Consider the following 52,876-nt stretch of genomic DNA (forward strand, 5'->3'; position numbering starts at 1 on the left):
TGTTTGCACTGCCAGGCAACCCGGTGGCGGCCTTGGTGACCTTTTATGCCTTTGCCCGTGAAGCCTTGCTGGTGCTGGCGGGGGCCACGCCGCGGCCGCTGCCCGTGCTGAAGGCACGCAGTGTCGCGGCCATCCGCAAGCGGCCAGGGCGCACCGAGTACCAGCGCGGCATCGTCAGCCTGGGCGATGACGGCCGCTGGGAGGTGCGCCTGACCGGCGCCCAGGGCGCCGGCATTTTGCGCAGCATGACCGAGGCCAATGCCTTGGTGGTGCTGGGGCATGAGCAAGGCGCGGTGGCGGCCGGGGACGAGGTGGCCGTGTGGCTGTTCGACGGCTTGGTCTGATCAGCACTGCGCCACATCGCTCGGCCGGGTGTTTGTGCAAAGGTGGCACAGCCCGGCCGTAGCAGGCCGCGTTTACCCTAGCTCATCTCATGGCTTTTGGGGCCGCCGGGGCTGGAAAAGCCGCTTGGCAGCCTTTTGAAAGGTTGGCACGATTGTTGCCGGGAAAACTTCCCGGAACGCTGGAAAACCCACCCGGCGTGACACAGCTGCACACCTCTTCAGAAGGAGACATTCCATGCGTTTGAAATTGCTGCCCTTGCTGCTCACCGTCGGCCTGGCCTCTATGGCGGCTCAAGCCGCTGTCACCGATCAGATGATCGCGGACGATGCCAAGACCACAGGTGACGTGCTGTCCTGGGGCATGGGCACCCAAGGCCAACGTTACTCCCCGCTCAAGCAAGTCAACCCCAAGACCATCGACAAGCTGGTCCCGGCTTGGTCTTTCTCCTTCGGGGGTGAAAAGCAGCGCGGTCAAGAATCTCAGCCGGTGATCCACAACGGCAAGATGTTTGTGACGGGCTCCTACTCGCGTATCTACGCGCTGGACGCCGCCACCGGCAAAAAGCTCTGGAAGTACGAGCATCGCCTGCCCGACGGCATCATGCCCTGCTGCGACGTGATCAACCGCGGCGCTGCGCTGTATGACAACCTGGTCATCTTCATGACCCTGGATGCCCAAATCGTGGCCCTGGACCAAAACACCGGCGACGTGGTGTGGAAGGAAAAGATCGACAACTACGCGGACGGCTACTCGGCTTCTGCGGCACCGCTGATCGCGGGCGGCTTGCTGCTGACCGGCGTGTCGGGCGGTGAGTTCGGTGTGGTGGGCCGCGTTGAAGCGCGCAACCCCAAGACCGGCCAAATGGTCTGGTCGCGCCCCACTGTTGAAGGCCACATGGGCTACAAGTGGGACGACAAGGGCAACAAGACCGAAAACGGCATCTCCGGCACCACCAACAAGACTTGGCCGGGTGACCTCTGGAAGACCGGCGGCGCAGCCACTTGGTTGGGCGGCACCTACGACAGCAAGACGGGCCTGGCCTACTTCGGCGCTGGCAACCCGGCACCATGGAACAGCCACCTGCGCAAGGGTGACAACCTGTTCTCCTGCTCGACCATCGCCATCGACATCAAGACTGGCCAGATCAAGTGGCACTACCAGAACACCCCCAACGACGGTTGGGACTTCGACGGTGTCAACGAGTTCATCACCTATGACCAAGACGGTCGTCGTCTGGGCGGCAAGGCTGACCGTAACGGCTTCTTCTATGTGAATGACGCCACCACCGGCCAACTGGTCAACGCCTTCCCCTTCGTCAAGAAGGTGACCTGGGCTACCGGCATCGACCTGAAGACCGGCCGTCCGAACTTCGTGCCTGAGAACCGCCCTGGCGACCCCACGGCCGGCTCTGATGGCAAGAAGGGCCAGAGCGTCTTTGCTGCCCCGTCCTTCCTGGGTGGCAAGAACCAGATGCCCATGGCCTACAGCCCGGACACCGGCCTGTTCTATGTGCCTGCCAATGAGTGGGGCATGGAAATCTGGAATGAGCCCATCACCTACAAGAAGGGTGCGGCTTATCTGGGCGCGGGCTTCACCATCAAGACCATCAACGACGAGTACATCGGTGCCATGCGCGCCGTGGACCCGAAGACCGGCAAGATCGTCTGGGAAGCCAAGAACAACGCGCCGCTGTGGGGTGGTGTGTTGACCACGGGCGGCAACTTGGTGTTCTGGGGCACGCCTGAAGGCTATCTGCAAGCCGCTGATGCCAAGACCGGCAAGATCGTCTGGAAGTTCCAGACGGGCTCTGGCGTGGTCGCTCCTCCGGTGACGTGGGAGCAAAACGGCCAGCAATATGTGGCCGTGGTGTCCGGCTGGGGTGGCGCAGTGCCGCTGTGGGGTGGTGATGTGGCCAAGAAGGTCAACTACCTGGAGCAGGGCGGCTCGGTCTGGGTCTTCAAGCTCTTGAAGTAAGCCCGTTCAGGGCGGGCCTTGAGCCCGCCTTGCTGCCTCAAGACAGCCCCGCCTCGGCGGGGCTTTTTGTGGGTGCTCCTCAGCGCAACAGGCCCACCAGCGCCGACCAGACGTTTTCCATCATCTGGGCCTGTGCCTTGGCCGTGGGGTGGATGCGGTCGGCTTGGAAGAAGCTCATCGCATCGGGCCGCTCGGCAATGCCCTGCAGCAAGAAGGGCAGCAGGGCCGTCTTCTCGGCCTCGGCCACCGTCTTGAAGAGCTGGGCGAAATCGTTGGCATAACGTTGGCCGTAATTGGGTGGCATCTGCATGCCCACCAGCAGCACCTGGGCACCGGCTTGGCGGGCGAGCCGCGCCATGGTGGCCAAGTTGTCGCGGGTGCTGTCCAGGGGCAGGCCGCGCAGCGCATCATTGCCGCCCAGCTCAATGATGACCCAGCGAGGCTGATGCTGTTTCAACAGCGCGGGCAAGCGGCTGCGGCCGCCTGAGGTGGTGTCGCCACTGATGCTGGCGTTCACCACAGTCACGCCGGGTGCTTGTTGCGCCAAGCGCTGCGCCATCAAGGCCACCCAGCCCTCGCCGCGCTGCAGGCCATACTCGGCTGAGAGGCTGTCGCCCACCACCAAGAGCTTGCCGCTGGCTTTGGCGTTCACGCGTCCTGCGGCCTGCAAACCGACTGGGGCCATCAGCGCAGCGCCGGGCAAACCCAGAGCCAACACGCTACAGTGGCCCTTCCACAGCGATGCCAAAAACGCTCGGCGAGCACACACACTCATGTCGGACCCCATTATTTCCGTTGAACACCTGACCCAGCGCGTGAGCGATGCCACTGGGACGCTCACCATTCTCCACGACATCAACACCCAGATTTTGCCCAGGGAGACTGTGGCCATTGTGGGTGCGTCGGGCTCGGGCAAAAGCACGCTGCTGTCGCTGATGGCGGGCCTGGATGTGCCCAGCGAGGGCCGCGTGGTGCTGGACGGGGTAGACCTGTTTGCCCTGGGCGAGGACGAGCGCGCCGCAGTGCGGGCGCAGAAGCTGGGCTTTGTCTTCCAGAGCTTTCAGCTCTTAGGCAACCGCACAGCGCTTGAGAACGTGATGCTGCCGCTGGAGCTGGCCGGCGAGCGCAACGCCCGCGCTTTGGCCACCGCCATGTTGCATCGGGTCGGTTTGGGCGAGCGCCTCAACCACTATCCCAAGGTGCTGTCGGGTGGCGAGCAGCAGCGGGTGGCGCTGGCGCGAGCCTTTGTGGTGCGGCCCAAAGTGCTGTTGGCGGACGAGCCCACTGGCAGCCTGGACTTCGCCACCGGCGAGACGGTCATGGCCTTGATGCTGGAGCTGAACCAGGAACTGGGCACCACCCTGGTCTTGGTGACCCACGACCGTGCCCTGGCGGCCCGCTGCGACCGCGCCTTGCAGATTGAAGCCGGGCGCTTGGTGCAGCCGCAGGCCTGAGCGCCCATGAAAAAGGCACCCACGAGGGGTGCCTGATGTGTGTGTCAGCCGTCTGAGTGACGGCCGCTGCCAGAGGTTTACTGGCCGCCTTGCGAGAACTTGTAGTCCGTCTTGGCGGCTTTGCGCAGCTGGTCTTGATACTCTTGCAGCTTGGCTTGGCCCATGCGCTGCTTGAGTTGAGCCTTGACTTCCTCGAAGGCCGGGAATTGGGCTTCGCGGGTGTCTTCCAGCTTGATGATGTGATAGCCGAACTGGGTCTTGACCGGGGTCTCGGTCATCTCGCCCTTCTTCAGCTTGGCCATGGCTTGGCCGAACTCGGGCACATAGGTGTCGGGCTTGGCAAAGTCCAGGTCGCCGCCGTTCTCTGCAGAGCCGGGGTCCTTGGAGTTCTTCTTGGCCAAGTCTTCAAACTTGCCACCCGCCTTGATCTCGGCGATCAGGCGCTTGGCGTCTTCTTCCTTCTCGACCAGGATGTGACGAGCACGGTACTCTTGGCCGCTGTTTTGGGCCTTGACCTTGTTGTACTCGGCCTGGGCTTCAGCGTCGGTGGGCTCGTTCTTCTTGGCGTAATCGGCGAACAACTCGCGGATCAGCACGGTCTGGCGCAGCAGCTCAAATTGAGCCTTGTACTCAGCCGAGGCCGGGATGCCCTTGCGCTCCGCTTCCTGGGCAAAGATTTCGCGCATCACGACTTCGTCTTTGGCACGCTGCTGCATCTCGGGCGTCACTTGCTGGCCGGCGCGGCTGGCTTGCTGCAGCAAGGTGTCCACGCGGCTCTTGGGAACGGCCTTGCCGTTCACGGTGGTGACGTTTTGGGCGTGTGCAGCCAGAGGCATCAACACCGCCAGTGCGGCGACCAGGGTCGTAGACTTCAAATTCATTCGTGTCGCCTTTCGGGGGACTCGGGGGAAGATCAAATTCAATGGCCTAGCTCGCTGGGCGCGCGGGCCTGGATGGCCAACGCATGGATGCCCTGAGGCACCAGCAAGCGCAGGGCATCATACACGAGGCGATGTCGCTCTAAGAGGCGCTTTCCCTCGAACAAGGGGCTCACTACCACGACTGAAAAATGGCTGCCCTCACGAGCGCCAGCATGGCCTGCGTGGGCCGCGCTGTCGTCGCTGACTTCCAGCCGAACAGGTGCTAGGGCAGCGTTCAGCGCGGCCTCCACCGCGCTGGCCTGGACACGGGGCGCGCTCATGGCTTGGGCGTGCCGGTGTCAGCCGACTCATCGGGCGGCAAGTGCTTGGCAATGACCAGCCCTTGCGCGATCGTGAAGGCAAAAATCAGTGCCGTGGCGCCAAAGACCTTGAAGTTGACCCAGGTGGACAGCTCAAAGGTGTAGGCCACCCACAAATTGAGCAAGCCCATCAGGCCAAAGAACAGCACCCAAGCCGAGTTGAGTTGGCGCCAGACTTTGGCGGGCAGGTCCAGCTCCGCCGAGAGCATGCTCTTGAGCAGGTTCTTGCCCAGCACCGCTTGGCTGAACCACAGCACCAGACCAAAGGCCCAATAGAGGCCACTGGGCTTCCACTTGATGAAGGTCTCATTGTGGAACCACACGGTCAGGCCCCCCAAGACCACCACCAAGCCGAGGCTGACCCACAGCATCAAGTCGACCTTGCGGCCCTTGAGCTTGAGGAAGGCGACCTGAGCCAGCGTGGCGATGATCACCACGATGGTGGCCAGCAACACCGGCGCTTCTTTCGGGCCGACCACACCGCCGGACACCAGCACGCCAAAGTGCTCGGTGGCCCATTGGCTGGCGATCTCGCTATTGTTTTCAGCCCCCTTGAAGGTGGCAAAAAAAAGAATCAGCGGCAGGAAATCAAGCAACAACTTCATGGAGAACCCGTGGGGTCGGAGTCGGGGGAGTGCGGCGCGAAGTGTATCGCCGCTGAGTTGATGCAAAAGCGCTCGCCAGTGGGCTCGGGGCCGTCCTCAAACACATGGCCCAGGTGTGAGCCGCACTGTGCGCAGCGCACTTCCACGCGCACCATGCCGTGGGATTCATCGACCACCCGCTCAATGCGACCTTCATCGATGGCCTGCCAGTAGCTGGGCCAGCCACAGCCGGCGTCAAACTTGGTGCCCGACTCAAACAGCGCGGTGCCACAGCCCACGCAGTGATACTGCCCATCGCGCCAATGGTCCCACCAGGCGCCGGTAAACGGCCGCTCGGTGGCGGCTTGGCGTGTCACCGCATATTGCATCGGGTCCAGCTCGGCCCGCCATTGGGCCTCGTCTTTGCGCACCGGGTAGCGGGCATCGTCGTGCGAGTGGGGTTCGGGGCGGCGGCGGAAGATCATGAGGAGCAGCTCACTTCAAGGTGTCGGGCCCAGTCGGGCGGAAAGGCCGCATCGGCCTCGGCGTCTGGCTGTTCGTCGTAGGGGCGGGACAAAACTTTCAGCAAGCGTTGCACCTCACCCATTTCGCCCCGTTCAGCCTGCTCAATGGCTTGCTGTGCCAAGTGATTGCGCAGCACATATTTAGGCACCACCGTGCACATGCGCGCCTGGCGCTCGGCATCCACACTGTCTTCTTGCTGCAGTCGCGCGGCATAGCGTGCGCCCCAGGCGTCAAAAGCGTCTCGATCAATGAACAGGTCTCTGAGCGGGCTCAGGTCCGCCCCGGGGGCGGTGCTGAAGTGGCAGAGGCGGCGCGAGGCAATGGGGTAGTCGGTATGGTGGCGAGCCAGCAGGCGCAGCCATTCATCCACCAACGCCTTGTCGTCGTCTTGGGCTGTGGCCAAGCCCAATCGGGCCCGCATCAGCCGCAAGAACTCGGCCTCAAACTCAGCAGCGAAGGGCGCCAGTTCAGCTTGAATGGCTTCAACATCCGCCTCATCGCCCAGGCCGGCGCCGATCACCGGCACCAGCGCTTGCGCCAGCGCATGCAAGTTCCACCAGGCGACATGTGGTTGCCGCTCGAAGGCATATCGACCACGTTCGTCCGAGTGATTGCAGATGTGATGTGGATCGAAGCCATCCAAAAAGCCAAAGGGCCCGTAGTCGATGGTCAGGCCCAGGATGGACATGTTGTCGGTGTTCATCACGCCGTGGCAAAAGCCCAGGGCTTGCCAATGCGCCATCAGCCGCGCCGTGCGCCGGGTCACCTCGCCCAGCAGCGCCAAGGCGGGCTGGGGGGCCGACTGACAAGCCGGGAAGTGCTGCGCCAGCACAAAGTCCAGCAATTGCCGCAACTCGGCGTGCAGGCCGTGGTGAGCAAAGTGTTCAAAGTGACCAAAGCGGATGAAGCTGGGCGCCACGCGGGTCACCACGGCCGCGCGCTCGGCGCGTTCGCGCCGCACTGGCAAGGGCGAATGGGTGGCGCACAGCGCCCGGGTGGTGGGCACGCCCAGGTGGTGCAGGGCCTCGGAGCACAGCAGCTCGCGAATGGTCGATCGCAGCACGGCCCGGCCATCGCCCATGCGGGAGTAAGGGGTCTGCCCGGCACCTTTGAGTTGAATCTCCATGGGCCCATTGGGGGTGTTCAGCTCGCCGAGCAGCAGCGCTCGGCCGTCGCCCAACTGCCCCGCCCAGACGCCAAACTGGTGGCCGCTGTACACACTGGCCAAAGGGCGCATGCCCGGCCACAGAGCATTGCCACTCAAGACCTCCAGCGCCGGAGGGTTGCTCACCCACCAATCCTCGGGCCAGCCCAGCGTTTGAGCGCAGGCGGGGCTGTGGGCCAGCCAGGCGGGGCTCGGCACTCCAGAGGCCTGCATTTCAGTGAAGAAGGCCGGGCCCAACTGAGCAAAGCGGTTGACCCAGGACGACGCAGCGGGCGCGAATGGGAGCGACGAGGCAGGCGGTGAAGACATGGTCAGAGTGTAGAGAAGCCCTGTCGGGCGTGCCGCACGGCAGCGCGGTGCCCCTCTCTGCCGCATTGCCTATGGCGGTGTGTGGGCGGCTTGTCTCAAGCGCGACAGGGCATTCCCTGAACCCCAAGAACTCTGGCTTGGGCTACCGTAAGCTTCTGTCAGCCTTCAGCGCTGTAACCCCTTGCAGGAGACTCTTGATGAACGTGACGCACAAGCTTTTCGGTGTGACCATGGCGGCCTCTATGACCCTGATGTGCGGGGTGGCTTTCGCCCAAAAGGGTGAGACCGTCAAGATCGCCTGGATCGACCCGCTGACAGGCCTGATGGGCCCTGTGGGCAACAACCAGGTCAAGAGCTTCCAGTTTGTGGCTGAGCGCTTCAACAAGAACAACTCAGCTGGCGTGAAGTTCGAGATCATCCCCATCGATAACAAGCTGAGCCCGGCCGAAACGCTGAACGCCTTGAAGTCGGCCATCGACCAAGGCGTGCGCTATGTGACCCAGGGCAATGGTTCGGGCGCCGCTGCGGCGCTGGTTGAAGCCGTGGCCAAACACAACGAGCGTAACCCTGGCAAAGAGGTGCTCTACATCAACCACTCGGCGGTGGACCCTGACCTGACCAACAGCAAGTGCAACTACTGGCACTTCCGCCTGGACGCCGACACCTCCATGAAGATGGAAGCGCTGACGACCTTCATGAAAGATCGCCCGGAGGTCAAGAAGGTCTATCTGCTGAACCAGAACTATGCCCACGGCCACCAAGTGGCCAAGTACGCCAAGGACATCCTGCCGCGCAAGCGCCCCGATGTGCAGTTCGTGGGTGAAGACCTGCATCCCTTGGCCTCGGTGCGCGACTTCGCGCCTTATGTGGCTAAGATCAAGGCCTCGGGCGCCGACACCGTGATCACTGGCAACTGGGGCTCTGACCTGTCGCTGCTGGTCAAGGCGGCCAATGATGCTGGCTTGAACGTCAACTTCTACACCTATTACGCGGGCGTCACCGGCACCCCGACGGCCTTGGGCCCGGCGGCCGCCGGCAAGGTCTTCCAAGTCTCTTACATGCACTCCAATATGGACGGCGTGGCAGGTGAGATCATCTCGGGCTTCAAGGCCAAGTACCCCGATGCCGACTGGTACACCGGCTCGACCTATCACATCTATGCGCTGCTGAGTGACGCGATGGCCAAGGCCAAGTCGACCGACCCCGTCAAGGTGGCCGCCGCCTTGGAAGGCCTGAAGACCAAGAGCTTCAACGGCGAGGTCGAGATGCGAAAGACCGACCACCAGTTGCAGCAAACGCTCTACATCTCGACATGGCAGAAGGTCGATGCCAAGAACAAGTACAGCGTGGAGAACACCGGCTACACCTTTGCGCCGGTCAAGACCTTTGAGCCTTATGTCTCCAGCACGCCCACGTCTTGCCAGATGAAGCGTCCGGGCTGAGCCCCGCTTCAAGACAAGTAAGCTGTGGCGACCAGGGCCTGTCGGTGACGGGCCCTTTTTTTCGCGGGCACCCATGCAAATTGACCAAATCCTGATCAACCTGCTCAACGGCCTCAGCTCCGGCCTGCTGCTGTTCATGCTCAGCTCCGGACTGACGCTGATCTTCAGCATGATGGGCGTGCTGAACTTTGCCCATGCCAGCTTCTACATGCTGGGCGCTTTCGTCGCCTATACGGTGACGGGCTGGCTTAACTTCACGGCCGCCTTGATCCTGGCCCCGCTGATCGTTGGGGCCTTGGGCGCCTTGTTCGAGCGCGGTGTGCTGCGCAAGGTGCACAAGTATGGCCATGTGCCCGAGCTGCTGGTGACCTTCGGCCTGTCCTATGTCGCGCTCGAAGTGGTGCAGCTCATCTGGGGTCGCATTCCCTTGAACTTTGAGCCCCCCACCTGGCTGCAAGGCCCCGCCTTCACGCTGATCCAACGCACGGGCCAAGGCCTGAGCGTGGTGGCGGGTTTGGCCAGCCCTGAGATGTGCCAAAGCGTGGGCGACATGGTGGTGCAGTGCACGCGCTTCCCGATGACGCGGGCCTTCATGATGATGGTGGCCGTGGGCATGTTGGTGGCCTTGTGGTTGTTCATCACCCGCACCCGCATTGGTTTGGTGATTCAAGCCGCGCTGACCCACCCCGAGATGGTGGAGTCCTTGGGGCACAACGTGCCGCGGGTTTTCATGCTGGTCTTTGGCGCGGGCTGCGCACTGGCCGGTTTGGCGGGGGTGATTGGGGGCGTGACCTTCGTGACCGAGCCCAATATGTCTCACATCGGCCCCATCATTTTTGCGGTCATCGTCATTGGGGGCATGGGCTCGCTCAGCGGGGCTTTTGTGGGCTCGCTGGTGGTGGGCATGTTGCAGACCCTGCCGCTGACGGTGGACTCCTCTTTGGCCGATGCCTTGCGCAGCATGGGGGCTGTGGTCACACCGGACACCGTGGGTTATCCGATTTTGCGGATCACCCTGTCTCAGGTCGCCCCGATCCTGCCTTACCTCTTGTTGGTCTTGATCTTGATCTTCCGCCCCAAGGGCTTGTTGGGCACGCGGGAGGAATGACACCATGAGCCGAAATACTCTGGCCGAGAACCGGCCCGCCTATCACTTCAAGCCCTGGAATGTGGGGCGCTGGATCATCTGGGGCGGCTTTGCGCTGGTGCTGCTCTTTGCGCCGCTGCTGTGGACCAGCAGCCTCGCCCAGACCATGCTGAGCCAGATGGGCATCGCCATCATCGTCTGCCTGGCCTACAACATGCTGTTGGGGCAGGGCGGCATGCTGAGCTTTGGCCATGCCGTTTACAGCGGCTTGGGCGCCTATCTCGCCATCCATGCGCTGAACAAAATTGGCGGCGGCTGGTGGCTGCCGGTCAGCTTGGTGCCGGTGGTCGGCGGCCTGGCCGGCATGGGCTTTGCCATCTTGCTGGGCTATGTGTCCACCAAGAAGGCCGGCACCACCTTTGCGATGATCACCTTGGGCCTGGGCGAGTTGGTGTTCTCCATGTCGCTGATGCTGCCGGAGTTCTTTGGCGGTGAGGGCGGCATCTCCAGCAACCGGGTGGTGGGCGAGAAGGTCTGGGGCATCAGCTTTGGGCCGCAGATCCAGGTCTACTACCTGATTGCCGTGTATTGCTTCATCTGCACAGCGGCCATGTTTGCACTGACCCGCACGCCGCTGGGCCGCATGCTGAACGCTGTGCGCGACAACCCCGAGCGCGTGGAGTTCATTGGCTACTCCACCCGGCATGTGCGCTACATCGCCTTCATTCTCTCGGGCTTTTTTGCCGGCATCAGCGGCGGCCTGTCGGCCATCAACACCGAGATCGTGAACGCTGAGGTGGTGGGCGCGGCGCGTTCCGGGGCTTACCTGCTCTTCGTGTTCTTGGGCGGCGCCACCTTCTTCTTCGGCCCCATCATTGGTGCCGTGTTGATGGTGTTTGCGCTGGTCTTGCTCTCGGAGTGGACACAAGCCTGGCAGCTCTACCTGGGCCTGACCTTTGTGCTGATGGTCATGTACGCGCCGGGTGGCTTTGCGGGGCTCATCATGATGAACCTGCGGGTGGCGTCGTTTGGCAAGCTGGGTAAGCTTTGGACCGCTTACTTGGCGCTTGGGGGCGCTGGCCTGGCGGTGTTGGTGGGCTTCTCGGCCATGATCGAAATGGTCTTTCACCTGCAGCTCAACGCGGCTCTGGGGGCGGAAGTCCCCTTCATGGGCGCCACGCTGAATGCCTTGGGCAAAGACGCTTGGGTGGGCTCTGTCTTTGTGGTGCTGACGGGCTTAGGCCTGTTTGAGGTGGCACGGCGCCAGTTCAATCTGCAGTGGGGCGAGATCCAAGAGGAGATCGAGAAAGAAATCAAACGTCGGGAGACCCTGTGATGCGTGCCCCATCCTCCACCCCTGGCAGCTTTGCGCTGGAGCTGCGCGATGTGCGCAAGAGCTTTGGCCGCACCGAGATCATTCGCGGCGCAAGTTTGCAGGTCAAGCCCGGCGAGCGCGTGGCCATCATCGGCCCCAACGGCGCGGGCAAGTCCACCTTGTTCAACCTGATGAGCGGGCGCTTCGACATCAGCAGCGGGGAGATCCTGCTGCATGGCCGGCGCATTGATGGCAAAAAGCCCTTTGAGATCGCTCGCATGGGCCTGGCCCGCAGCTTTCAGGTCAGCAACCTGTTCACGCGCTTGTCGGTGTTCGAGAACATCCGCTGCGCGCTGCTGTGGTCCATGGGTCAGCGCTATGCGTTTTGGCGCTTTTTGGCCGACCTGAAAGAGGTGAACGAGCGGGCCGATGAAGTGCTGGAGATGATCCGCCTGGACAAGCGCCGCGATCAGATGGCCATGAACCTGACCTATGCCGAGCAACGCGCACTGGAGATCGGCATCACCATTGCCGGTGGCTCAGACGTGATCTTGCTGGACGAGCCGACAGCGGGCATGAGCAAGAGCGAGACCAAGCGCTTTGTGCAGCTCATCCGTGAGGTGACCGAAGGCAAAACCCTGCTGACCGTGGAGCACGACATGGGCGTGGTCTTTGGCTTGGCCGATCGCATTGCCGTGCTGGTTTATGGCGAAGTGATCGCCTTTGACACCCCGGAAGCCGTGCGCGCCAATCCGCGCGTGCAAGAGGCCTATCTGGGCTCGGTCTTGGCAGAAACCCAAGCGGCGGAGGCGCAGGCATGACACTCAAGCTTGAGAACGTACACGCTTATTACGGCAAGAGCCATGTGCTGCATGGTGTGGGTTTGACGGTGGGCGAGGGCGAGATCGTCAGCCTCTTGGGCCGCAATGGCTCGGGCCGCTCCACCACCGTGAAGGCCATCATGGGCTTGGTCGATGCGACCGGCTCCATCCAGTTCAAGGGCCAAGAGCTGGTCGGCCAAAAGGCCTTTGAGATTGCCCATCGCGGCGTGGGCTATGTGCCGGAGAACCGCGACATCTTTCCCAAGCTGACCGTGCACCAAAACCTGTTGCTGGGCAAAAAGGGCGGCCAAAAGCAGGGCCGTTGGGACTTTGATGACATGTACCAGCTCTTCCCCCGCCTCAAAGAGCGCCAGCACACCGAGGCGGGCGTGCTCTCGGGTGGCGAGCAGCAAATGCTCACGCTCTGCCGCACCCTGATGGGCGACCCAGACCTGATCATGATCGACGAGCCCACAGAAGGCTTGGCGCCCAAGATCGTGGAGTTGGTGGCCGAATACCTGCGGGAGTTGAAGCGGCGCGGCATCAGCGTGCTGCTGGTGGAGCAAAAGCTCACCATCGCGCTGGAGGTTTCCGAGCGCTGTTTGGTGATGGGCCACGGCCGCATCGTCTTTGAAGGCACGCCCACGGCGCTGAAGGCTGACAGCTATGTGCGCAAGGAATGGCTGGAGGTGTGAGGCCTGTGGCGTCGCGTGTTGCAGCCTCACCTGGATGCGCACCCTGCCTTAGTGTTAACAGGCCCTAGTGTTAACCCTAGATGGCGGCTGTCCCCCCAGAGACAGCAGCCCTGCTCAAGCGATCCTAGAATCGCACGATCGTTCTATTTTTGTCGACACCTCATCAAGGGACTCCTCATGAGCGCGAGCTACGAGATTCAGGACGGCGTGGCCGTCATCACCCTGAGCAACCCGCCGGTCAACGGCCTGGGGTATGAAACCCGCAAGGCCGTGGCAGAAGGCCTCGCCCGCGCGCAAGCCGACGCGAGCGTGAAGGCCATCGTGCTGACCGGCGCGGGCAAGGCTTTTTCTGGCGGCGCGGACATCAAAGAGTTCGGCTCACCCAAGGCCCTGGCCGAGCCCAATCTGCTCTCACTCATCCGTGCGGCAGAGTTGTGCACCAAGCCCATCGTGGCAGCCGTGCACAGTGTGTGCATGGGCGGTGGGCTGGAGCTGGCCCTGGGCTGCCACTACCGCGTGACCTCCCCGGGAGCGAATGTGGCCTTGCCCGAGGTCAAGCTGGGCCTGATCCCGGGTGCCGGTGGCACACAGCGCCTGCCCCGTGTGCTGGGGGTGGAGACGGCGCTGAACATGATCGTCAGCGGTGAGCCGGTCAAGAGCGAGGTGCTGGCGGGTATCCCCGGCCAGAAACTGTTTGACAAGCTGATCGACGGCGACCTGATGGCCGGGGCCTTGGCCTTTGCCCGCGAGGTGGCCGATGTGCGGCCGCTGCCGCTGGTGCGCGACATGAAGGTCAAGCACCCGAACGCCCATGCCTATTTTCAGTTCGCCCGCAACACCGTGGGCGCGATGGCCAAGAACTACCCCGCCCCGCGCAAGTGCGTGGACGCGGTGCAGGCTTCGGTGGACAAGGCCTTTGACGCCGGCATGGCTTTTGAGCGCGAGACCTTCATCAACCTGATGTGGACGCCCGAGTGCAAGGCCTTGCGCCATGCCTTTTTTGCCGAGCGCGCCACCAGCAAGATCCCGGATGTGCCGGAGGACACGCCCACCCGCGCCGTCAACAAGCTGGCGGTCATTGGGGCCGGCACCATGGGCGGCGGCATTGCGATGAACTTCTTGAACGCCGGCATCCCCGTGGTGATGCTGGAGCAAAAGCAAGAGGCGCTGGACCGCGGTGTGGCCACCATCCGCAAGAACTATGAGTCTCAGGTCAAGAAGGGCAAGCTCAAACAAGATAAGTACGAGCAGCGCATGGCCCTGCTCAGCACCACGCTGAGCTACGCCGACCTGGCCGATGCCGACATGGTGATCGAGGCGGTGTTTGAAGACATGGCCGTCAAGAAGGCGGTGTTCGAGCAACTCGACGCGGTGATGAAGCCGGGCGCGATCTTGGCCTCCAACACCTCCACCCTGGATGTGAACCAGATCGCCAACTTCACCAAGCGCCCGCAAGACGTGATTGGCACCCACTTCTTCAGCCCCGCCAATGTGATGAAGCTGCTGGAAGTGGTGCGCGGTGCGGCCACCGCCAAAGACGTGCTGGCCACCGTGATGCAGTTGGGTAAGAAGATCCGCAAGACCTGCGTGGTCTCCGGCGTGTGCGATGGCTTTATTGGCAACCGCATGATCGAGCAGTACAGCCGCCAAGCCGGCTTCTTGCTGGAAGAGGGCTGCACCCCGGCCCAGGTGGACCGCGCGGCCGAGAAATTCGGCTTTGCCATGGGCCCCTTCCGCATGGGCGACTTGGCCGGTAACGATGTGGGCTGGTACATCCGTAAGCGCCGCTATGTGGAAAAGCCCAACCTGCGCTACAGCAAGACCGCTGACCTCCTGTGCGAGAAGGGCCGCTTTGGCCAGAAGACGGGCGCTGGCTGGTACGACTATCAAGCCGGCAAGCGCGACGCCATCCCGAGCGCCGAGGTCGAGCAAATGATTGCCGACCACCGGGCTTCACTGGGCATCACCCCTCGCAAGATCAGCGACGACGAGATCGTGCACCGCCTGGTGTTCTCGCTGGTCAACGAGGCCGCGCGTTTGCTGGAAGAGGGCATCGCGCTTCGGGCCTCGGATGTGGACATGGTCTACCTCACCGGTTATGGCTTCCCCATCTTCCGCGGCGGCCCCATGTGCTATGCCGACACCTATGGCCTGTTCAACGTGGTGCAGATGATGAAGACCTATGCCGCCAACCCCCTGGACGATGGCGAGTTCTGGCAACCCGCGCCGCTGCTGCTGAAGCTGTTGGCCGAAGGCAAGAGCCTCGTCTAAGGAGAAGATTCATGACCCAAGCTCTGATTGTTTCTACTGCTCGCACTCCTCTGGCCAAGAGCTGGAAGGGCGCCTTCAACATGACCCACGGTGCCACCCTGGGCGGCCATGCCGTCAAGGCGGCTGTCGAGCGCGCAGGCATTGCGCCGGACGCCATCGAAGATGTGCTGATGGGCTGCGCCAACCCGGAAGGAGCCACCGGCGCCAACATCGCGCGCCAGATCGCGCTGGCGGCCGGCCTGCCCGTCACAGTGAGTGGCGTCACTGTCAACCGGTTTTGCTCCAGCGGCTTGCAGACCATTGCCATGGCCTCGCAGCGCATCATCGCGGGCGAGGGCGACGCCTATGTGGCCGGCGGGGTGGAGAGCATCTCGTGCGTGCAGCAAGAGATGAACCAGCACATGCTGGCCGACCCGGCGCTGATGAAGCTCAAGCCCGAGATCTACTGGAACATGCTGCAAACCGCCGAGAACGTGGCCAAGCGTTACGGCATGCCCAAAGAGCGTATGGACGAGTACGGTGCCCGCAGCCAGCAGCTGGCCTGTGCCGCGCAAGAGGCCGGCAAGTTCAACGATGAAATCGCCCCCATCACCGTGACGGCCGGTGTGGCCGACAAAGTGCTGGGCCTGCGCAGCCAGCAGGTCACCGTCAGCGTCGACGAAGGCCTGCGTGCTGGCACCACGCTGGAGGCGGTGCGTGGCATCCGCACGGCGCTGCCCGGTGGTGTGGTCTCGGCCGGCAATGCCAGCCAGTTCAGCGACGGGGCCGGCGCCTGCGTGGTGGTCAGCGAGGCCTTTGCCAGCCAGCATGGACTCAAGCCCTTGGGCCGCTTCCTGGGCTTTGCGGTGGCGGGCTGCGAGCCCGATGAAATGGGCATCGGCCCGGTGTTCGCGGTGCCCAAGGTGCTGAAGCGCCTGGGGCTGACGGTGGCCGACATCGACCTCTGGGAGCTGAACGAAGCCTTTGCGGTGCAGGTGCTGTATTGCGCCGACAAACTCGGCATTCCCATGGACAAGCTCAACGTTAACGGCGGCGCCATCGCGCTGGGCCACCCCTACGGTGTCTCGGGCCAACGTCTGACCGGCCATGCGCTGATCGAGGGCAAGCGCCGGGGCGCCAAGCGGGTCTGCGTGACCATGTGCATTGGCGGCGGCATGGGCGCGGCTGGGGTGTTTGAAGTCCTCTAAAGCGGCCCCATGAACACGCTGGAGCGCTTTCGGCACTTCCTGGCCCAGGCCCCGTTCATGCGGGACTTGGGCGTGGAGGCGCTGGCCCTGAGCCCGGGCCGGGTGACGACAGCGCTGACACTGCAGCCCCGCTTTTTGCAGCACACGGGCCAAGCGCATGCCGGGGTGCTGGCCACGCTGGCTGACCACAGCATGGGCTCAGCCGCGCAGACGCTGGCGCCTGACGATCATTGGGTTGTCACCGCCGAGCTGAAGACCAGCGTGCTGCGCCCCGCCAAAGGCGAGCGCTTGGTCTGCGAGGCCTGGGTGCTCAAACCCGGCCGCATGCTCAGCTTCACCGAGGCCGAAGTCTTTGCCGAAGACGCCCAGGGTGCGCGCACCTTGGTGATGAAGGCTTCGGCCACCATGGCGGTCACTGCCGCTGCACGCTACTCCACCCCACCGCAGGCTTGATGACGATGCGCGCTTGGCTAGACTTTTTGCTTTACGACTGGCTGAAGGCCGAGCAGCTTTGCAGCCGCCCGCGCTTTGAAGACCATGGGCGCGAGACCTTCAGCCAGGTGCTGGACACCTGCGAGCGCATTGCACGCGAGAAGTACGCACCCTTCAATCGCTTGGTCGATACCCAGGAGCCTCACTTTGATGGCGAGCGGGTCACGCTGCCGCAGGCCACGCACGAGGCCTGGGCGGCTTATGCGGGCTCGGGCATGTTGGCGGCGGCCCAAGACTACGAGCTGGGCGGGATGCAGCTGCCCTACACGGTCGAGGCGGCCGCCAACGCGTTCTTTGCTAAAGCCTCGGTCAGCATCAATGCCGGCTTGCTGACGGTGGGCAATGCCAACTTGCTGATGGCCCATGGCACCCCGCTGCAGCAGCAGGTGTTTGCGCACCGAGAGTTCAAGGGCGAGTGGGCGGGCACCATGTGCCTCTCCGAGCCGCAGGCGGGCTCAGGCCTGGCCGATGTGGCCACCCGGGCCGTGCCGGATGGCGAAGGCTCTGCGGACGATCCCTTAGGCCCGCGTTATCGCCTGTTTGGCAACAAGATGTGGATCTCGGCCGGTGAGCATGAGCTGACCGAGAACATCGTGCACCTGGTGCTGGCCAAGATCCCCGGCCCCGACGGCAAGCTGGTGCCGGGCACCCGTGGCATCTCCCTCTTCATTTGCCCTAAGCATTTGGTGCGGCCGGATGGCCAACTGAGTGGTGAGCGCAACGATGTGGCCCTGGCTGGGCTGAACCACAAATGCGGTTGGCGCGGCACCACCAACACCTTGCTGAACTTTGGTGAAGGCCGCTGGCAGCCCCAGGGCGCGCCAGGGGCCGTGGCCTATTTGGTGGGCCAGCCGGGCCAAGGCCTGGCCTGCATGTTCCACATGATGAATGAGGCCCGCATTGCCATTGGCATGGCGGCCACGATGCTGGGTATGGCCGGTTACGAGGCCTCACTCGCCTACGCCAAAGACCGCAAGCAGGGCAGGGCGCTCAGTCAAAAGGATCCAAGTAGTCCGCCCGTGGCGCTGATCGAGCATGCCGACGTCAAGCGCATGCTGTTGGCCCAAAAGGCCTACAGCGAAGGGGCGCTGGCGCTGATGCTTTACTGCGCCCGTTTGGTGGACGAGCAGCACACGGGCACCCCCGAGGCCGCCGCCGAAGCGGCTTTGTTGCTGGAGGTGCTCACCCCCATTGCCAAGAGCTGGCCCAGCGAATGGTGCTTGGAGGCCAACAGCCTGGCCATTCAGGTGCATGGGGGCTATGGCTACACCCGCGACTTCCCCGTCGAGCAGTACTGGCGCGACAACCGCTTGAACATGATCCACGAAGGCACGCACGGCATCCAGGCCTTGGACTTGCTGGGCCGCAAGGTGGTGATGCAGGGCGGCGCTGGTCTGAAGCTGCTGGCCACCCGCATCAACCAGACCATCGAGGCGGCATTGCAGCAGCCGGCATTGGCCCTGTACGCCAACAGCCTGGCGCAAGCGGTGCAACGTTTGGGCGCCGCCACCAAGGCGGCCTGGGCCACAGGCCAGCCTGAAGATGCCCTGGCCAATACGACGCCTTACTTGCAGGCGGCGGGCCATGTGGTGCTGGCCTGGATGTGGCTGGATGTGGCCTGCTCTGCTGGGCAAGCACCGGCGGACAGGCAGGCCGGCATTCTGGCGGCGACGCGTTATTTCCACCTCTATGAGCTGCCCAAGGTCGGGCCCTGGCTGGAGGTGGTGGCCAGCCGTGAAGCGGTCTGCCGTGACATGCAGCCCGAATGGTTTTAATGCAAGGAAGCCTCATGACGACTTCGGTATTCAAGCTGATGGATTTAACGGGCCGCACGGCCCTGGTCACGGGCGGCTCGCGCGGCCTGGGCCTGCAGATGGCCCATGCGCTGGGTGAGGCCGGCGCCAAGGTCCTGCTCAGCTCGCGCAAGGCCGAAGACCTGGAGCAGGCTGCGGCCGAGCTGCAGGCCGCCGGCATCGATGCCCGCTGGATCGCGGCCGACGCCAGCCGGCCCGAAGACGCGCAGCGCCTAGTGGCCGAGACCATGGAGCGCTTGGGCCGGATCGACGTGCTGGTCAATAACGCCGGCGCCACCTGGGGCGCGCCGGCAGAGCAGCATCCGCTGGAAGCCTGGGACAAGGTGATGAACCTGAACATCCGCAGCCTCTTCGTCATCAGCCAAGCAGTGGCCAAGGCGTGGATGATTCCGCAAAAGAAAGGCCGCATCATCAATGTCGCCTCCATTGCGGGCCTGGCCGGCAACCCCTCCGAGATGACCACCTTGGCCTACAACACCAGCAAGGGTGCGGTGGTCAACTTCACCCGTGCGCTGGCCGGGGAATGGGGCCAGCATGGCATCACCGTCAATGCGCTGGCGCCAGGATTCTTCCCCAGCAAGATGACGCGCGGCACCTTGGAGCGGCTGGGGGCCGAGGCCTTGTCGGCCCGTGCACCGCTGCGCCGGCTGGGGGATGACGAGGACTTGAAGGGCGCGACCTTGTTGTTCGCGTCGGATGCGGGCAAGCACATCACCGGCCAAATCTTGGCCATCGATGGTGGTGTCTCGGCCATCATTGCGGGGTGAGCGCGCTTTGAGCTCCAAACTGAAGTTTCCTGTCCATGTGCCCTTTGTCGAGCGACTGGGTCTGGAGCTGCATGGCTGTGCGAATGGCCAGTCGGAGCTGCGGGTGGACCTGCAAGAGAGCCACCTCAACTCTTGGGAAGTGGCGCATGGCGGCGTGATGATGACCATGTTGGATGTGGCCATGGCCATGGCCGCTCGCAGCGACCACCTGGACGGCCCGGGCGTGGCCACCGTCGAGATGAAGACCAGCTTTATGCGGCCGGGCGAGGGCGAACTGCGCGCCTTGGGCCACCTGCTGCACCGCACCGCCACCATGGCGTTTTGTGAAGCACGGGTGCTGAACAGCGAGGGCGAGTTGTGTGCCCACGCCACCGGCACCTTTAAGTACCTGCGTGCCCTGCCTGGCAAGGGCCGCAGCCTGAAACCTCTGCAACGATCGGAATGAGCATGAGCACTGTGAACCGTCAAATCGTCTTGGCCTCTCGCCCCACGGGTGAGCCGACTGTCGACAACTTCAAGCTGGTGGAGGCCGCACTGGCGCCTTTGGCTGAGGGTGAGGTCTTGGTGCGTAACCATTACTTGAGCCTCGACCCCTATATGCGCGGCCGCATGAACGAGGGCAAGAGCTATGCCCAACCTCAGCCCCTGGGCGAGGTGATGATTGGCGGCACGGTGGGCGAGGTGGTGGAGTCGCGCAACGCGCACTTCAAGCCCGGTGATGCCGTGGTGGGCATGGGCGGCTGGCAAGAGTATCTGCGGGTCAATGCCGACCAACGTGGCGTGCTGCAAAAGGTGGACACCACCCACATTCCGCTCTCGGCCTATTTGGGGGCCGTGGGCATGCCCGGCGTGACGGGCTGGTATGGCCTGACCCAGATCATCAACCCCAAGGCCGGTGAAACCGTGGTGGTCAGCGCCGCCAGCGGTGCGGTGGGCGGTGCGGTGGGCCAGTTGGCCAAAGCGCGCGGCTGCCGCGCCGTGGGCCTGGCCGGTGGCCCCGATAAATGTGCCTACGTGGTCAATGAGCTGGGCTTTGATGCCTGCATCGATTACAAGCAGCACCCCGATGTGAAGTCGCTCTCTAAAGCGCTGAAGGAAGCCTGCCCAGACGGCATTGACGGCTACTTTGAAAACGTGGGCGGCATGATTTTGGACGCCGTGATGCTGCGGGCCAATGCCTTTGCGCGCGTGGCCATGTGCGGCATGATCTCCGGCTACAACGGCGAGCCCATCCCGATGAGTGCGCCTCAGCTGATTCTGGTGAACCGCATGCGTGTGGAAGGCTTCATCGTCAGCGAGCACATGGAGCTTTGGCCTCAGGCTTTGAAGGAGTTGGGCATGCTGGTCGCGACAGGCAAGCTCAAGTACCGCGAAACGGTGGCGGACGGCATTGCCGCCGCGCCGCAAGCCTTCTTGGGCCTGCTCAAGGGCAAGAACTTTGGCAAGCAGTTGGTCAAGTTGGTTTGATGCTGCAGCCCTCTGACATCCAATGGCAGCATGCCCGCTTTGAGGCGCTGAGCCTGCAGCAGTTGTATGCGCTGCTGCAATTGCGGGCTGAGGTCTTCATCTTGGAGCAAGGGCCTTATCAAGACCTGGACGGGCTGGACCAGCACAGCGTCCACTTGATGGGCTGCGCGCCAGACGGACGGATGCTGGCCTATTTGCGCATCGTGGAGGCGGGGCACAAATACGAGGAGCCGTCCATCGGCCGCGTGGTGTGTGCCCTGGCCACACGGGGTACGGGCCTGGGGCGCGAGCTGGTGCGGCGGGGCGTGGCCCTGTGCGATGCGCTCTACCCAGGTCAGGCCAACCGCATCAGCGCGCAAGCCCATTTGCAGGCGTTTTACCGCGGCTTTGGCTATGAGCCTTGTTCAGAGATTTACAGCGAAGACAACATCCCCCACATCAAGATGTTGAGGCCGGCTGGCCCCTCCATCCCTTCACCCTGAGGAATCGTCGCATGAAGACATTTACTGGTCGTGTGGCCGTCATCACTGGTGCGGGCTCCGGCTTTGGCCTGGAGTTTGCGCGCAAGGCGGCGAGCCTAGGCATGAGGCTGGTGATGGCCGATGTGCAAGCCGACGCCTTGGAGGCGGCGGTGGCTGAGATGCGCGCGCTGGGGGTGGAGGTCATGCCCTACCGGCTCGATGTCTCCAAGGGCGAGCAGGTCGAGGCCATGGGCCGCGAGGTGTTTGCGGCCTGGGGCGCACCGCACCTGGTCTTCAACAATGCTGGCGTGGGGGCCGGCGGCTTGATCTGGGAGCACACCGCCAAGGACTGGGACTGGGTGGTGGGCGTCAACCTGATGGGCGTGGCGCACGGGGTGCGCGTCTTCACGCCCATGATGCTGGAGGCTGCCGCGCGAGATGCGGCGTATGAAGGGCACATCATCAATACCGCGTCCATGGCGGGCCTGCTGAATGCGCCGAACATGGGCGTCTACAACGTCACCAAGCATGCCGTGGTGTCGCTGAGCGAAACCCTCTACCAAGACCTCGCCTTGGTGACGGATCAGGTCACCGCCAGTGTTCTGTGCCCTTACTTTGTGCCGACAGGCATTCACCAAAGCCACCGCAATCGGCCGGCTGAGATGCGGGAGTCCGGCCAGCGCCCGACCAAGAGCCAACTCATTGCCCAAGCGATGAGCGACAAGGCGGTGACCAGCGGCAAGGTCTCGGCCCAACAGGTCATCGGCTTTGTGTTTGAGGCGGTGGCGGAGCGACGCTTCTACATCTACAGCCACCCACAGGCCTTGGGTGGTGTGCAGACTCGCTTGGAAGACATCATGGGCCCCCGCAACCCGACTGACCCGTTCAGAGAGAGGCCGGAATTGGGTGAGCGACTGAAAGCGCAATTGCGGGAATAGTCGACAAAGCCACGCGAAAGTGTGGGGCCGCAGATGAAAGTCATTGGCTTGACGCGGTGGGACTGCACAGCCTTGAACTGACCTTGAGGTGGTGCTGGCGGCCGGACGCTACAGTGAAGTCTGGCACGATGTCGTCTGATCCTTTGGCTCAGGCGTTGGACGAGGCAAGCTGCTCGCTCAAGCGGGACGGCGGCCTTTCTGGAGGAACCCCCATGCGCACTTCTTTGACCGCCCCTTGGGCACGCACGGCTCTGCTGGGCATGACGGCTCTTGCGGCTGTGGCCCAGGCCCAAGCCGCAGGCTGGAACGACGATCGCAATGCACCAGTGGTGGTGTATGAACACGCTGGCGGCGCGGGCCGCGCTCTGAATGTGACGGGCAATATGCCCAACTTGGATGCGGTGGGCTTCAACGACGAGATTTCTTCGATCGAGGTTCGTCGGGGCCAGTGGCTGTTTTGCGAACATGCGGACTTTCGCGGTAAGTGCATCACCTTGGGGCCAGGGCGCCACAGCATTGAAACGTATTTCAATGATGCGATCTCCTCCATCCGCATGGCCGATGGCGGCAACAGCGGCTGGAACAACAATGGCGGCTGGAGCACAGGCAATGTGATGGGAGCCGTCACCATCTACGAGCACATTGACTCGGGCGGACGCTCTTTAGCGGTCAATGGGCCGATGACGGATTTGTCTCGCAATGGCTTCAATGACAGCGTCTCATCCGTCGATATTCGGCAAGGCTCTTGGCAGTTTTGCTCTGATGCCGATTTTGGTGGTCGGTGCATCACCTTGGGCCCGGGCCGACACAACATTGACGCATTGATGAACGACGAGATCTCCTCCATCCGCCAGGTCGCCGGCAACGGCGGGTATGGCCAAGGTGGTAGCTATGGCGGTTCCGCCGCGGTCACGCTGTACCAGCACATCGACTTCCGGGGCAGCTCAGCCCAGATCAACGGCGCGGCTGTCGATCTCTCTCAGCAAGGTTTCAATGACCAGGCGTCTTCCATTGAAGTTCGCTCGGGACGCTGGGAGTTTTGTATGGATGCTAACTTTGCCGGCCAGTGCTTTGTGCTGGGCGTCGGCCGCCATGCGGTGCCCTCGCAATTCAACGACAAAATATCATCCGTGCGCCCTGTCGGAGTGGCGATGGACAACCGCACGCCTACCCCCGCCGGCAATCGCCGCAACGAGACTTTTGACATCAAGTTCTAATCACACCCACCTTCGCAAGCGCCAAGCTTTGAAGCCTCCTTGATGGAGGCTCAGCACCTTTGCAAACGAGATGCTTTGAAGCCTCCTGGACGGAGGCTTCAGCGCTTCTGGCACACTCCCGCGCTTCGCGACTCTTTCAGACCTGCCTGTGTTGGACAAGATTCTGTTGCAGATTGCGGCCGAGCTTAAGGTTCGTCCCGCCCAAGTCAATGCCGCTGTCACGTTGCTGGATGGCGGGGCTACGGTGCCCTTTATCGCGCGCTACCGTAAAGAGGCCACTGATGGCCTGGATGACATTCAGCTGCGTGAGCTAGAGGCCCGCCTGGGCTATTTGCGCGAGCTGGAAGAGCGCCGTGAGGCGGTGCTCAAGAGCATTGACGAGCAAGGCAAGCTGACACCCGAACTGCGCGCCGCCATTGAGCAAGCCCCCACCAAGCAAGAGCTGGAAGACCTCTATCTGCCCTTCAAGCCCAAGCGGCGAACCAAGGGCATGATTGCCCGTGAGGCGGGCTTGGAGCCTTTGGCTGACAAGCTGTTTGCAGACCCCAGCCTCGACCCTCACACCGAGGCCGCGGCCTTTGTGAATGCCGACGCCGGCTTTGCCGACGCCTTCGCGGTGCTGGATGGTGTGCGAGACCTGCTCTCCGAGCGCTGGGCTGAAGATGCGGCCTTGGTGGGCAAACTGCGTGAATGGCTGTGGGACGAGGGTTTGCTGAAGTCCAAGCTGGCCGAGGGCAAGGACGAGAACAACCCCGATGTGGCCAAGTTTCGCGACTACTTTGACTACGACGAGCCCATCCGCACCGTGCCTTCCCACCGGGCTTTGGCCGTCTTCCGGGGCCGCACGCAAGAGCTGCTGGATGTGAAGCTGGTGCTGGACGAGGAGCTCGTGCTCGGCCAGCCCGGCTTGGCCGAGGGGCGCATTGCCCGACATTTGGGCTGGGCCCATGCCAAGCGCCCTTCAGATGAATTGATTCGCAAGTCGGTGGCTTGGGCCTGGAAGGTCAAGCTCAGCATGAGCTTGGAGCGCGACCTCTTCAGCCGCTTGCGCGAAGAGGCTGAGAAAGTGGCCATCAAGGTGTTTGCCGAGAATCTGCGCGACCTGCTGCTGGCCGCGCCGGCGGGCAAGCGCGTGGTGATGGGCTTGGACCCTGGCATCCGCACGGGCGTGAAGGTGGCCGTGGTGAGCGACACCGGCAAGGTGCTGGACACCCACACCGTCTACCCGCATGAGCCGCGCAAGGATTGGGAAGGCTCTATCCACACGCTGGGGCGCCTGTGCGCCACACATGGTGTCAACTTGATCGCCATTGGCAATGGCACCGCTAGCCGCGAGACCGACAAGCTGGCGGGCGACCTGATCAAGCGCATTCAACAGTTGGCGCCCGGCACTCACATTGAAAAGGTGGTGGTCTCAGAGGCGGGGGCGTCGGTGTATTCGGCCTCTGAGTTTGCGTCCAAAGAGTTGCCCGATCTGGATGTGAGCCTGCGCGGCGCGGTGTCCATTGCAAGGCGCCTGCAAGACCCGCTGGCGGAGTTGGTGAAGATCGACCCCAAGAGCATTGGCGTGGGCCAATATCAGCATGATGTGAACCAGAGTGAGCTGGCGCGAACCCTGGATGCGGTGGTCGAAGATTGCGTGAACTCGGTGGGCGTGGACTTGAACACCGCCTCGGCGCCGTTGCTGGCGCAGGTCTCGGGCCTCTCGAACGCCGTGGCAGGCAGCATCGTGCGCTGGCGTGAGGCCAATGGCCGCTTCAAAAACCGCCAGCAGTTGTTGGACGTGGCCGGCCTGGGTGCCAAGACCTTCGAGCAGGCTGCAGGCTTCTTGCGCATTCGCGATGGCGACAACCCGCTGGACCTCTCTGGCGTGCACCCCGAGACCTACCCGGTGATTGCCAAGATCAGCGCGGCGGCGAGGCGGCCGGTGGCCGAGTTGATCGGCAACAGCGATGTCATCCGCAAGCTCAAGCCTGAAGCCTTTGCCGACGACAAGTTCGGTGCGATCACGGTCAAGGACATCTTGGCCGAGTTGGAGAAGCCGGGACGCGACCCGCGCCCCGACTTCAAAGTGGCGCGCTTTAACGACGGTGTTGAGGACATCAAGGACTTGACCGAAGGCATGGTCTTGGAAGGCACGGTCAGCAATGTGGCCCAGTTTGGCGCCTTTGTGGACCTGGGCGTGCATCAAGACGGGCTGGTGCATGTCAGCCAGTTGGCCAATAAGTTCGTCAACGATGCGCGTGAGGTGGTCAAGACCGGGGACATCGTCAAGGTCCGCGTCTTGGAGGTGGACTTGGCGCGCAAGCGCATCTCGCTGACCATGAAGCTGGATGCTGCACCGGCCCCCAAAGGCGGCGCAGGTGCGCGCGGCGACAACAACTACCGGCCAGCGGCGCGCCACGAGCGCCAGGAACGAGGACACGGTGGCGCACGTCGCGACGAGGCTGCCGCGCCCAGCGCGATGGCGGCGGCCTTTGCCAAGCTGCAAAAGCGCTGAGGCATGACAGGGGCCGTGCGTGCGCTGAGGGTGTTGGCCGGGCCTGCGGCCCTGCAGCACTTGCGCGAGCACGGCCTGCGCCCGGCGGACGTCGGGGTGATCCCGGCGGCGGCCGGTGGGCCCAAGGGGCTCATCTTGAACCCGCTGGATCGCTTCATCTTTGGGCATTGGTTGCCAAAGTCCCGCCAGGTTGTTCACCTCTTGGGCGCCTCGATCGGCTCGTGGCGCATGGCGGCGGCCACCTGTCCTGATGCGGATGCCGCATTGGCGCGCATGGCGGCAGACTACATCGCCCAAGACTACCCGCATTCACCGGGCAAGCCCCCCACGGCCGCGGTGGTCAGCGAAATTTTTGGCGCCAAATTGAGTGAGCATTTCCAATCCTTGGCGCCGCAGATGTTGACTCACCCTCGTCTGCGCCTGCATGTGTTCACCAGCCGGGGCCGCCATCTGCTGCGCCGCGAGGGCAAGCTGCGCACGCCTCTGGGCTATGGCGGTGCCTTTGTCAGTAATCTGCTGGGGCGGCGCGGCCTGGGGCATTGGCTGGAGCGGGTGGTGTTTTCGGACCCGCGTGACCCGTTGCCGCTGCCGCTCAACGACTTCCGCACACGCGAACTCGCACTGACCGAAGACAACCTCTGCCCCGCGGTGTTGGCCAGTTGCTCCATACCGTTTTGGCTCAAGGCCGTGCAGGACATCCCAGGCGCACCGGCGGGGGCGTATTGGGATGGTGGCATCACCGATTACCACCTGCATCTGCCGTACCGGCGCATGCTGAACAGCCAAGCGCCCTTGGTGCTCTACCCGCACTTTCAGCCCAGCCTGGTGCCCGGTTGGTTGGACAAAATGCTGCCGCGCCGCCATGCCGCGACTGCGGCGCTGGACAACGTCATTGTGCTGGCGCCTCGGCCTGAGTGGATTGCCGGCTTGCCAGGCGCGAAGCTGCCGGACCGCGAGGACTTCAAAGCCTTGGGCGATGAGGTAGCGACGCGCATGCAGCGCTGGCGGGCAGCGGTGGCCCAAAGCCAGCAATTGGCGGACGAGTTTGCCCAGTGGGTGGATGGCGGCCCTTCGCCTGAGATAGAGCCGCTGCGTTAAGGCGCGTAAAGCTGGGTCGCGGCGTCGGCTTGGCCCTCCCGCGAGACGTTCTTTCTTGCAAGGCCAGCCTTTTGTGCTGGCGCTTTGTCGAGAGGAATTTCCCCATGCGCTCTTCCGCCACCGTCATTGTTGCGTCCGTGCTCTTGCTGTCTTTGCTGGGCGGATGCGCGCACCGGCGTGCGCCGTCGTATGAAGAGTCGCCGACGTGGTCAGGCTCTCGTGTTGAGGGCAGCAGCTACGGCGTGATCAGCAGTATCGAGACCGTCGACGCGCGCCAGAGCACTACGGGGGCGGGGGCGGTCATTGGCGGTGTGGCCGGTGCGGTCTTGGGGCGCCAGGTCGGCTCGGGCAACGGGCGCACAGCAGGCACGGTGTTGGGGGCCGTCGGTGGAGCCCTGATCGGCAATGAGATTGAAAAGCAGCAGGCGAACACGCAAGACCGCTATCGTTTGGTCATCCGCCTGGATAACGGCGCGACCCGCGCCTACAACGTGGCCAATCTGGAGGGCTGTCGCGTGGGTGACCGGGTGCGGCTGGACGGGCAGGGCATCTACAGGCCCTGAAGCCAGGCGCTGTTCCTGTCAGTGTGATGCCCAAGACGCCCGTTACAATGGAGCCCTTCTGCATCCCACCAAGAGATTGAGAAAGGCGCGACGGGTTATGACACCGCGAACTACGACCACCTTCTGTAAGGAATAGTCGGCCGCGGCATTGGCGCATCACCTGCATTCATGCCCTTCAACAGCGCGGCCTTCCATGCCGCGCTGTTTTGCTTTTGGCCTGCCCATGTGAGGCGCCCAGAACTCACCGCAGCAACGCGACTCAGCCGGCACCCCCTGCACCCACCTATGTGGAGAGACTTCAATGATCAAAATTACCCTGCCCGATGGCTCGCAACGTGACTATCCGGCCCCGCTGACGGTGGCCGAGGTGGCGGCTTCGATTGGCACCGGCCTGGCCAAAGCGGCCCTGGGCGGCAAAGTAGGGCGCGGCGACGCCGCTCGTTTGGTGGATACCAGCTACTTGATCGAGGCCGACGAGTCCCTGGCCATCATCACCGACAAGCAGCCCGAAGGTTTGGAGTTGATCCGCCACTCCACGGCTCACTTGTTGGCCTATGCGGTCAAAGAGCTGTTTCCGGATGCCCAGGTCACCATTGGCCCGGTCATTGAGCACGGCTTTTATTACGACTTCTCCTACAAGCGCCCCTTCACGCCGGAGGACCTGGCCGCCATCGAGAAAAAGATGAGCGAGTTGGCCAAGAAGGACGAGCCCGTGGTGCGCCGCGTGCTGCCGCGTGACGAGGCGGTGGCGCACTTCAAGAGCATCGGCGAGGCCTACAAGGCGGAGATCATTGGCAGCATTCCGGCCGATCAAGAGGTGTCGCTCTACCGCGAAGGCGCTTTTGAAGACCTCTGCCGCGGCCCCCACGTGCCCAGCACAGGCAAGCTCAAGCACTTCAAGCTGATGAAAGTGGCGGGTGCCTACTGGCGTGGCGACCACCGCAATGAAATGCTGCAACGCATTTACGGCACGGCCTGGGCCAGCAAGGAAGACCTGCAGCAGCACCTGACCATGCTGGAAGAGGCCGAGAAGCGCGACCATCGCAAGTTGGGCCGCGAGTTGGACCTGTTCCACATCGACGATCACGCGCCGGGCGTGGTCTTCTGGCACCCCAAGGGCTGGACGGTGTGGCAAGAGGTGGAGCAGTACATGCGCCAGGTCTATCGGGACAATGGCTACCAAGAGGTCAAAGGCCCGCAAATCCTGGATCAGGGCCTGTGGGAGAAAACCGGCCACTGGGGCAAGTACCGCGAAAACATGTTCGTGACGGAGTCCGAGAAACGCGACTACGCCTTGAAGCCCATGAACTGCCCAGGCCACATCTTGATCTTCAAGCAGGGTTTGAAGAGCTACCGTGACCTGCCACTGCGCTACGGCGAGTTTGGCCAGTGCCACCGCAATGAGCCCAGCGGTGGCTTGCACGGCATCATGCGCGTGCGGGGCTTTACCCAGGACGACGGCCACATCTTTTGCACCGAAGACCAAGTGCAGGCCGAGGTGCAGGCCTTCACGACCTTGTTGAAGAAGGTCTATGCCGATTTCGGCTTCACCAACATCATCTACAAGCTCTCCACGCGGCCAGAGCAGCGCATTGGCAGCGATGAAAGCTGGGATAAGGCTGAAGCCGCGCTGGCAGAAGGTTTGCGGGCGTCAGGCTGCGACTTTGAGTACCTGCCGGGCGAGGGGGCCTTCTACGGCCCCAAGATCGAGTACACGCTCAAAGATGCGCTGGGCCGCCCCTGGCAGTGCGGCACGATCCAGATCGACGCCAACCTGCCCGAGCGCCTGGATGCCGATTTTGTGGGCGAAGACGGCAACCGCCACCGCCCGCTGATGCTGCACCGCGCCATTGTGGGCAGCTTGGAGCGCTTCATCGGGATTTTGATTGAGCAGCATGCCGGCGCCTTGCCGGTTTGGCTCTCGCCGACCCAGGTGGTGGTGTCCGCCATCACCGACGCCCAGCAAGATTACGTGCGGGAAGTGGTGAAAACGCTGCAAAAACAAGGAGTTAGGGCTCAGGCTGATTTGCGCAACGAGAAAATCACCTATAAAATCCGTGAGCATTCCATGCAAAAGGTCCCGTACATCCTTGTCGTAGGTGACAAAGAGAAGGCAAGCGGGGCTGTTGCGGTGCGCGCCCGAGGCAATCAAGACCTGGGTGTGATGTCCCTGAGCGACTTCCAAAGCAAGCTCGCCGCCGACATTGCCTCCAAGGCCTAAGGTCCTCGGCTTTTTTGCGTCTCCGCTTTGCTTTATTTTTGTTTGGCGCGTTGACTTGCCTGCGCGCAGTTTGAGGGGTTTGCACCATCGCTACTTTTGCTGACCGTCGGGTACCCAATGTCGAGCGTAAGCACCGACTGAACCGCGAAATCACTGCACTGTCTGTGCGCCTGAACGGCGTGGACAACGAGCCTTTGGGCATCGTGAGCATTCAAGATGCGCTGCGTCTGTCTGCAGAGCACGACGTGGATCTGGTCGAGATTGCGGCTCAGGCAGACCCCCCGGTGTGCCGACTGATGGACTACGGCAAGTTCAAGTACCAAGAGCAGAAAAAGGCCGCCGAAGCCAAGTCCAAGCAAAAGGTCATCGAGGTCAAGGAAGTCAAGTTCCGCCCCGGTACCGACGATGGTGACTACAACATCAAGATGCGCAATCTGCGGCGATTCATCGCTGAAGACGGCGATAAGGGCAAGGTCACGCTGCGCTTCCGGGGCCGCGAGATCACCCACCAAGACATCGGCATGCGCATGCTTGAACGCATTCGCGACGAGTTGGCGGATGTGGCGGTGGTCGAGCACATGCCCAAGCTCGAAGGGCGCCAGATGATCATGGTGCTGGCGCCGAAGAAGAAGTCTTAAAGAAGTTTTCTCAGGTTTCACGCCTCGGTCTGGTCACCGGGGTGATGAAGAAAAGCCGCTGCAGGCTTGTCAAGTGCACCACCACCGGTGGGGCCGCCCAGCAGAGGTCACTTAAAAGGAGCAGTCATGCCCAAAATGAAGACCAAGAGCAGCGCGAAGAAGCGCTTCCGCGTCCGCCCCGGCGGCACCGTCAAGCGCGGCCAAGCCTTCAAGCGTCACATCTTGACCAAGAAGACCACCAAGAACAAGCGCCACCTGCGTGGTGCAGCCAATGTGCATGAGACCAATATGGGTCACATCGCTCAAATGCTGCCCTTCGCTGGCCTGTAATCCACCAAGACTAAAGGAGTAATCACATGCCTCGCGTCAAACGTGGTGTTACCGCACGTGCTCGTCACAAGAAGATCTTGGCCCTGGCCAAGGGTTTCCGTGGTCGTCGTAAAAACGTCTTCCGCATCGCCAAGCAGGCGGTGATGAAGGCGGGGCAATATGCCTACCGCGACCGCCGCACGAAGAAGCGTGTTTTCCGTCAACTGTGGATCGCCCGTATCAACGCTGCAACGCGTGGTCTGGGTCTGACCTACAGCAAGTTCATCGCCGGCCTGAAGAAGGCTCAGATCGACCTGGACCGCAAGGTGCTGTCGGACATGGCGATTCACGATCCGGCCGCTTTTGCAGCCATCGTCGACAAGGTGAAGGCCCAGCTCGCTTGATCCCCTTGAAGCCTGAGTCAGCATGCTGACCCAGGCCTCAAGTTCACGAAGGCCGACACCTTGGGTGCGGCCTTTTTTCATTTCTCCCTTTTGTTTTGCTGACTCTTCATGAGCGACCTTGATCAATTGGTGGCCACGGCCCGCGCTGACTTCGATGCCGCAGCCAACCCCGCCGCCCTGGAAGATGCCAAGGCCAAGTACCTGGGCAAGGCTGGTCGTGTGACCGAGCTGCTCAAAGGCCTGGCCGCACTGTCGCCTGAAGAGAAGAAAACCCGAGGCGCGCAGATCAATGTGGTCAAGCAGCAGATCGAGTCTGCGCTGACAGCCCGCCGCCAAGCCTTGGCCGATGCCGAGCTGCAGATCCAGCTCAAGGCCGAAGCGCTGGACGTGAGCCTGCCGGGCCGGCAGTCAGGCTTGGGTGGCCTGCACCCGGTGTCACGCACCATGGAGCGGATCGAAGCGATCTTTGGCTCCATGGGTTTCGATGTGGCGGATGGCCCCGAAATTGAAACCGACTGGATGAGCTTCACGGCATTGAATAACCCGGAAAATCACCCGGCGCGTTCCATGCAAGACACCTTCTATGTCGATATGAAGGACGAAGGTGGCCGGTGGTACAACCTGCGCCCGCACACCAGCCCTATGCAGGTGCGCTATGCACGCGCCCACGCGGCGAAGCATGCGGCCCAGATGGCGCAAGGCCAAGCCATGCCCGAGATCCGCGTCATCGCCCCAGGCCGCACCTACCGTGTGGACAGCGACGCCACCCACTCGCCCATGTTCCACCAGTGCGAAGGCCTGTGGATTGGCGAGAACGTCAGCTTCAAGGACTTGAAGTCGGTGTTCACCGATTTCTTCCGCACCTTCTTTGAAACCGATGATCTGGATCTGCGTTTCAGGCCATCGTTCTTCCCCTTCACCGAGCCTTCGGCCGAGGTGGACATCGCCTTCTCCTCAGGCCCGCTGAAAGGCCGTTGGTTAGAAGTGGCCGGCTCCGGCCAAGTCCACCCGAATGTGGTGCGCAACTTCGGCTTGGACCCAGAGCGCTACATCGGCTTTGCCTTTGGCATGGGCCCCGACCGCCTGACCATGCTGCGTTACGGTGTGAATGATTTGCGTCTGTTCTTTGATGGAGACCTGCGCTTCCTCAGCCAATTCCGCTGAGCCCCGCCGTCCTTTCAAGAACACCCCAAGAGAGTTCCCATGCAATTCCCTGAATCCTGGTTGCGCGAGTTCTGCAACCCACCGCTGAACACCCAAGAGCTGGCTGACCTGTTGACCATGGCCGGGCTGGAAGTGGAAGAGATGCGCCCCGTGGCGCCGGCCTTCTCCCAGATCGTCGTGGCCGAGATTGTCGAAGCCGAGCAGCACCCCAATGCGGACCGCCTGCGCGTGTGCCGTGTAGATGCCGGCCCGCACAGCAAAGACGGCCCGCTGCAAATCGTCTGCGGCGCACCCAATGCCCGCGTGGGTATCAAGGTGCCGCTGGCGCTGGTGGGGGCCCAACTGCCGCCGGCTGAAGAAGGCGGTGAACCCTTTGCCATCAAGGTGGGCAAGCTGCGCGGCGTCGAGAGCTTTGGCATGCTGTGCTCGGCCCGCGAGTTGAAGCTCAGCGAAGACCACGGCGGCTTGTTGGAGCTGCCACTGGACACGCCGGTGGGTCAGAACATCCGCGACACACTGAACCTCGACGACACCCTGTTCACGCTGAAGCTCACGCCCAATCTGGGCCATTGCTTGAGCGTCTACGGCATTGCGCGCGAGGTCAGTGCACTGACAGGCACACCGCTACAAACCCCGGCGATTCCTGCCGTGGCCGCTGGCCACGCAGCCACGCTGCCCGTCACGGTCCAGGACACTGACCTCTGCGGTCGCTTCAGCGGGCGCATCGTGCAAGGCGTCAACCCCAAGGCGCAAACGCCGGCCTGGATGGTCGAACGCCTGGCGCGCTGCGGCCAGCGCTCGGTCAGCCCCTTGGTCGACATCTCCAACTACGTGATGTTCGAATACGGGCGCCCTTCTCACATCTTCGACTTGGACAAGATCCACGGTGGCCTGCAAGTGCGTTGGGCGCGCCCGGGCGAAACGCTGAAGCTGCTCAATGGCAACACGGTGGCCTTGGATGAGCACGTGGGCATCATTGCGGACGAGCAAGCGGTCGAGTCCCTGGCCGGCATCATGGGCGGCGACGCCACGGCCGTGTCCGACGACACCCGCAACATCTACATTGAGGCTGCCTTTTGGTGGCCGGCTGCGGTGGCCGGGCGCTCGCGCCGCTTCAACTTCTCCACGGATGCCGGCCACCGCTTCGAGCGGGGCGTGGATGCGGTGGGGACGGTGGAGCACATCGAGCGCATCACGGCCTTGGTGCAAAGCGTATGCGGTGGCGTGGCCGGGCCCATCACCGACACCCAGCCTGCCATGCCGGCGCGCCCGCCGGTGGCGCTGCGCGTGGCGCGTGCCAGCAAGGTCATCGGTATGCCGGTCAGCCAGGCTCAGTGCGCGGAAGTGTTCACCCGTTTGGGTCTGCCCTTCACCGAGGCCGAGGGTGTATTGACCGTCACGCCCCCGAGCTGGCGCTTCGACATCACCTTAGAAGAAGACCTCATCGAAGAGGTCGCGCGCGTGGTGGGCTTCAACGCCTTGCCCGGCACGCCGCCGCTGGCGCCAGTCACTGCCCGCGTGCGGGAAGAGGCCCAGCGCAGCAGCCATGCCGTGCGCCATGCGCTGGCCCGCTTGGGCTACCAAGAAACCATCAACTTCAGCTTTGTGGAAGAGCGCTGGGAGACCGAGTTGGCGGGCAACCCCAACCCCATCAAGGTGCTCAACCCCATTGCTGCGCCCTTGGCGGTGATGCGCTCCAGCCTGCTGGGCAGCCTGGTGCAAGTGCTGAAGGTCAACCTGGCTCGCAAAGCACCACGCGTGCGCGTGTTCGAGCTGGGTCGCGTCTTTCTGCGCGACGCTTCAGTCGCGTCTTCTGACAGCACCGTGGCGGGGGTGCACCAGCCCATGCGCGTAGCCGGCTTGGCCTTTGGCCCGGCTCAGCCGCTGCAATGGGGCCGCGCCGACAAGAACGTGGACTTCTTTGACCTCAAGGGCGACCTCGAAGCTTTGCTCGCGCCCCATGTGGCGCGCTTTGTCCCGGCCGAACACCCCGCCATGCATCCCGGGCGCTGTGCCGCCGTGGAGTTGAGAGGCACCGTCATCGGCCACATCGGCGAGATGCACCCGCGCTGGCGTCAAGCCTATGACCTGCCGCAGGCGCCGGTGATGTTTGAGCTCGACCTGGCGGCCGTGCAGCAGCGCGCGGTGCCGCAGGCCCAAGCCGTGCCCAAGCAGCAAGCCGCCCTGCGCGACCTGGCCTTGGTGGTGCAAGACAGTGTGACGCATGATGCACTGATGGCCGCTCTTCGGGCGGACCCCGAAGGCCTGGTGCGTCAAGCCACCCTGTTCGACATCTACCGCCCCGCGCAAGCCACGGCAGAGGTTGGGGCAGGGGAGCGCAGCTTGGCGGTGCGCTTGGAGTTGTTGGACGACAACAGCACCCTGACCGATGAGCGCATTGAGGCCAGCCTGCAAGCCGCAGTCGCCCGTGCTCAGGCACAGTGCGGTGCGCGCCTGCGCGCTTGATAGAGTCGAATCCGAATCCACTGTTGGGATTGTTGATCATGGCCCCTCCCATTGATGCACAAGACACACCGGCGCCGGTGGCAGCGCCGGTCGAGCGCCTGATGCTCACCTCTGTCGAGACCCCCACCTTGACCAAGGCGGAGTTGGCCGAGTTGTTGTTCGAGCGCTTGGGCCTGAACAAGCGTGAATCCAAGGACATGGTCGAAGCCTTCTTCGACATCGCCTGCACCTCGTTGGTCCAGGGCGATGACGTCAAGCTCTCCGGCTTTGGCAATTTTCAGATTCGGCGCAAGGCGCCGCGCCCGGGGCGTAATCCGCGCACCGGGGAGTCCATCCCCATTGCCGCGCGCAATGTGGTGACGTTTCACGCCAGTCATAAGCTCAAGGCCTTGGTTCAGGGCGATGTCCCACCGGCGGATGACTTCGAGTAAAGTCTGTCGGCTCTACGCTGCTGAATGCTGAGTTCCGCGCCATGGACATTGCCACTGATCCCCTCGCACCACTGCCCGCCATTCCGGCCAAGCGCTACTTCACTATCGGAGAAGTCGCAGAGCTGTGTGGCGTGAAGTCCTATGTGCTGCGCTACTGGGAGCAGGAGTTCACCCAGCTCAGGCCCATGAAGCGTCGCGGCAATCGCCGCTATTACCAGCACCATGAAGTGCTGCTGATCCGACGCATTCGCGACTTGCTCTACGAGCAAGGCTTCACCATCAGCGGTGCCCGCAACCGCCTGACCGAACTCGGCCTGAGCGAAGCCGAGGCACAAGCCCACGCGGAGCACTTGGCGCGCGACCACGCTGCGGCGCAGTCTGAATCCGGCCTGATCTCTCAGCAGTCATTCACTGCCGAGCCCCTGCCCACACTGGGGTCCCGCCCCTCGGCTGAACAGGTCAGACACGAATTAATGGCAATTCGCGAACTGCTTTCTGCATAAGCCCAATTCTCAGCATATAATGCTTGCTTCAGTCGGGGTGTAGCGCAGCCTGGTAGCGCACTTGCATGGGGTGCAAGGGGTCGCGAGTTCGAATCCCGCCACCCCGACCAAAAACAGCACAAGCCTGGTGTCCACAAGACACCAGGCTTTTTGCTTTATGGCGCGACGATGATGATACGCCGCTCCTCGCTTTAGCGAGGGTCAGGTTTTGTCGGCCAACGCTCGCCAGCCCAAGCCCGCGGTGGTCGCACCCGCCACAGCGCCCCGCGCAGGCCGATACTCGCAGCCTACCCAGCCTTCCCAATCGCATTCCGTTGCCACCTCATCTAGTACGTTAAGGAGGTAGCGGTAGTTCAACTCGCCCATATCGGGTTCATGGCGCATGGGCACCCCCGCCAGTTGAAAGTGACCCACACGGCCGGTGGGCAAGTACTGGCGGATCTTCATGGCGACATCGCCCTCCACGATCTGGCAGTGATAGAGGTCGAACTGCACCTTCAGGTTGGGCGCGCCGATGGCTTGGACGATGCGGTGGGCTTCATCTTGGCGGTTCAAGAAAAATCCCGGGATGTCGCGGGTATTGATGGGCTCAATCAAAACGTCCACGCCACAAGATTTGGCTTGCACTGCGGCCCAGGCCAAATTCGATTCATAGGTCGCCTGCAGTGCTGCGCGCTCCGTTTCGGCAGGCGCCAAACCGGCCATCACGTGGATGCGTGGGCACTTCAAGGCTTGGGCGTACTCCAGTGCCCGAGCAATGCCTGCTCGGAACTCGTCTACCCTTGCCGGCAGGCAGGCCAGCCCCCGCTCGCCAGCATCCCAATCACCCGGCGGGGCATTGAACAACACTTGCTGCAGGCCGTGATCGCTCAGGCGCTGGGCCATCTCTGAGGCCGCAAAAGCGTAGGGAAAGAGGAACTCCACACCCTTGAAGCCGTCTGCGGCTGCCGCGGCGAAGCGGTCCAGGAAGGGGTGCTCGTTGTAGAGCATGGTGAGGTTGGCGGCAAAGCGAGGCATAAGACTGTTCGTTGCATGGAGAGGCACCACCGCCCATTCTGCGTGACACAGTCTTAAAAACCCTGAGGCAGGTAAAGTTAATCAATCGTTTGATCTAAGTCGCTACACTGGCGGCCATGACTGATCAGCACCGGCCTCACACCTACGAAGAAGGCACTCGCGCACCGGGCCGCGCTGACGGCGAAGCGACCCGCGAGCGCTTGCTGCTCACGGCCTTGCGCCTGTTCGCGCAGCGCGGTTTTTCGGCCACCTCGACGCGAGAGATCGCGCAGGCGGCCGGGGCCAATGTGGCGGCCATTGCCTACCACTTTGGGGACAAGGCCGGCCTGTATCGTGCGGCGTTCTTTGAGCCGCTGTGCGAGCCCCAAGCTCAGGCCGAGCCGCCCTGGCTCAGTCATAACATGCCTTTGGCTGAGGCCTTTGCCCATTACTTTGCGGTGTTTGTCGAGCCCCTGAGACAAGGCGAAGCGAGTCGCTTGTGCGTGCAGCTACGCATGCGCGAGATGCTGGAGCCCACGGGCCTGTGGGCAGAAGAGATTGCCAACGATATTCGCCCCTTGCATGAAGCGCTGTTGGTGTTGCTGATGCGTGCCTTAGAGCTGCCACAGCCTGATGATGACCTGCAGCGCTTGGCCCTGTGCATTTCGGCCCTGGGGGTTCACTTGCATGTGGGGCGCGATGTGGCGGATGCCGTGGCTCCTCAGTTGCACCTTGGCCCCGAGGCCAACACCAAATGGGCCCAATGCCTGGTGTGGCAAGCCCAAGCCATGGTCGAGGCGGAAAGAGTCCGCCGCAGCACACAGCCGGAAGATGCCCCGCTTAAGCCGCGTCGCGTGCGGGCGGGAGCGAGAAAGCCATGAAAGAGAAGATGCGAAACAAGCCCTTGAGAACGCTGGCTGCGGTTTGTGCTGCTGCCAGCCTGTGCGGCCCTGCTTTACAGGCTGCGCCTGTGAGCCCCACCGTGCCCGAGATTTGGCAAGCGCCGCAGCCGCACCAAGGCTCGGTGGCCGAGTTGGCGCAGTGGTGGCAGCAGTTTGGTGAACCTGCGCTGCCGGACTTACTGGCGGCAGCCCAAGCGGCAAGCCCCAGCGTTGCTGCGGCGGCCACGCGCTTGGCACAAGCGCAAGCCCAGCGCGTGGCCGCGGGTGCGGGACTGGCGCCGCAGCTGAATGCCTCAGCCAGCGCCCAGCGCAGCCGGCCTGATCTGGCCAGCGGCGTCTTGAACACTGCACAAGCGGGCTTGCAGTTCAGTTGGGAGCTGGATGTGTTCGGCGGCCAACGGGCTGCCCGGGATGCTGCGGTGGCAAGGCAACAAGGGGCGCAAGCCCAGTGGCATGAGGCCCGTGTAAGCGTGGCTGCGCAGTTGGCACAAGGTGTGCTGGCGCTGCGGGCCTGCGAGGCCTCGGTGGCCCAGGCGCAGGCAGATGCTGAGTCTCGCCAACACTCCTTGCGCCTCACCCAGGTCTTGCGCCAAGCAGGATTTGAATCCGAGGCCAATGCGGCGCAATTGGCCGCCGGACAGGCCCAGGCCCAGGCGCAAGTGCAGGCCTTGGCGGCGACTTGCGAGCGTGAAGTCAAGGCCTTGGTGGCGTTGACGGGCGTGGCAGAAGAGCCCTTGCGCCTGCGTTTGCAAGCCCGCCGCGGCCAACTGCCCGAGCCCGTGGGTTTGGGGGTGAGTGAAGTGCCCGCAAAGGTGCTGCAGCAGCGCCCCGACGTTTTTGCAGCAGAGCGTCAGCTGGAAGCCGCCGCCGCAGACCTGACTGAAGCGCAAGCGGCCCGCTGGCCACGCATCAGTGTGGGGGGCTCATTGGGCCGCCTGCAAGTGGCCACCCAAGGCCTCACTGACACCGGCACGGTGTGGTCGGTAGGGCCTGTACAAATCAGCCTGCCCCTTTGGGACGGTGGCCAGCGCACGGCGCGGACGCAGGCCGCAGAGGCTGCGCTCAGTGAAGCCCGTGTGACCTACAACGCGGTGCTGCGAACAGCAGTGCGAGAAGTCGAGCAAGCCTTGGTCAGCCTGCAGGCAGCCACGCAGCGCCGCCAGCAAGCGCAGCAGGCCTCGAGCCACTCGGACACGGTGTGGAAGGCCACGCGCGCGCTGGAGCAGCAAGGCTTGGCTAGTGGCTTGGCCTTGGAAGAGGCTCGGCGGGCCAGCCTACAGGCGCAGACGCTGGTGGTGGCCTCCCACCAAGAACAAGTCAGCGCTTGGATTGACCTCTACCGCGCTTTGGGTGGTGGCTGGTCGGCCCCGCAAGAACATTGAGAGAGAGAAAGCAAATCATGAGCAAGCAGGTATGGACCCGTGCGAGTTGGGTGGTGTTGGTGGCGTCGGGCTTGACGGCGTGCGGGGGCGCGGACCCTGCGGCCAAGCCTGAGCAGGGCACAGCCGCGCCCTCGGCAGCGGCTGCGTCGGCAGCGCGCTCTTCGCTCACGGTGCGCGTGGTCTCGCCGCAAACCATGGCCATGCCTGTGGCCTTATCGGCGACGGGCACCGTGGCAGCATGGCAGGAGGCGGTGGTGGGCGCAGAAGCCAATGGTTTGCGCTTGGCCAACGTCTTGGTGGAGGCCGGTGACAGGGTCCGCAAAGGCCAGCTCTTGGCCACGCTGCAGTCCGACACTGTGCGGGCCGAAGTGGCCCAAGCGGAGGCCGCCTTGGCTGAAGCCCAAGCCGCTGCAGCCGATGCCGAGGCCAACGCTCAGCGAGCGCGCGCCGTGCAAGGCAGTGGTGCGATGAGTGCCCAAGCCATTGGTCAGATGCTGACCGCAGCGCAGACCGCCCAGGCCCGCGTGGCGGCCCAACAAGCCGCCTTAGGCGCCGCCAAGCTGCGGCTGGCTCAGACGGAGATCAAAGCGCCGGACGACGGCTTGATCAGTGCGCGCACGGCCACCATTGGGGCGGTGGTGCCGGCCGGCCAAGAGCTGTTCCGCCTGATCCGCCAGGGCCGCTTGGAATGGCGGGCTGAGGTGCCCGCAGCAGACTTGGCGCGCATCAAACCCGGCCAGCCTGCGGTGCTGACCCCTGCGGGCGGCAATGCGGTGCCGGGTGTGGTACGCCGCGTGGCCCCCACGGTGGATGCGCAAACGCGCAACGGCGTGGTCTATGTGGACTTGCAGGCCTCGCCTGCGGTGAAGGCCGGCATGTTTGCGCGCGGTGAGTTTCAGCTCGGGGCTGCTCAGAGCCTGAGCCTGCCCAGCTCAGCCCTGCTGTTGCGCGATGGCTTTGATGTGGTGATGCGCGTGGATGCCAAAGGCCGGGTGGCGCAGACCAAGGTCACGGTGCTCGGCCGCGAGGCCCAGCGCGTGGCCGTGCAGGGCCTTGCGCCAGATGCCCGGGTGGTGGTCAGCGGCGGTGCCTTCTTGAGTGACGGTGACACGGTGAAGGTGGTGGCGGACGCCGCTCCGCCCGTGTCTGCGCCGGCCTCCGCTGCTTCACGTTAAGACCGGAGCCGCGCTATGAATGTGTCTGCTTGGTCCATCAAGAACCCGGTTCCCGCCCTCACGCTGTTTGTCTTGTTGACGGTGGCCGGGCTGCTCAGCTTCAAGGCCATGAAGGTCCAGAATTTTCCGGACCTGGAGCTGCCCACCGTCACGGTGACGGCGTCCTTGCCGGGCGCCTCGCCCGCACAGCTTGAGACAGAAGTCGCCCGCAAGATCGAGAACGCGGTAGCCACCCTGCAAGGCGTCAAGCACATCTACGCCAAGATGCAGGATGGCACGGCCACCGTGACAGTGGAGTTCCGCTTGGAGAAGCCCACCCAAGAGGCGGTGGACGATGTGCGCGATGCCGTCAATCGAGTGCGTGCGGATTTGCCGGGCGATTTGCGCGACCCGGTCATCAGCAAGCTCAATTTGTCGGGCACGCCCATCTTGACCTATTCGGTCGCGGCCCCGCGATTGGATGATGAGGCGCTGTCATGGTTTGTCGACAACGATGTCACCAAGGCCTTGCTGGGCGTTAACGGTGTGGGCGCGGTGAGCCGCGTGGGCGGCGTCAGCCGCGAGGTGAGGGTGGAGTTGGACCCCGCGCGCCTGCTGGCACTGGGGGCCACGGCTGCCGATGTCTCGCGCCAGTTGAAGGCCGTGCAACAAGAGGCCTCGGCCGGGCGGGCAGACTTGGGCGGGGCCGAGCAAACCGTGCGCACCATTGCAACGGTGCAGTCGGCGGCGCAATTGGCGGCGCTGGAGCTTTCGCTCAGCGATGGCCGCCGCGTGCGCTTAGACCAAGTCGCGAGTGTCAAAGACACGGTGGCCGAGGTGCGCAGCGTGGCGCTGCGCGATGGCCAGCCTGTGGTCGGCTTTGAGATCAGCCGGGCCCGCGGGGCCAGTGAGGTCGAGGTCGCCGAGGGTGTGGCCAAGGTGTTGAAGACCTTGCGCGAAAAGCACCCCGACGTGCAGTTCAACGAGGTCTACAACCAAGTGGACCCGGTGACCGAGAACTACGATGGGTCCATGGCCTTGCTGTATGAAGGCGCCTTCTTGGCCGTGGTGGTGGTCTGGTTCTTTCTGCGGGATTGGCGCGCCACCTTTGTGGCGGCGACGGCCCTGCCACTGTCGGTGATCCCCGCCTTCATCGGCATGCATGCGCTGGGCTTCTCCATCAATGTGGTGACCCTGCTCTCTCTGTCCTTGGTCATCGGCATCTTGGTCGACGATGCGATTGTGGAGATCGAAAACATTGTTCGCCACCTGAAGATGGGGAAGACGCCGTACCAAGCGGCCATGGAGGCGGCTGATGAAATTGGCCTGGCCGTGATTGCGACCACCTTCACTTTGATCGCAGTGTTCTTGCCTACGGCCTTCATGAGCGGCATTCCGGGCAAGTTTTTCAAGCAGTTTGGCTGGACGGCGGCGCTGGCCGTGTTTGCCTCGCTGGTGGTGGCGCGCATGCTGACCCCCATGATGGCGGCCTACCTGATGAAGCCCTTGCTCAACCACAAAGAGACGGGCGATGGCTGGGTGATGAGCCGCTATATGCGCGCGGTGGCCTGGAGCGTGAAGCACCGCTGGGTGACCGCCGCCGGTGCCATTGCTTTCTTTGTGGGCTCGGTGATGCTGATTCCGCTGCTGCCGACCGGCTTCATCCCACCCGATGACTTCGGCCAGTCCCAGGTGAATGTGGAGTTGCCACCCGGCAGCACACTGAAGGACACCCTGGCGGCTGCCGAGGAAGCGCGGCGCATCGTCACCCAGAACCCGCATGTCAAACAGGTTTACACCGCCATTGGGGGCGGGGCGTCGGGCAGCGACCCCTTTGCCGGCGGCGGCGCCGCAGAAGTGCGCAAGGCCACGCTGACCTTGACGCTGACCCCGCGCCCTGAGCGGCCTGGGCTCCGCAAACAGCAGATTGAGACAGAGTTGCGCGAGGCCATGAAGGCCTTGCCCGGCGCCCGCGTCAGCGTGGGCTTGGGCGGCTCGGGCGAGAAGTATGTGCTGGTGCTCTCGGGCGATGACGGCCACAGCCTGCTGGAAGCTGCCCGCGCGGTGGAGCGCGACCTGCGCACCGTGCCGGGCCTGGGCAATATCGCGTCCACGGCCAGCCTGCGCCGCCCGGAGTTGGTGGTCCGCCCCGACTTTGCCCGGGCCGCTGACGCTGGCGTGAGTAGCCAAGCCATGGCCGACACCTTGCGCATGGCCACCAGCGGTGACTATGACGCGGGCCTGCCCAAGCTGAACCTGCCGCAACGCCAAGTGCCCATTGTGGTGAAGCTGCCTGAAGCGGCGCGCCAAGACCTGGCCTTGCTGGGCCAGATGACGGTGCCCGGCAAAGGCGGGCAGCCGGTGATGCTGGCCAATGTGGCCACGCTGAGCTTGGAGGATGGGCCGGCTCAGATTGACCGTTACGACCGTCAGCGCAATATCAACTTTGAAGTCGAGCTCAATGGCGTGCCGCTGGGCGACGCGGCTGAGCTGATCCAAAAGCTGCCCTCGCTGCAGCAACTCCCCGCTGGAGTGCGGCAAACCGAGCTGGGCGACGCGGAGGTGATGCTGGAATTGTTTGCCAGCTTTGGCTTGGCCATGCTGACGGGCGTGCTGTGCATCTACTTGGTGCTGGTGCTCTTGTTCAAGGGCGTGGCTCAGCCCATCACCATCCTGGCCGCCTTGCCCCTCTCCTTGGGCGGCGCCTTTGTGGCCTTGCTGCTGACCAAGAGTTCTTTCTCCATGCCCAGCTTGATCGGTCTGATCATGCTGATGGGGGTGGCGACCAAGAACTCCATCTTGCTGGTGGACTACGCCATCTTGGCGCGGCGTGATGGCATGAGCCGCTGGGACGCGCTGATGGACGCTTGCCACAAGCGGGCCCGACCCATTGTGATGACCACCATTGCCATGGGGGCCGGCATGATGCCCATTGCCTTGGGCTGGGGGGCTGACCCCAGCTTCCGCCAGCCTATGGCGGTGGCGGTCATCGGCGGCTTGATCACCTCCACCTTCTTGAGCCTGTTGGTGGTGCCCGTGGTGTTCACCTTTGTAGACGATGTGGCGCAAGGGCTGTTACGGCTGATGGGCCGCGGGGCACCCGCAGCGCGCAAGGCTGCCGTGCAGGAGCCCCAGTGATCCGGCGGCGCCATCTGCTGGGTGGGGCGGGTCTGGCCGCCACCGGCCTGCTGGGGGTGGGCTGTGCCAGCGCCTTGCCAGAGGGCTTGGAGGTGCATGAACTGAGCTGGCTTGATGTGCAGCGCGACCGCCCCGTGCTGGCGCGCCTGACCTTGCCCGCAGAACGCAGTGGGTCAACACCACGGCCTTTGGTGGTGATCTCCCCGGGCATTGGCAGCAACCGCTTTGGCTACAGCTATTTGGCGGGCGGTTTGGCGCAACGCGGGTGGGCGTGTTTGAACCTGGAGCATGTAGGCTCCAACCGCCAAGTTTGGTGGGGCAACCCTTGGAGCTTGGTGGACCGCTTGCAACACGCTGCCCGGGAAGAGGAGGCCCTGGCCCGGGTGCTGGATTTGCGCTTTGCGCTGGACCAAGTCTTGGGGGCCTCTGCGTGGCGGGGCCGTGTCGACGCGGAGCGTGTCGTCGGTGCCGGGCATTCTTATGGCGCCAACACCCTGATGTTGGCAGCCGGCGCAGGTGTGAGGCGCCAAGGTCAGGCATTGAATCTGCGCGAGCCGCGGCTCAAAGCGGTGGTGCTGATGTCGGCGCCGCCGTTCTACGGCGAAGCGGACGTGCCCGCCGTGGTCGGGGGCATCAGTGTGCCGAACCTGCACATCACCACCACCGAGGATGTGATCAAGATTCCGGGTTACCTCAGCCCGGTGGAGGATCGCTTGACGCTCTACCAACACATGGGCGGCGCGCGCAAAGGCCTGCTGGTGTTCAAGGGGGGCTCCCACAGCATCTTCACCGACCGCAGTGCGCCCGGGGGCTTCAGCCACAACGCACAGGTCAAGGCGGCCACCACGGAGATCAGCCACTTGTGGCTGGCGGCGGCATTGCAGGGCCAGGCCCCCAGCACCTCCGCCTTAGAAGCCTGGCGTGGCCAGTACGCTGCAGCGGTGGAGCGACTTGAGCTTTGAGGTGCGGTGCAGTTTTGTAGCACAGGCTCACGGCTTGAGCCTCTGAATTCCCTATGATGCACGACCCCAACGCAACAGGTTCTCGCGTCGTGCTTCGTTTTCTACATACGGCTGATTGGCAGATTGGCCGCAGCTACCCCGCCATGGCAGCCACCCACCCGGACAACGCGGTGGCCCTGGCCGAGGCCCGGCTGGACACGGTGGCTCGTTTGGCCGAGCTGGCGCGCGACCGAGGGGCCCATTTTGTGGTGGTGGCCGGCGATGTGTTTGACGCGCAAACCGTGGCCGACCGCACGCTGCGGCGCCTGTTCCATGCCATGGCGGCGTTCACCGGGCCGTGGCTGCTGCTGCCTGGCAACCACGATGCCGCATTGGCTGAGAGTGTCTGGACCCGCGTGCAGCGCCTGGGCTTGGCGCCCAGCCATGTGCACCTGTTGCTCAAGCCCGAGCTCTTGACCTTGCCCACCGCCGCGGGCGAGGTGGCCGTGCTGCCGGCGCCTTTAACCCAGCGCCACACCCATCAGGATTTGACGGCCTGGTTCGATGCGGCGCCCAGCCCCAGCGCGCGCTGGCGCATTGGTGTGGCGCATGGCGCGGTCCAAGGCGTGCTGCCCGAAGACATTGAGTCGGCCAACCCGATTGCGCCGCAGCGCGCTGCGTCTGCGTCGCTGGATTACCTGGCGTTGGGGGACTGGCACGGCTGCAAAGCCATCGATGCCCGCACGTGGTACAGCGGCACGCCAGAGCCCGAACGCTTCAAAGACAACGGCGCAGGGCAGGCCTTGTGGGTGGAGATTGCTGCGCCGGGTGAGGCCCCCGTGGTCACTGCACTTCCCACCGCGCGCTTTCGCTGGCAAGCCTGGGAGCACCGCTTGAACGTGCCCTCCGACTTAGATGGCTTGCTGTTGAAGCTGGCGGCGCTCACAGAGGCCGATGTGCTGAGCCTGCGCTTGAGCGGGGTGTGGACGCTGCAAATGCAACAACGCTTTGAGGTAGCCGTGGCCCAAGCTGATGGCGTGGCGCGTCATGTGGCTGTGGATTCATCGGGATTGAAGCTGGCCCCCACCGACGAAGAACTGGCCGACCTGCAGGCGGATGGTTATGTGGGGGAGGTCTTGGCTGAATTGCGCCAAGAGGCCAGCGCGGACACCCCGCAAAGCCCCGTGGCGCAAGAAGCGCTGGCGATTTTGGCGGAGCTGTTGGCTGACTTGCGCGGCTTTGGCGAAAGCCAAACGACCGGGGCAGCTCCAGCCAGGACGGGCGCATGAGCCACCCGGCACTCGCTCAGTTTGCCTTGCGGCGCTTGAGTGTGTCGCAACTGCGGCAGTTCAGGCAGGGCGTGACGCTGGCCTTCGCCCCGGGGCTGAATGTGGTCGTCGGCCCTAATGAAGCGGGCAAGAGCAGCTTGGCGCGGGCCATCCGCGCAGCCTTTTTTGAGCGGCATCGCTCTACCCAGGTAGAAGACCTGCGCCCTTGGCAGGATGGCAGCGCCGCGCCCACGGTGCGCATGGAGTTCGAGTGGGGCGATGACGCCGGCGTGTTGGAGAAGAGCTTTCTGGCGCGCAAGCGCTGTGCCTTGAGCTTAGGGCCGCGTCAGTGGGAGGGCGTGGAGGCCGAGGACCAATTGGCCACCTTGTTTGGCTTCAGCTATGCCGCCAAAGGCGCCAGCCGCCCCGAGCACACGGGCATTCCTGGGCTGCTGTGGATGGAGCAAGGCCAAGGGCATCTGCTGGATGTGGCACCCGCCCGTGAGCACTTGCATGACGCGCTGGCTGGAGATGCCGGCACGGCCTGGTCGGCTTTGGCGGCCAGCGGCGGCGACGACCTGCTGGGACGCGTGCAAGCCTTGCGCGCAGAGTTGTTGACGGGCACCGGCAAAGCCCGTGGCGCCTTGGCCGAGGCCTTGAGTCAAGTGCAAGAGGCCGAGGTCAAACTGGCCGACACCGACGCCCAGTTGGCGCGCTATGCCCAGGCGGTGGATCAGTGGACGCGTGAACGCGACCTGCTGTGGCAAGAGCAAGCTGAGCGCCCCTGGGAGGCTTTGCGTGCTCAGCTGGCCCAGGCCCAGGCCGAGCAGGCGGCGCTGGCCGCTCACGAGCAGCGCTGCGCCGAGGACCAGGCCCGTCTCGACGTTTTGGCGCAGACCCGGCGCTTGTTGCGGGATCAGCTTCAAGCAGCAGACAGCCAAGCGCAAGACGCCGAGTGGCGACAGGCTACGCTGCAGCAGGCGGCGTCGGCCTTGCAGGAGGCTGAGCTGAGGCTGCGGGATGCCCAAGCGCCGGTGCTGGCCAGCAAGAGGGCGGCTGTGGCTGCCCGCGAGGCCTTGCAGGCCGCACGACGCCAGGCGCAGCGTCAACAGAGCCGGCTGCGGCACGAACAGGCAGCAGCGCGCTGCCAGGCGTCAGAGCAGGCGCTGGGACAGGCCCGCAAGGCGCAAGCGGAGTTGGCGGTGCGGCAGGCCGAGGCGGCTGCTTTGCGCCTCAGCGAATCCGATCTGGAGGCCTTGCGTCAGAAGGAGTCGGCATGCCTGGCCCTGGAGGCTCAAGGCCGGGCTGTGGCAACTCGGATTGAGTGGCACTCCAGCCAGACCACAGCGGTGGCGATCACGCGAGTGGATGGCTCAACGGCGGGGCTGCTGGCCTCGGGCGAGCCTCAATGGCTGGACGCTGAGGCCACGCTGCTCTGGCCAGACGGCAGCCGCTTGCACATCACACCAGGCGGTGCGGATCTGGCCCAATGGGCGGCACATCAGGCGCAAGCGCTCGCGGCCTTCCGCGCCGACCTAGAGCGACTGCAGGTGGCGGATGTGGCCGAGGCCCATCGCTTGGTTCAACAGGCGCGTCAGGCGCGCAGTGAGCTCGCCTTGGCGCAGCAAGCGCTGAAGCTGCTGGCCCCGCGCGGCATGGAGGCCCTGCAAGCCGAGCACCAAGCCGCTCTCGACGAACTGCTGGCCGCGCAAGCCGCGTTGGAGGCCCTGGGGCCGCTTGAAGCAGTAGAAGGTTCCCGTGAGCCTCTGGGGGATGCAGCTGAGCTGGACACCTTGGAGCAAGCCGTGGCGCAGGCCCAAAGCGCCGAAGCCGAGGCCCTGAGCCAACAGGCCATGGCCCAGCAAGCCCAGGTGAGGGCGCACAGCCAATATCAGCAAGCGCAGCAAGAGGCACAGCTTGCACAAGCCGCCTTGGCGGCTCCGGAGCGCGCCGAGGCACTGTCCCAGGCGCGCAGCAAGCTGCTGGAGGTGACGCAGCATCACGAGGCCTTGGCAGCTCGCTTGGCCCAGGCGCAAGCCCAGCACCGGGCGGCGCGGCCGGATATCGTGGCGCAAGATGTACGGCGCCTGAGCCAGAGCATTGCCCAGTGGGTGTCGCAGCATCAACAGCGGCGTGAGGCTGTGGCGGCACAGCACGCCACCTTGGTGGCCAGCAGCGCACTGGGCCTGCAAGAGCAGCGCGACGCACTCGCCAGCCAATGGGCACAGGCCGATAGACGGGCCTCGGAGTTGCAGCGCAGAGCGCAGGCCTTGGACCTGCTGAGCCAGCGTCTGGCGCAGAAGCGTCAGGCCAGTCTGAGTGCCTTGCAGGCGCCGCTGCAACGTAAGCTGCAGCGCTACCTGGAGTTGCTGTTCCCGCTGGCCGAGATCAGCCTGGACGAACACCTGATGCCGCGCCAACTGCATCGACCCAGCCGCGCTGCCGGCCTGCATGAGGAACTGCCAGCCCTGAGCTTTGGCGCCCGGGAGCAGATGTTCTTGATCACTCGACTGGCCTATGCCGATTTGCTGAAAGAGGCAGGTCGCCCTACCTTGCTGATCTTGGACGATGCGCTGGTGCACACCGATGCCGAGCGACTGCCCGCCATGAAGCGGGTGCTGTTTGATGCGGCCCAGCGACATCAGGTCTTGCTCTTCAGTTGCCACCCTGAGATGTGGCGCGATCTGGGCGTACCCCTCCAACAATTGCCCACATCCGCGTGACGGGCAGGCGACGCTGGGCTCCTTGGGTGAGTACTTCTGCGCCACCAGCGGCGTCCTGCTGCAAACCCAAAGCCTTTAGGGCGAACGCTGAGATAGCATCGGCGCCGCCTTAAAAAATACGTTGGAGATCACTATGCCGCAGCGTCGGCGTTCGGTTGGGGACCTGGTGCAGGGTGGATTGGCCGTCATACCCTGGTGGGTGGCCGTGGCAGTGATGGCTCTGCTGGCCCTCGGTGTGACTTTGGCGTTGCGCGAGTGGGCTTCCATGCCGGGGCCGGGCGGTGCCGCACGGCAGTTGGTGTTTGAACTGCTGCGCTGGGGACTTCCGGCGCTGTGGGGCCTGTGCGTCTTCTGGGGCAAGCGCTCAGGCAATTCGGCACCGCTCGGTGTAGATGCGCAGCAGGACATGGCGGCTGTGCTCAAGGGCATGACCTGGGCCCAGTTCGAAAAGTTGGTGAGCGAAGCATTTCGCCAACGTCGATTTGCCGTGGTGGCGAATGGCGAGGCCGCAGCAGCTGACGATGTGGACATGGTGTTGCGCAAAGGCGGTGAGACGCACCTGGTGCTGTGCAAGCACTGGCGGGCTGAGCGGGTGGGGGTGCAGGTGTTGCGGGATCTGCAATTGACGATGCAGACGCGTGCTGCGGCCAGCGCGTATGTGCTGACTTCGGGCCACTTTTCTGACGACGCGCGAGCGTTTGCCAAGGCTTCTGCCATTCACCTCGTCGAGGGCCCCCGCTTGTCGCGTTGGTTGAAGCTGGCTCAGCGCTCACTCAAGTCGGTGTCTGGCTCAGCTGCTGGATCGGTTGGCAGCGTCGAGAGTGCTGCGCCGGCTTGCCCCAAATGCCAAGCGCCCATGATCAAGCGGCAGGCACGCCGTGGGGTGCATGCGGGCAGCACGTTTTGGAGCTGTACCCGCTATCCCCAGTGCCACGGCGCCCGGCCTTTTGTCGCGTTCTCTGGGGCGATGTCGCCCGACCCGTGACCCTTCCTCAGCGCCCCTGAGCGCAGGCCAGAACCAGCGCCTGAATCGGCTCGCCTCGCTGAACGTCTTCGATGACAAGGGCCACGCGCTGGCCTTGTGCGCCTTTGCGTGGCGGGGGCACGTTGAGCGAGAAGGCCTGTGCGGCGCCAGCGGGCCAGGCGGCCAGCGGTAAGTAGTGCACCACCACATGGTCGTGCAGCAAGGTTTTGCCGTCGTTTTCGCCAGCCTTGATGATGCTGCGGTGCCCGTCTTCCAACACCGCCCAATAGCCTTGCAGCAAGGCGCCGGTCTGTTTGGCTTCAGCGCTCGGGCTCAGTTGCGCTTGGACTTGCGGGCCGGCTTGCCTCATGGCCAAGGCTGGTGCCAAAGGGTGGGCTTTGTTGCTGGCGTTCAAGCCACTTGGCCAGCGTCGCCAAGCCTCGCCATTCACCAAGACTTGAGGTGTGTAGATGGCGCGGCTGCCGGTGCGTGCTTGCCACTGGCGTTGGCGCTGCGTGTGGGCCGGATTGGCAAACATGTCCTTCCAGCCGATGTAGTCCCAGTAGTCCACATGGAAGGCCAGTGCCACCACGTGGGGAGCGTCCTTGAGGCTGGTCAACCAGTTGTCGGCGGGCGGGCAGGAGTTACAGCCCTCAGACGTGAACAGCTCCACCACCGTGGCGCGTGTGCTGCCCGTTTGAGCCTGACACGCCATTGTTTGTGCATGGGCTGTGGGAGCCACAAAGCTGCTGCAGAGCAATCCGCAGGCGGCAAGGGCAATGGGCAAGGAGCGCATGATCGGAACCCGGTGAAGCGATGGTTCCACCTAGTCGATCTGAGCGCTCGAGACCTTACAGCCGACGGAGACCAGACCACCTTGGACCCGCCAAAGAAAAAGCCGCTCCGAAGAGCGGCTGAGAGGCTCAGCCCAGCATGCGCTGAGCTTCGCAGATGTTCAGACCAGCCGTGAAAGGCTGGTCGTGACATCAGAAGTTGTGGCGAACGCCAGCGGCCAGCGAGCTGAAGTCGGCGTTTGCAGTGCCAGACATGTAGGCAGCATTGCGCTCGTTGTTCACGGCAGTGTAGAAGCCATAAACCTTGGTGCGCTTGCTCAGGTTGTAGTTCACACCAACGGTGAACTGGCTGGCGCCGGAGTCCTTCAGGCTGCCCACGTCACCGGCCTTGCCCAGGTTCAGGTGCAACTCGGTAGCACCCATGGTGTACATGCCTGCCAAGCGCAGGTTGGTACGGCTGCCCACACCACTCAGGTCGGTGTCACGTTGGGCGTAAGCACCCAGGGTGATGGCACCCATGGAGTAAGCACCCGCCAAGGTGAACTGCTTGCCGTCGCCTTGCTTGTTGTAGCCGAAGCCAACGTGCAGAGGACCCTTGTCGTAGTTGGCAGCCAAGTCAATGCCGCGCTCGCCGCCGACAGGTGCTTCGGTCACAGCCAACTCGGCGACCAAGCCGCCCATGGTCGGGGTGCGGTAAGCAACCTTCTTGGCGTGGTTCCAAGTCGATGCATACAGAGCATCCGACGAAGTGCCGGTGTCGTGATTGTGCATGCTGATGTAGTCAGCAGTGGCGAAGTAGGCTTCGCTGGTGAACGTGCCCAAACGGACCAAACCGAAGGAGCCGCCCAGGTTCACTTCAGCTTGACGACCCCAGAAGGTCGAGGCAGCAGCGCCGGTGGTGGGGTTGAAGCCGTGCTCGATCTGGAAACCAGCCTTCAAGCCGCCGCCCAGGTCTTCCACGCCCTTGAAACCAATGCGCGAGCTGTTGTTTTGCAGGTTGGTGCTGGAGACATCGCCAGTCTTTTGACGCTCAACGGTGACGTTCAGACGGCCGTAAACGTTGACGCTCGATTGAGCGAAGGCACCAGAGGTGGCAGCGGCAGCAGCCAGAGCCACAGCGATCATTTGAAACTTCTTCATGGCATTTCTTTCGTGAAGTGGATGGAATTTGAATCAGAAGACGATGGGGCTTAACGCACCACTGCGATTTGTTCGCGGTTACCACCCTTGTAGGTGTAGAGCGTCAGCGCACCATTCTTGATGTCGCCCTTTTCGTCAAACGATATGGTACCCGTGACGCCTTGATAACCGTTGGTTTTGGCCAACACTGGCAAGTACTTTACAGGATCGACAGAGCCCGCTTTCACCATGGCCGCGACCATGACCTGGGTCGCGTCATACACATACGGCGCATAGATTTGCACGTCAGTGTTGAACTTCTTCTTGAAGTCAGCTTTGAACTTTTCCATGGCGACCTTCTGCGTGCCTTCGACGCCGCCAGCCTCGGCGCAGACCACCTGGCCATCGCCCATGGCACCGGCCGACAGCTTGGGCAATTCGCCCGAGCAGATACCGTCGCCGCCCATGAACTTGGCATTGATGCCGAGTTGCTTCATCTGGCGAATCATCGGGCCGGCCACCGCGTCCATGCCGCCGTAGAACACGACGTCAGGCTTGGCGGCCTTGATGGAGGTCAGGATGGCGGTGAAGTCCGTGGCCTTGTCGTTGGTGAACTCGCGCTTGGCAATCTTGCCGCCCTTGGCCTTCACGCCTTTCTCGAACTCATCAGCCACACCTTGGCCATAGGCGGTACGGTCGTCGATCACGGCAATGGTCTTGCCCTTGAGTTGTTCGACGGCGTACTTGCCCAGCGTGCCGCCCAAGTGCACATCATCGGCCACCACACGGAAGGTGGTCTTGTAGCCTTGGCGGGTGAACTTGGGGTTGGTGGCCGAGGGCGAGATTTGCGGGATGCCGGCGTCGCTATAGACCTTGGAGGCGGGGATGGAGGTGCCAGAGTTCAGGTGACCCACCACGCCGGCCACTTTGGAGTCCACCAGCTTCTGGGCAGCAGCCGTGCCTTGCTTGGGGTCGCCTGCATCGTCTTCAGCCAGCAGTTCGAACTTCACCTTTTTGCCACCGATCATCACGCCCTTGGCGTTCAGCTCGTCAATCGCCATGCGCGCACCGTTTTCGTTGTCCTTGCCCAAGTGAGCAATGCCACCGCTGGTGGGGCCGACGTGGCCAATCTTGACCACCATGTCTTGGGACATGACGAGGGTGCTGCTGGCCACGAGCAAAGCGCCGGCGCTGAGTTTGAAGATCGCGTTCATGTAGAAATGTCTCCGATGTACCAAAGCCGATGGTGTGAGGCCTCTTGTGAAAGCACCTGGGCGAGCGGGGTCACGCCCTCCATCAGACTGATTTAATCCCGCTTGAAACCAACAGGACGGAAGGGCCGAACCCTTACTCCCCCAAATAAGCCGCCCGGACCTTGGGGTCGGTGAGCAAGGCCCGGGCCTCGCCGGTCATGGTGATCTCGCCGGACTCCATGACATAGCCGCGGTTGGCCATGGCCAGTGCGCGCGAGGCGTTCTGCTCGACCAGCAGGATGGTCACGCCCTGCTTGTGGATGGTGTCGACCACCTCGAAGATCTTGTCGACCATGATGGGTGAGAGGCCCATGGAAGGCTCGTCCAGCAGCAGCACCTTGGGGCGCGCCATCAGCGCGCGGCCCATGGCCAGCA

Annotated in this window: 48 protein-coding genes and 1 tRNA gene (1 of these 49 cut by a window edge); 38 read left to right on the top strand and 11 right to left on the bottom strand. The window is 63.5% G+C overall.

The window, feature by feature from the left end; all coding sequences use genetic code 11:
• Together moeA and KAK11_RS18285 are read left to right on the top strand one after the other, a co-directional pair.
• A protein-coding gene (gene moeA, locus KAK11_RS18280) for a molybdopterin molybdotransferase MoeA (protein ID WP_210810771.1) crosses the window boundary here: on the top strand, window positions 1-344 show its 3' end. It extends 937 nt beyond the left edge of the window; only the last 344 of its 1,281 coding nucleotides appear in the window; its start codon lies beyond the left edge, outside the window; the stop codon is at window positions 342-344.
• 235 nt (window positions 345-579) lie between these two features.
• Window positions 580-2,319 (top strand): PQQ-dependent methanol/ethanol family dehydrogenase, encoded by a 1,740-nt coding sequence (locus tag KAK11_RS18285; protein ID WP_210810774.1) that lies wholly within the window; start codon window positions 580-582, stop codon window positions 2,317-2,319.
• 79 nt (window positions 2,320-2,398) lie between these two features.
• Here KAK11_RS18285 and KAK11_RS18290 read toward each other — a convergent pair whose 3' ends face one another.
• Complete coding sequence (locus tag KAK11_RS18290) at window positions 2,399-3,004, bottom strand: arylesterase (RefSeq protein ID WP_210810845.1); 606 nt, start codon at window positions 3,002-3,004, stop codon at window positions 2,399-2,401.
• An 88-nt stretch (window positions 3,005-3,092) separates the two neighbouring features.
• Between KAK11_RS18290 and KAK11_RS18295 the strand changes: the two genes are divergently transcribed.
• Window positions 3,093-3,773 carry an ABC transporter ATP-binding protein gene (locus KAK11_RS18295; RefSeq protein WP_210810776.1) on the top strand — a complete coding sequence of 227 codons (681 nt, stop codon included), beginning with the start codon at window positions 3,093-3,095 and terminating at the stop codon, window positions 3,771-3,773.
• 77 nt (window positions 3,774-3,850) lie between these two features.
• Here KAK11_RS18295 and KAK11_RS18300 read toward each other — a convergent pair whose 3' ends face one another.
• Genes KAK11_RS18300 through KAK11_RS18320 form a run of 5 tightly spaced genes read right to left on the bottom strand, consistent with a single transcriptional unit; the run spans window position 3,851 to window position 7,596 of the window.
• Complete coding sequence (locus tag KAK11_RS18300; protein ID WP_210810777.1) at window positions 3,851-4,654, bottom strand: peptidylprolyl isomerase; 804 nt, start codon at window positions 4,652-4,654, stop codon at window positions 3,851-3,853.
• A 38-nt stretch (window positions 4,655-4,692) separates the two neighbouring features.
• Complete coding sequence (locus tag KAK11_RS18305) at window positions 4,693-4,974, bottom strand: BolA family protein (protein WP_210810780.1); 282 nt, start codon at window positions 4,972-4,974, stop codon at window positions 4,693-4,695.
• Window positions 4,971-5,618, bottom strand: a complete 648-nt coding sequence (locus tag KAK11_RS18310) for a septation protein A (protein WP_210810781.1) — start codon at window positions 5,616-5,618, stop codon at window positions 4,971-4,973. The genes KAK11_RS18305 and KAK11_RS18310 overlap by 4 nt, the downstream gene beginning before the upstream one ends.
• The gene (msrB, locus tag KAK11_RS18315; RefSeq protein ID WP_210810783.1) at window positions 5,615-6,082 is read right to left on the bottom strand and encodes a peptide-methionine (R)-S-oxide reductase MsrB; all 468 of its coding nucleotides are present in this window, start codon (window positions 6,080-6,082) and stop codon (window positions 5,615-5,617) included. The genes KAK11_RS18310 and msrB overlap by 4 nt, the downstream gene beginning before the upstream one ends.
• Window positions 6,079-7,596, bottom strand: coding sequence for a protein adenylyltransferase SelO (locus tag KAK11_RS18320; protein WP_210810784.1), 1,518 nt, complete (start codon window positions 7,594-7,596; stop codon window positions 6,079-6,081). The genes msrB and KAK11_RS18320 overlap by 4 nt, the downstream gene beginning before the upstream one ends.
• A gap of 230 nt (window positions 7,597-7,826) precedes the next feature.
• Between KAK11_RS18320 and KAK11_RS18325 the strand changes: the two genes are divergently transcribed.
• From KAK11_RS18325 to KAK11_RS18455, 27 genes are all read left to right on the top strand, one after another.
• Window positions 7,827-9,038, top strand: coding sequence for a branched-chain amino acid ABC transporter substrate-binding protein (locus tag KAK11_RS18325; protein ID WP_246499149.1), 1,212 nt, complete (start codon window positions 7,827-7,829; stop codon window positions 9,036-9,038).
• Between the two features lie 73 nt (window positions 9,039-9,111).
• Entirely contained in the window at window positions 9,112-10,146 is a 1,035-nt protein-coding gene (locus tag KAK11_RS18330) for a branched-chain amino acid ABC transporter permease (protein ID WP_210810786.1), read from the top strand.
• A 4-nt stretch (window positions 10,147-10,150) separates the two neighbouring features.
• Entirely contained in the window at window positions 10,151-11,461 is a 1,311-nt protein-coding gene (locus KAK11_RS18335) for a branched-chain amino acid ABC transporter permease (protein WP_210810788.1), read from the top strand.
• A complete protein-coding gene (locus KAK11_RS18340) occupies window positions 11,461-12,261 on the top strand; it encodes an ABC transporter ATP-binding protein (protein WP_210810789.1) in 801 nt (266 codons plus the stop codon). Before KAK11_RS18335 ends, KAK11_RS18340 begins: the two co-directional genes overlap by 1 nt.
• On the top strand, window positions 12,258-12,956 hold the full coding sequence (locus KAK11_RS18345; RefSeq protein ID WP_210810790.1) for an ABC transporter ATP-binding protein: 699 nt from the start codon (window positions 12,258-12,260) through the stop codon (window positions 12,954-12,956). Before KAK11_RS18340 ends, KAK11_RS18345 begins: the two co-directional genes overlap by 4 nt.
• Window positions 12,957-13,133: 177 nt before the next feature.
• The gene (locus KAK11_RS18350; RefSeq protein ID WP_210810791.1) at window positions 13,134-15,227 is read left to right on the top strand and encodes a 3-hydroxyacyl-CoA dehydrogenase NAD-binding domain-containing protein; all 2,094 of its coding nucleotides are present in this window, start codon (window positions 13,134-13,136) and stop codon (window positions 15,225-15,227) included.
• An 11-nt stretch (window positions 15,228-15,238) separates the two neighbouring features.
• The gene (locus KAK11_RS18355; protein WP_210810792.1) at window positions 15,239-16,414 is read left to right on the top strand and encodes an acetyl-CoA C-acyltransferase; all 1,176 of its coding nucleotides are present in this window, start codon (window positions 15,239-15,241) and stop codon (window positions 16,412-16,414) included.
• Between the two features lie 9 nt (window positions 16,415-16,423).
• The gene (locus KAK11_RS18360) at window positions 16,424-16,867 is read left to right on the top strand and encodes a PaaI family thioesterase (RefSeq protein WP_210810793.1); all 444 of its coding nucleotides are present in this window, start codon (window positions 16,424-16,426) and stop codon (window positions 16,865-16,867) included.
• Window positions 16,867-18,681 carry an acyl-CoA dehydrogenase gene (locus KAK11_RS18365; RefSeq protein ID WP_210810794.1) on the top strand — a complete coding sequence of 605 codons (1,815 nt, stop codon included), beginning with the start codon at window positions 16,867-16,869 and terminating at the stop codon, window positions 18,679-18,681. Before KAK11_RS18360 ends, KAK11_RS18365 begins: the two co-directional genes overlap by 1 nt.
• A 14-nt stretch (window positions 18,682-18,695) precedes the next feature.
• Complete coding sequence (locus tag KAK11_RS18370; protein WP_210810795.1) at window positions 18,696-19,487, top strand: SDR family oxidoreductase; 792 nt, start codon at window positions 18,696-18,698, stop codon at window positions 19,485-19,487.
• Window positions 19,456-19,932, top strand: a complete 477-nt coding sequence (locus tag KAK11_RS18375) for a PaaI family thioesterase (protein ID WP_210810796.1) — start codon at window positions 19,456-19,458, stop codon at window positions 19,930-19,932. Before KAK11_RS18370 ends, KAK11_RS18375 begins: the two co-directional genes overlap by 32 nt.
• Window positions 19,933-19,934: 2 nt before the next feature.
• A complete protein-coding gene (locus tag KAK11_RS18380; RefSeq protein ID WP_210810797.1) occupies window positions 19,935-20,954 on the top strand; it encodes an NADP-dependent oxidoreductase in 1,020 nt (339 codons plus the stop codon).
• Window positions 20,954-21,436 (top strand): GNAT family N-acetyltransferase, encoded by a 483-nt coding sequence (locus KAK11_RS18385; RefSeq protein WP_210810798.1) that lies wholly within the window; start codon window positions 20,954-20,956, stop codon window positions 21,434-21,436. Before KAK11_RS18380 ends, KAK11_RS18385 begins: the two co-directional genes overlap by 1 nt.
• Before the next feature lie 11 nt (window positions 21,437-21,447).
• Window positions 21,448-22,353, top strand: coding sequence for an SDR family oxidoreductase (locus KAK11_RS18390; RefSeq protein WP_210810799.1), 906 nt, complete (start codon window positions 21,448-21,450; stop codon window positions 22,351-22,353).
• A 212-nt stretch (window positions 22,354-22,565) separates the two neighbouring features.
• Window positions 22,566-23,570 (top strand): beta/gamma crystallin-related protein, encoded by a 1,005-nt coding sequence (locus KAK11_RS18395; protein WP_210810800.1) that lies wholly within the window; start codon window positions 22,566-22,568, stop codon window positions 23,568-23,570.
• Window positions 23,571-23,721: 151 nt separating this feature from the next.
• Window positions 23,722-26,070, top strand: coding sequence for a Tex family protein (locus tag KAK11_RS18400; protein WP_210810801.1), 2,349 nt, complete (start codon window positions 23,722-23,724; stop codon window positions 26,068-26,070).
• Window positions 26,071-26,073: 3 nt separating this feature from the next.
• Window positions 26,074-27,168 carry a patatin-like phospholipase family protein gene (locus KAK11_RS18405; protein ID WP_246499131.1) on the top strand — a complete coding sequence of 365 codons (1,095 nt, stop codon included), beginning with the start codon at window positions 26,074-26,076 and terminating at the stop codon, window positions 27,166-27,168.
• Window positions 27,169-27,272: 104 nt separating this feature from the next.
• Entirely contained in the window at window positions 27,273-27,731 is a 459-nt protein-coding gene (locus tag KAK11_RS18410; RefSeq protein ID WP_210810802.1) for an outer membrane lipoprotein, read from the top strand.
• Between the two features lie 301 nt (window positions 27,732-28,032).
• Complete coding sequence (gene thrS / locus KAK11_RS18415; protein WP_210810803.1) at window positions 28,033-29,952, top strand: threonine--tRNA ligase; 1,920 nt, start codon at window positions 28,033-28,035, stop codon at window positions 29,950-29,952.
• A gap of 86 nt (window positions 29,953-30,038) precedes the next feature.
• Complete coding sequence (infC, locus tag KAK11_RS18420) at window positions 30,039-30,590, top strand: translation initiation factor IF-3 (protein ID WP_210810848.1); 552 nt, start codon at window positions 30,039-30,041, stop codon at window positions 30,588-30,590.
• A gap of 126 nt (window positions 30,591-30,716) precedes the next feature.
• A complete protein-coding gene (gene rpmI, locus KAK11_RS18425) occupies window positions 30,717-30,920 on the top strand; it encodes a 50S ribosomal protein L35 (RefSeq protein ID WP_210810804.1) in 204 nt (67 codons plus the stop codon).
• Between the two features lie 26 nt (window positions 30,921-30,946).
• Window positions 30,947-31,303, top strand: a complete 357-nt coding sequence (rplT, locus tag KAK11_RS18430; protein ID WP_210810805.1) for a 50S ribosomal protein L20 — start codon at window positions 30,947-30,949, stop codon at window positions 31,301-31,303.
• Window positions 31,304-31,411: 108 nt separating this feature from the next.
• Window positions 31,412-32,467 carry a phenylalanine--tRNA ligase subunit alpha gene (gene pheS, locus KAK11_RS18435; protein WP_210810806.1) on the top strand — a complete coding sequence of 352 codons (1,056 nt, stop codon included), beginning with the start codon at window positions 31,412-31,414 and terminating at the stop codon, window positions 32,465-32,467.
• A gap of 39 nt (window positions 32,468-32,506) precedes the next feature.
• Window positions 32,507-34,933, top strand: a complete 2,427-nt coding sequence (gene pheT, locus KAK11_RS18440; protein ID WP_210810807.1) for a phenylalanine--tRNA ligase subunit beta — start codon at window positions 32,507-32,509, stop codon at window positions 34,931-34,933.
• Between the two features lie 101 nt (window positions 34,934-35,034).
• Window positions 35,035-35,364 (top strand): integration host factor subunit alpha, encoded by a 330-nt coding sequence (locus KAK11_RS18445; protein WP_246499151.1) that lies wholly within the window; start codon window positions 35,035-35,037, stop codon window positions 35,362-35,364.
• 41 nt (window positions 35,365-35,405) lie between these two features.
• Complete coding sequence (locus KAK11_RS18450) at window positions 35,406-35,867, top strand: MerR family transcriptional regulator (protein WP_210810809.1); 462 nt, start codon at window positions 35,406-35,408, stop codon at window positions 35,865-35,867.
• Between the two features lie 33 nt (window positions 35,868-35,900).
• Window positions 35,901-35,977, top strand: a tRNA-Pro gene (locus KAK11_RS18455).
• A 91-nt stretch (window positions 35,978-36,068) separates the two neighbouring features.
• Here the strand turns inward: KAK11_RS18455 and otnI are convergent.
• On the bottom strand, window positions 36,069-36,884 hold the full coding sequence (otnI, locus tag KAK11_RS18460; RefSeq protein WP_210810810.1) for a 2-oxo-tetronate isomerase: 816 nt from the start codon (window positions 36,882-36,884) through the stop codon (window positions 36,069-36,071).
• Between the two features lie 116 nt (window positions 36,885-37,000).
• On the opposite strand from otnI, the gene KAK11_RS18465 reads away from it, so the two are divergent.
• From KAK11_RS18465 to KAK11_RS18500, 8 genes are all read left to right on the top strand, one after another.
• A complete protein-coding gene (locus KAK11_RS18465) occupies window positions 37,001-37,744 on the top strand; it encodes a TetR/AcrR family transcriptional regulator (RefSeq protein WP_210810811.1) in 744 nt (247 codons plus the stop codon).
• Between the two features lie 8 nt (window positions 37,745-37,752).
• Entirely contained in the window at window positions 37,753-39,147 is a 1,395-nt protein-coding gene (locus KAK11_RS18470; protein WP_210810812.1) for an efflux transporter outer membrane subunit, read from the top strand.
• Between the two features lie 17 nt (window positions 39,148-39,164).
• Window positions 39,165-40,322 carry an efflux RND transporter periplasmic adaptor subunit gene (locus KAK11_RS18475; protein ID WP_210810813.1) on the top strand — a complete coding sequence of 386 codons (1,158 nt, stop codon included), beginning with the start codon at window positions 39,165-39,167 and terminating at the stop codon, window positions 40,320-40,322.
• Between the two features lie 15 nt (window positions 40,323-40,337).
• Window positions 40,338-43,439 (top strand): efflux RND transporter permease subunit, encoded by a 3,102-nt coding sequence (locus KAK11_RS18480; RefSeq protein WP_210810814.1) that lies wholly within the window; start codon window positions 40,338-40,340, stop codon window positions 43,437-43,439.
• Window positions 43,436-44,401, top strand: a complete 966-nt coding sequence (locus tag KAK11_RS18485; RefSeq protein ID WP_210810815.1) for an alpha/beta hydrolase family protein — start codon at window positions 43,436-43,438, stop codon at window positions 44,399-44,401. The genes KAK11_RS18480 and KAK11_RS18485 overlap by 4 nt, the downstream gene beginning before the upstream one ends.
• Window positions 44,402-44,490: 89 nt before the next feature.
• Window positions 44,491-45,669, top strand: a complete 1,179-nt coding sequence (locus tag KAK11_RS18490) for a metallophosphoesterase family protein (RefSeq protein WP_210810816.1) — start codon at window positions 44,491-44,493, stop codon at window positions 45,667-45,669.
• A complete protein-coding gene (locus KAK11_RS18495) occupies window positions 45,666-48,371 on the top strand; it encodes an AAA family ATPase (RefSeq protein ID WP_210810817.1) in 2,706 nt (901 codons plus the stop codon). Before KAK11_RS18490 ends, KAK11_RS18495 begins: the two co-directional genes overlap by 4 nt.
• Before the next feature lie 178 nt (window positions 48,372-48,549).
• On the top strand, window positions 48,550-49,356 hold the full coding sequence (locus KAK11_RS18500) for a restriction endonuclease (protein WP_210810819.1): 807 nt from the start codon (window positions 48,550-48,552) through the stop codon (window positions 49,354-49,356).
• 7 nt (window positions 49,357-49,363) lie between these two features.
• On the opposite strand, the gene KAK11_RS18505 is transcribed toward KAK11_RS18500, so the two are convergent.
• The 4 genes from KAK11_RS18505 to KAK11_RS18520 all read right to left on the bottom strand — a co-directional run.
• On the bottom strand, window positions 49,364-50,050 hold the full coding sequence (locus KAK11_RS18505) for a DUF1223 domain-containing protein (RefSeq protein ID WP_210810820.1): 687 nt from the start codon (window positions 50,048-50,050) through the stop codon (window positions 49,364-49,366).
• Between the two features lie 271 nt (window positions 50,051-50,321).
• On the bottom strand, window positions 50,322-51,269 hold the full coding sequence (locus KAK11_RS18510) for a porin (protein ID WP_210810821.1): 948 nt from the start codon (window positions 51,267-51,269) through the stop codon (window positions 50,322-50,324).
• 50 nt (window positions 51,270-51,319) lie between these two features.
• Complete coding sequence (locus tag KAK11_RS18515) at window positions 51,320-52,462, bottom strand: branched-chain amino acid ABC transporter substrate-binding protein (protein WP_210810822.1); 1,143 nt, start codon at window positions 52,460-52,462, stop codon at window positions 51,320-51,322.
• Window positions 52,463-52,595: 133 nt separating this feature from the next.
• A partial coding sequence (locus KAK11_RS18520; protein ID WP_510606744.1) for an ATP-binding cassette domain-containing protein occupies window positions 52,596-52,876 on the bottom strand: 281 nt, incomplete at its 5' end.

The organism is Ideonella paludis (assembly GCF_018069865.1).
GTDB lineage: Bacteria > Pseudomonadota > Gammaproteobacteria > Burkholderiales > Burkholderiaceae_C > Ideonella > Ideonella paludis.

What these genes read in the sequence shown, in the direction of transcription:
- KAK11_RS18360 (WP_210810793.1), top strand. Translation starts at nt 16,424, where the DNA reads ATGAACACGCTGGAGCGCTTTCGGCACTTCCTGGCCCAGGCCCCGTTC.
- KAK11_RS18405 (WP_246499131.1), top strand. Translation starts at nt 26,074, where the DNA reads ATGACAGGGGCCGTGCGTGCGCTGAGGGTGTTGGCCGGGCCTGCGGCC.
- KAK11_RS18505 (WP_210810820.1), bottom strand. Translation starts at nt 50,050, where the DNA reads ATGGCGTGTCAGGCTCAAACGGGCAGCACACGCGCCACGGTGGTGGAG.
- KAK11_RS18445 (WP_246499151.1), top strand. Translation starts at nt 35,035, where the DNA reads ATGCTCACCTCTGTCGAGACCCCCACCTTGACCAAGGCGGAGTTGGCC.
- otnI (WP_210810810.1), bottom strand. Translation starts at nt 36,884, where the DNA reads ATGCCTCGCTTTGCCGCCAACCTCACCATGCTCTACAACGAGCACCCC.
- msrB (WP_210810783.1), bottom strand. Translation starts at nt 6,082, where the DNA reads ATGATCTTCCGCCGCCGCCCCGAACCCCACTCGCACGACGATGCCCGC.
- KAK11_RS18515 (WP_210810822.1), bottom strand. Translation starts at nt 52,462, where the DNA reads ATGAACGCGATCTTCAAACTCAGCGCCGGCGCTTTGCTCGTGGCCAGC.
- KAK11_RS18495 (WP_210810817.1), top strand. Translation starts at nt 45,666, where the DNA reads ATGAGCCACCCGGCACTCGCTCAGTTTGCCTTGCGGCGCTTGAGTGTG.
- KAK11_RS18335 (WP_210810788.1), top strand. Translation starts at nt 10,151, where the DNA reads ATGAGCCGAAATACTCTGGCCGAGAACCGGCCCGCCTATCACTTCAAG.
- KAK11_RS18300 (WP_210810777.1), bottom strand. Translation starts at nt 4,654, where the DNA reads ATGAATTTGAAGTCTACGACCCTGGTCGCCGCACTGGCGGTGTTGATG.
- KAK11_RS18295 (WP_210810776.1), top strand. Translation starts at nt 3,093, where the DNA reads ATGTCGGACCCCATTATTTCCGTTGAACACCTGACCCAGCGCGTGAGC.
- KAK11_RS18390 (WP_210810799.1), top strand. Translation starts at nt 21,448, where the DNA reads ATGAAGACATTTACTGGTCGTGTGGCCGTCATCACTGGTGCGGGCTCC.
- KAK11_RS18290 (WP_210810845.1), bottom strand. Translation starts at nt 3,004, where the DNA reads ATGGCCCCAGTCGGTTTGCAGGCCGCAGGACGCGTGAACGCCAAAGCC.
- rplT (WP_210810805.1), top strand. Translation starts at nt 30,947, where the DNA reads ATGCCTCGCGTCAAACGTGGTGTTACCGCACGTGCTCGTCACAAGAAG.
- KAK11_RS18480 (WP_210810814.1), top strand. Translation starts at nt 40,338, where the DNA reads ATGAATGTGTCTGCTTGGTCCATCAAGAACCCGGTTCCCGCCCTCACG.
- KAK11_RS18395 (WP_210810800.1), top strand. Translation starts at nt 22,566, where the DNA reads ATGCGCACTTCTTTGACCGCCCCTTGGGCACGCACGGCTCTGCTGGGC.
- KAK11_RS18380 (WP_210810797.1), top strand. Translation starts at nt 19,935, where the DNA reads ATGAGCACTGTGAACCGTCAAATCGTCTTGGCCTCTCGCCCCACGGGT.
- KAK11_RS18310 (WP_210810781.1), bottom strand. Translation starts at nt 5,618, where the DNA reads ATGAAGTTGTTGCTTGATTTCCTGCCGCTGATTCTTTTTTTTGCCACC.
- KAK11_RS18285 (WP_210810774.1), top strand. Translation starts at nt 580, where the DNA reads ATGCGTTTGAAATTGCTGCCCTTGCTGCTCACCGTCGGCCTGGCCTCT.
- KAK11_RS18330 (WP_210810786.1), top strand. Translation starts at nt 9,112, where the DNA reads ATGCAAATTGACCAAATCCTGATCAACCTGCTCAACGGCCTCAGCTCC.
- KAK11_RS18365 (WP_210810794.1), top strand. Translation starts at nt 16,867, where the DNA reads ATGACGATGCGCGCTTGGCTAGACTTTTTGCTTTACGACTGGCTGAAG.
- KAK11_RS18410 (WP_210810802.1), top strand. Translation starts at nt 27,273, where the DNA reads ATGCGCTCTTCCGCCACCGTCATTGTTGCGTCCGTGCTCTTGCTGTCT.
- thrS (WP_210810803.1), top strand. Translation starts at nt 28,033, where the DNA reads ATGATCAAAATTACCCTGCCCGATGGCTCGCAACGTGACTATCCGGCC.
- KAK11_RS18475 (WP_210810813.1), top strand. Translation starts at nt 39,165, where the DNA reads ATGAGCAAGCAGGTATGGACCCGTGCGAGTTGGGTGGTGTTGGTGGCG.
- KAK11_RS18385 (WP_210810798.1), top strand. Translation starts at nt 20,954, where the DNA reads ATGCTGCAGCCCTCTGACATCCAATGGCAGCATGCCCGCTTTGAGGCG.
- KAK11_RS18355 (WP_210810792.1), top strand. Translation starts at nt 15,239, where the DNA reads ATGACCCAAGCTCTGATTGTTTCTACTGCTCGCACTCCTCTGGCCAAG.
- KAK11_RS18450 (WP_210810809.1), top strand. Translation starts at nt 35,406, where the DNA reads ATGGACATTGCCACTGATCCCCTCGCACCACTGCCCGCCATTCCGGCC.
- KAK11_RS18320 (WP_210810784.1), bottom strand. Translation starts at nt 7,596, where the DNA reads ATGTCTTCACCGCCTGCCTCGTCGCTCCCATTCGCGCCCGCTGCGTCG.
- KAK11_RS18305 (WP_210810780.1), bottom strand. Translation starts at nt 4,974, where the DNA reads ATGAGCGCGCCCCGTGTCCAGGCCAGCGCGGTGGAGGCCGCGCTGAAC.
- KAK11_RS18345 (WP_210810790.1), top strand. Translation starts at nt 12,258, where the DNA reads ATGACACTCAAGCTTGAGAACGTACACGCTTATTACGGCAAGAGCCAT.
- KAK11_RS18350 (WP_210810791.1), top strand. Translation starts at nt 13,134, where the DNA reads ATGAGCGCGAGCTACGAGATTCAGGACGGCGTGGCCGTCATCACCCTG.
- pheS (WP_210810806.1), top strand. Translation starts at nt 31,412, where the DNA reads ATGAGCGACCTTGATCAATTGGTGGCCACGGCCCGCGCTGACTTCGAT.
- KAK11_RS18370 (WP_210810795.1), top strand. Translation starts at nt 18,696, where the DNA reads ATGACGACTTCGGTATTCAAGCTGATGGATTTAACGGGCCGCACGGCC.
- KAK11_RS18340 (WP_210810789.1), top strand. Translation starts at nt 11,461, where the DNA reads ATGCGTGCCCCATCCTCCACCCCTGGCAGCTTTGCGCTGGAGCTGCGC.
- KAK11_RS18470 (WP_210810812.1), top strand. Translation starts at nt 37,753, where the DNA reads ATGCGAAACAAGCCCTTGAGAACGCTGGCTGCGGTTTGTGCTGCTGCC.
- KAK11_RS18325 (WP_246499149.1), top strand. Translation starts at nt 7,827, where the DNA reads ATGGCGGCCTCTATGACCCTGATGTGCGGGGTGGCTTTCGCCCAAAAG.
- KAK11_RS18510 (WP_210810821.1), bottom strand. Translation starts at nt 51,269, where the DNA reads ATGAAGAAGTTTCAAATGATCGCTGTGGCTCTGGCTGCTGCCGCTGCC.
- KAK11_RS18465 (WP_210810811.1), top strand. Translation starts at nt 37,001, where the DNA reads ATGACTGATCAGCACCGGCCTCACACCTACGAAGAAGGCACTCGCGCA.
- rpmI (WP_210810804.1), top strand. Translation starts at nt 30,717, where the DNA reads ATGCCCAAAATGAAGACCAAGAGCAGCGCGAAGAAGCGCTTCCGCGTC.
- KAK11_RS18375 (WP_210810796.1), top strand. Translation starts at nt 19,456, where the DNA reads ATGGTGGTGTCTCGGCCATCATTGCGGGGTGAGCGCGCTTTGAGCTCC.
- pheT (WP_210810807.1), top strand. Translation starts at nt 32,507, where the DNA reads ATGCAATTCCCTGAATCCTGGTTGCGCGAGTTCTGCAACCCACCGCTG.